Annotated in this window: 41 protein-coding genes, 3 tRNA genes and 2 pseudogenes (1 of these 46 running past the window's edge); 39 read left to right on the forward strand and 7 right to left on the reverse strand. The window is 72.5% G+C overall.

Annotated features, from left to right (window positions below; all coding sequences use genetic code 11):
- Positions 1–557: 557 nt before the first annotated feature.
- A tRNA-Gly gene (locus E0504_RS23895) sits at positions 558–628 on the reverse strand.
- Between the two features lie 48 nt (positions 629–676).
- Here E0504_RS23895 and E0504_RS23900 point away from each other — a divergent pair.
- From E0504_RS23900 to E0504_RS23970, 15 genes are all read left to right on the forward strand, one after another.
- Positions 677–749, forward strand: a tRNA-Pro gene (locus tag E0504_RS23900).
- 55 nt (positions 750–804) lie between these two features.
- Positions 805–2,310 carry a trigger factor gene (gene tig, locus E0504_RS23905; RefSeq protein WP_160144376.1) on the forward strand — a complete coding sequence of 502 codons (1,506 nt, stop codon included), beginning with the start codon at positions 805–807 and terminating at the stop codon, positions 2,308–2,310.
- A 402-nt stretch (positions 2,311–2,712) separates the two neighbouring features.
- Entirely contained in the window at positions 2,713–3,354 is a 642-nt protein-coding gene (locus tag E0504_RS23910; protein WP_020462741.1) for an ATP-dependent Clp protease proteolytic subunit, read from the forward strand.
- A 62-nt stretch (positions 3,355–3,416) separates the two neighbouring features.
- A complete protein-coding gene (locus E0504_RS23915; RefSeq protein ID WP_018500228.1) occupies positions 3,417–4,061 on the forward strand; it encodes an ATP-dependent Clp protease proteolytic subunit in 645 nt (214 codons plus the stop codon).
- Between the two features lie 425 nt (positions 4,062–4,486).
- Positions 4,487–5,779, forward strand: a complete 1,293-nt coding sequence (clpX, locus tag E0504_RS23920) for an ATP-dependent Clp protease ATP-binding subunit ClpX (protein WP_020462740.1) — start codon at positions 4,487–4,489, stop codon at positions 5,777–5,779.
- Between the two features lie 112 nt (positions 5,780–5,891).
- Entirely contained in the window at positions 5,892–7,241 is a 1,350-nt protein-coding gene (locus tag E0504_RS23925; protein ID WP_041254813.1) for a folylpolyglutamate synthase/dihydrofolate synthase family protein, read from the forward strand.
- Positions 7,242–7,445: 204 nt separating this feature from the next.
- Complete coding sequence (ndk, locus tag E0504_RS23930) at positions 7,446–7,859, forward strand: nucleoside-diphosphate kinase (RefSeq protein ID WP_083390855.1); 414 nt, start codon at positions 7,446–7,448, stop codon at positions 7,857–7,859.
- A 533-nt stretch (positions 7,860–8,392) separates the two neighbouring features.
- Positions 8,393–9,424 carry a rod shape-determining protein gene (locus E0504_RS23935; protein WP_020462738.1) on the forward strand — a complete coding sequence of 344 codons (1,032 nt, stop codon included), beginning with the start codon at positions 8,393–8,395 and terminating at the stop codon, positions 9,422–9,424.
- A gap of 280 nt (positions 9,425–9,704) precedes the next feature.
- The gene (gene mreC, locus E0504_RS23940; RefSeq protein ID WP_071061504.1) at positions 9,705–10,730 is read left to right on the forward strand and encodes a rod shape-determining protein MreC; all 1,026 of its coding nucleotides are present in this window, start codon (positions 9,705–9,707) and stop codon (positions 10,728–10,730) included.
- An 8-nt stretch (positions 10,731–10,738) separates the two neighbouring features.
- Positions 10,739–11,275, forward strand: coding sequence for a rod shape-determining protein MreD (gene mreD, locus E0504_RS23945; protein ID WP_071061506.1), 537 nt, complete (start codon positions 10,739–10,741; stop codon positions 11,273–11,275).
- Positions 11,272–13,623, forward strand: coding sequence for a penicillin-binding protein 2 (mrdA, locus tag E0504_RS23950; RefSeq protein ID WP_112105638.1), 2,352 nt, complete (start codon positions 11,272–11,274; stop codon positions 13,621–13,623). The genes mreD and mrdA overlap by 4 nt, the downstream gene beginning before the upstream one ends.
- Positions 13,624–13,785: 162 nt before the next feature.
- Positions 13,786–15,021, forward strand: coding sequence for a rod shape-determining protein RodA (rodA, locus tag E0504_RS23955; protein ID WP_071061510.1), 1,236 nt, complete (start codon positions 13,786–13,788; stop codon positions 15,019–15,021).
- 45 nt (positions 15,022–15,066) lie between these two features.
- Positions 15,067–17,100, forward strand: a complete 2,034-nt coding sequence (locus E0504_RS23960; protein ID WP_112105639.1) for a TIGR03960 family B12-binding radical SAM protein — start codon at positions 15,067–15,069, stop codon at positions 17,098–17,100.
- Positions 17,084–17,845 (forward strand): TIGR03936 family radical SAM-associated protein, encoded by a 762-nt coding sequence (locus tag E0504_RS23965; protein WP_020462732.1) that lies wholly within the window; start codon positions 17,084–17,086, stop codon positions 17,843–17,845. The genes E0504_RS23960 and E0504_RS23965 overlap by 17 nt, the downstream gene beginning before the upstream one ends.
- Positions 17,846–17,958: 113 nt before the next feature.
- Positions 17,959–22,116: an Rne/Rng family ribonuclease gene (locus tag E0504_RS23970; protein WP_131625911.1), complete on the forward strand. Its 4,158-nt coding sequence runs from the start codon at positions 17,959–17,961 to the stop codon at positions 22,114–22,116.
- Positions 22,117–22,250: 134 nt separating this feature from the next.
- Here the strand turns inward: E0504_RS23970 and E0504_RS23975 are convergent, their stop codons facing one another.
- A complete protein-coding gene (locus E0504_RS23975) occupies positions 22,251–23,081 on the reverse strand; it encodes an MFS transporter (protein ID WP_243657599.1) in 831 nt (276 codons plus the stop codon).
- A gap of 795 nt (positions 23,082–23,876) precedes the next feature.
- On the opposite strand from E0504_RS23975, the gene rplU reads away from it, so the two are divergent.
- The 10 genes from rplU to E0504_RS24030 all read left to right on the forward strand — a co-directional run bounded on the left by rplU (position 23,877) and on the right by E0504_RS24030 (position 34,615).
- Positions 23,877–24,194, forward strand: a complete 318-nt coding sequence (rplU, locus tag E0504_RS23985; RefSeq protein WP_020462729.1) for a 50S ribosomal protein L21 — start codon at positions 23,877–23,879, stop codon at positions 24,192–24,194.
- A gap of 4 nt (positions 24,195–24,198) precedes the next feature.
- Entirely contained in the window at positions 24,199–24,486 is a 288-nt protein-coding gene (gene rpmA, locus E0504_RS23990) for a 50S ribosomal protein L27 (RefSeq protein WP_071061520.1), read from the forward strand.
- A gap of 195 nt (positions 24,487–24,681) precedes the next feature.
- On the forward strand, positions 24,682–26,343 hold the full coding sequence (gene obgE, locus E0504_RS23995) for a GTPase ObgE (protein ID WP_112106275.1): 1,662 nt from the start codon (positions 24,682–24,684) through the stop codon (positions 26,341–26,343).
- A gap of 3 nt (positions 26,344–26,346) precedes the next feature.
- Positions 26,347–27,462 carry a glutamate 5-kinase gene (gene proB / locus E0504_RS24000; protein ID WP_020462727.1) on the forward strand — a complete coding sequence of 372 codons (1,116 nt, stop codon included), beginning with the start codon at positions 26,347–26,349 and terminating at the stop codon, positions 27,460–27,462.
- A gap of 101 nt (positions 27,463–27,563) precedes the next feature.
- Positions 27,564–28,820 carry a glutamate-5-semialdehyde dehydrogenase gene (locus E0504_RS24005; RefSeq protein ID WP_020462726.1) on the forward strand — a complete coding sequence of 419 codons (1,257 nt, stop codon included), beginning with the start codon at positions 27,564–27,566 and terminating at the stop codon, positions 28,818–28,820.
- Between the two features lie 170 nt (positions 28,821–28,990).
- Complete coding sequence (locus tag E0504_RS24010; RefSeq protein WP_071061524.1) at positions 28,991–29,905, forward strand: MoxR family ATPase; 915 nt, start codon at positions 28,991–28,993, stop codon at positions 29,903–29,905.
- Between the two features lie 20 nt (positions 29,906–29,925).
- The gene (locus E0504_RS24015; RefSeq protein WP_071061526.1) at positions 29,926–31,353 is read left to right on the forward strand and encodes a VWA domain-containing protein; all 1,428 of its coding nucleotides are present in this window, start codon (positions 29,926–29,928) and stop codon (positions 31,351–31,353) included.
- A 192-nt stretch (positions 31,354–31,545) separates the two neighbouring features.
- Positions 31,546–32,796 (forward strand): DUF4349 domain-containing protein, encoded by a 1,251-nt coding sequence (locus E0504_RS24020; RefSeq protein WP_243657600.1) that lies wholly within the window; start codon positions 31,546–31,548, stop codon positions 32,794–32,796.
- A gap of 130 nt (positions 32,797–32,926) precedes the next feature.
- Positions 32,927–33,403 (forward strand): VOC family protein, encoded by a 477-nt coding sequence (locus tag E0504_RS24025; protein WP_112106277.1) that lies wholly within the window; start codon positions 32,927–32,929, stop codon positions 33,401–33,403.
- A 258-nt stretch (positions 33,404–33,661) separates the two neighbouring features.
- Positions 33,662–34,615, forward strand: coding sequence for a CdaR family transcriptional regulator (locus E0504_RS24030; protein ID WP_112106278.1), 954 nt, complete (start codon positions 33,662–33,664; stop codon positions 34,613–34,615).
- Here the strand turns inward: E0504_RS24030 and pgm are convergent.
- Positions 34,552–36,205 (reverse strand): annotated as a pseudogene (gene pgm, locus E0504_RS24035) (phosphoglucomutase (alpha-D-glucose-1,6-bisphosphate-dependent)). The gene E0504_RS24030 and the pseudogene pgm overlap by 64 nt on opposite strands.
- A gap of 197 nt (positions 36,206–36,402) precedes the next feature.
- Between pgm and E0504_RS24040 the strand changes: the two are divergent.
- Positions 36,403–36,996 (forward strand): helix-turn-helix domain-containing protein, encoded by a 594-nt coding sequence (locus E0504_RS24040; RefSeq protein ID WP_112106415.1) that lies wholly within the window; start codon positions 36,403–36,405, stop codon positions 36,994–36,996.
- On the opposite strand, the gene E0504_RS24045 is transcribed toward E0504_RS24040, so the two are convergent.
- Positions 36,957–37,793 (reverse strand): SDR family oxidoreductase, encoded by an 837-nt coding sequence (locus tag E0504_RS24045; RefSeq protein ID WP_112106414.1) that lies wholly within the window; start codon positions 37,791–37,793, stop codon positions 36,957–36,959. The genes E0504_RS24040 and E0504_RS24045 overlap by 40 nt on opposite strands.
- A gap of 209 nt (positions 37,794–38,002) precedes the next feature.
- Here E0504_RS24045 and nadD point away from each other — a divergent pair, with 209 nt between their 5' ends.
- The 4 genes from nadD (at position 38,003) to E0504_RS24065 (ending at position 40,138) form a co-directional block, all read left to right on the forward strand.
- Positions 38,003–38,620 (forward strand): nicotinate-nucleotide adenylyltransferase, encoded by a 618-nt coding sequence (nadD, locus tag E0504_RS24050; RefSeq protein WP_020462717.1) that lies wholly within the window; start codon positions 38,003–38,005, stop codon positions 38,618–38,620.
- Between the two features lie 210 nt (positions 38,621–38,830).
- Positions 38,831–39,265 carry a ribosome silencing factor gene (rsfS, locus tag E0504_RS24055; RefSeq protein WP_071061538.1) on the forward strand — a complete coding sequence of 145 codons (435 nt, stop codon included), beginning with the start codon at positions 38,831–38,833 and terminating at the stop codon, positions 39,263–39,265.
- Positions 39,262–40,011, forward strand: a complete 750-nt coding sequence (locus tag E0504_RS24060; RefSeq protein ID WP_112106413.1) for a histidine phosphatase family protein — start codon at positions 39,262–39,264, stop codon at positions 40,009–40,011. Before rsfS ends, E0504_RS24060 begins: the two co-directional genes overlap by 4 nt.
- Positions 40,012–40,064: 53 nt before the next feature.
- Positions 40,065–40,138, forward strand: a tRNA-Ala gene (locus E0504_RS24065).
- A 143-nt stretch (positions 40,139–40,281) separates the two neighbouring features.
- Here the strand turns inward: E0504_RS24065 and E0504_RS24070 are convergent.
- The 3 genes and pseudogenes from E0504_RS24070 to E0504_RS52230 all read right to left on the reverse strand — a co-directional run.
- Entirely contained in the window at positions 40,282–40,692 is a 411-nt protein-coding gene (locus tag E0504_RS24070) for a hypothetical protein (protein WP_071061544.1), read from the reverse strand.
- Positions 40,693–40,722: 30 nt separating this feature from the next.
- The gene (locus tag E0504_RS24075; RefSeq protein ID WP_131625912.1) at positions 40,723–41,115 is read right to left on the reverse strand and encodes a hypothetical protein; all 393 of its coding nucleotides are present in this window, start codon (positions 41,113–41,115) and stop codon (positions 40,723–40,725) included.
- Between the two features lie 172 nt (positions 41,116–41,287).
- A pseudogene (locus E0504_RS52230) lies at positions 41,288–41,413 on the reverse strand (ATP-binding cassette domain-containing protein); the annotation flags it as partial.
- A gap of 178 nt (positions 41,414–41,591) precedes the next feature.
- Here E0504_RS52230 and E0504_RS24085 point away from each other — a divergent pair.
- The 9 genes from E0504_RS24085 to E0504_RS24125 form a co-directional block, all read left to right on the forward strand.
- Entirely contained in the window at positions 41,592–41,837 is a 246-nt protein-coding gene (locus tag E0504_RS24085) for a hypothetical protein (protein WP_131625913.1), read from the forward strand.
- Between the two features lie 87 nt (positions 41,838–41,924).
- Positions 41,925–42,188, forward strand: coding sequence for a hypothetical protein (locus E0504_RS24090; protein ID WP_071061548.1), 264 nt, complete (start codon positions 41,925–41,927; stop codon positions 42,186–42,188).
- Between the two features lie 254 nt (positions 42,189–42,442).
- Positions 42,443–43,729 (forward strand): vanadium-dependent haloperoxidase, encoded by a 1,287-nt coding sequence (locus E0504_RS24095; RefSeq protein ID WP_112106412.1) that lies wholly within the window; start codon positions 42,443–42,445, stop codon positions 43,727–43,729.
- A gap of 1,029 nt (positions 43,730–44,758) precedes the next feature.
- Complete coding sequence (locus E0504_RS24100) at positions 44,759–47,095, forward strand: vWA domain-containing protein (protein WP_207974588.1); 2,337 nt, start codon at positions 44,759–44,761, stop codon at positions 47,093–47,095.
- A gap of 15 nt (positions 47,096–47,110) precedes the next feature.
- Positions 47,111–50,272 carry a tubulin-like doman-containing protein gene (locus tag E0504_RS24105; RefSeq protein WP_071061554.1) on the forward strand — a complete coding sequence of 1,054 codons (3,162 nt, stop codon included), beginning with the start codon at positions 47,111–47,113 and terminating at the stop codon, positions 50,270–50,272.
- Entirely contained in the window at positions 50,269–52,938 is a 2,670-nt protein-coding gene (locus E0504_RS24110; RefSeq protein ID WP_112106411.1) for a hypothetical protein, read from the forward strand. Before E0504_RS24105 ends, E0504_RS24110 begins: the two co-directional genes overlap by 4 nt.
- Positions 52,935–54,029, forward strand: a complete 1,095-nt coding sequence (locus E0504_RS24115; RefSeq protein ID WP_165938598.1) for a protein kinase — start codon at positions 52,935–52,937, stop codon at positions 54,027–54,029. Before E0504_RS24110 ends, E0504_RS24115 begins: the two co-directional genes overlap by 4 nt.
- Positions 54,026–55,132 (forward strand): hypothetical protein, encoded by a 1,107-nt coding sequence (locus E0504_RS24120; protein WP_071061562.1) that lies wholly within the window; start codon positions 54,026–54,028, stop codon positions 55,130–55,132. Before E0504_RS24115 ends, E0504_RS24120 begins: the two co-directional genes overlap by 4 nt.
- Positions 55,132–57,671 carry the 5' portion of a hypothetical protein gene (locus tag E0504_RS24125; RefSeq protein ID WP_131625916.1) on the forward strand. The gene runs 211 nt beyond the window's last position, so the window shows 2,540 of its 2,751 coding nt (coding positions 1–2,540); the start codon lies at positions 55,132–55,134; the stop codon falls past the right edge of the window. The genes E0504_RS24120 and E0504_RS24125 overlap by 1 nt, the downstream gene beginning before the upstream one ends.

The raw sequence follows: 57,671 nt of genomic DNA on the forward strand, positions 1-57,671 counted from the left end.
GGACTCACTCACCCGCCACGCATCAATGCTGGGGCTGGTAAGGGTGCCGGGGAAGGTGTCAGGGGTGGAGTCGCCCTGGTGGTCGGGGGGAGTGGCATAGCGCCGGGGATGCTGTCGCAGGTACCTCTCGGGACCTGTGTCCGGGATGCCACGTGGTGTCGGGGTTGCCGCCGCAGGCCGTGGGCTGCCCTCGGGAACCGGTGGTTGGGGGGCGCAGCCCGATGTCGGGGTTGCCGCCGCAGGCCGTGGGCTGCCCTCGGGAACCGGTGGTTGGGGGGCGCAGCCCGATGTCGGGGTTGCCGCCGCAGGCCGTGGGCTGCCCTCGGGAACCGGTGGTTGGGGGGCGCAGCCCGGTGTCGGGGTTGCCGCCGCAGGCCGTGGGCTGCCCTCGGGAACCGGTGGTTGGGGGGCGCAGCCCGATGTCGGGGCTGTCACCGCAGGCCGCAGGCCGCCCCCAGAACCCCACCCGCCGAGGGGGCCACGGGGGGCACCGCCCCCCGGCAGACATGGCGAGTCGACCAGGCCCAGGTTCCCTGGGCACAGCAAACCCATCGACGAGCGGGTGACCGGGATCGAACCGGCATGGCCAGCTTGGAAGGCTGGGGCTCTGCCATTGAGCTACACCCGCGTAGGTGATGGAGGGAAGCTTACCCCGTAGGATGTGGGGGCAACGCCTCGGGGCGTAGCGTAGTGGCCAGCGCGCCTGCTTTGGGTGCAGGAGATCGGGAGTTCGAGTCTCCCCGCCCCGACCGATACCCTCGGCGCGTCACCCCGTCCAACGTCGTACCAGGAGACCGCCGCGCCGTGAAGGCCACCAAGGAGACCCTCAGCCCGACCCGGGTCAAGCTCACCGTCGAGGTGCCCTTCGACGAGCTCAAGCCGTCCGTCGATGCCACCTACCGCAAGCTGGCGCGCCAGGTGCGCGTCTCCGGATTCCGCCCGGGCAAGGTCCCGCCGCGGATTCTGGACCAGCGCCTGGGGCGCGGTGTGATCCTCGACGAGGCGATCCAGGAGGCGCTGCCGCGCCTTTACTCGGAGGCCGTCCAGGCCGAAGAGGTGGACGTCCTGTCGCGGCCTGAGGTGGACATCACCGAGTTCGCCGATGGCGTGCAGCTGGTCTTCACGGCCGAGATGGATGTGCGCCCGGAGGTGACCCTGCCGGAGTTCGGCGAGCTGGAGCTCGTCGTCGAGCCGGCGACGGTGACCGATGAGCAGGTCGAGGAGCATCTGACGAACCTGCGTGACCGGTTCGCCGTGTTGAAGCCGGTCGAGCGCCCGGTCCAGGAGGGCGACTTCGTCTCGCTGGACCTGTCGGCGTCGGTCGACGGTGAGGCGATCGAGGACGCGACCGCGACCGGCATGTCGTACGAGGTCGGCAGCGGGAACCTGATCGACGGGATCGACGAGGCCATCACCGGCGCGTCGGACGGCGATGAGCGCACGTTCGACACCGAGCTGCTCGCCGGTGAGTACGCGGGCCGCACGGCGCAGGTCACCGCTGTGGTGCGGGGCGTGAAGGAGAAGGAGCTCCCGGAGCTCGACGACGACTTCGCGACGACGGCCAGCGAGTTCGACACGCTGGAGGAGCTGCGCGCCGACGTCCGGACCAGGCTTGAGTCGAACCGGAAGGTCGAGCAGCTGGGCGAGGCCCGCGACAAGATGCTCGACAAGCTGATCGAACTGGTCGAGGTTCCGGTGCCGGATTCGGTGCTGGCCGGCGAGCTGGAGGCCCGTGAGCACCGCCTCGGGCACGAGCTGGAGCACATCGGTACGGACCGGGCGACCTACCTGGAGACGCTGGGCCAGTCGGCGGAGGAGTTCGACGCCGAGGTCCGCAGCTCGGCGGGTAAGGCGATCCGCTCGCAGTTCATCCTGGACGCGGTGATCGACGCCGAGTCGATCGGCCTTGACCAGGGTGAGCTGATGGAGCAGATCCTGATGCGCGCGCAGCGGGCCGGTGTGCAGCCTGACCAGTACGCCCAGCAGCTCGCGCAGGGCGAGGGGCTGACCGCCCTGATGGCGGATGTCCTCCGCACGAAGGCGCTGTTCCTGCTGCTGGAGAACGCGAAGGTCGTCGACACTGAGGGTAACGCGGTGGAGTTGAACCTGCCGCGCCGTCCGTCGGGCGAGGCCGAGGACGACGTCCGGGACATCTCGGACGAGCTGGACGCCGAGGAGCTTGAGGTCCCGGCGGCGGCTCCCTCGGCGGAGGTCACCGCCGCGGCCGGCGACGAGGCCACCGCCACCGCCACCGCCACGGACGCGGACGGCGAGGGCGACTCCGAGCCGCCCGCGTCCGAGACCAAGTAACGACTGCCAGGTAGCGACCTCCAGGTAACGACCGCCGAGCAGCGGTCGCCCCTGTGACGACGCCGCCCTGCGCCACGGGCGCCGGGCGGCGGCCGTGGGGCACGGTGCGTGGCACAGCGGGTGGATTCGACCGACGGCCTCCGGAACGCGAGTTTCGGAGGCCGTCGGCGTGTCCGGTGCCACGCATGGACACCGAGAGGCACGCTGTCGCCCGGCACGGTGACGACGGGTGCGCGGCCGGGCCGGCGGCTGGTCACGGGCCCTCGACGCACATCGATGCCGGACTGGCTCGGCCTCACGCCGAGCGCGAACATCGAAGGAGAAGCACCGGAACCGGCTCGTGTCACAGATAGTGTCGAGCCGGTCAATCAGACGCCGCCGAAGGAAGCCGAGGATCCGACCGTGAGTGACATCGCCGCCCCTGGCCTGGCTGTCCCGGGCCCGAGTCTCCGCTCGCCGGGACAGAATGGCCCCGGCTTCGACGAGCAGGTCTTCAACCGTCTCCTCCGTGAGCGGATCATCTTCCTCGGTTCGGTGGTGGAGGACTCGATCGCCAACGCGATCTGCGCGCAGCTCCTGCTGCTGAACGCCGAGGACCCCGAGCGGGACATCTTCCTCTACATCAACTCGCCCGGCGGCTCGGTCAGCGCCGGCATGGCGATCTACGACACCATGCAGTACGTCGAGAATGACGTCGCCACGGTTTCGCTGGGGCTCGCCGCGTCGATGGGCCAGTTCCTGCTCTGCGCGGGCGCGCCGGGCAAGCGTTACTCGCTGCCGCACGCGCGGATCATGATGCACCAGCCCTCCGGCGGCATCGGCGGAACGGCGTCCGACATCGCGATCCAGGCGGAGCAGATGCTCTACACCAAGCGGATGATGCAGGAGCGCATCGCGTTCCACACCGGTCAGCCCGTCGAGCAGATCGAGCGGGACTCCGACCGCGACCGCTGGTTCACCGCGGACGAGGCGAAGGACTACGGCTTCGTCGACCACGTCGTCCAGCGGGCCCGCCAGGTCCCCAGCGAAGGACCGGTGAGCTGACGCCCGCCGCGGCAGCGAGCCGTCCCGACCCTCGTCACCCGCTCTCCTCGGAGGCAGTCACCATGCACGGACCACAGGGCTACTACGGAACGCAGAGCCGGTACGTCCTCCCCAACATCATCGAGAAGACGTCCCGCGGTGAGTACGGGATGGACCCGTACTCGAAGCTGCTGAAGGAGCGCATCGTCTTCCTCGGCGCGCCGATCGATGACACGTCGGCGAACGACGTGATGGCGCAGCTGCTGTTCCTCGAGTCCGAGGACCCGGACCGCGACATCTCGATCTACATCAACTCGCCCGGTGGGTCGTTCACGTCGCTGACCGCGATCTACGACACCATGCAGTTCGTGCGTCCCGACATCCAGACGATCTGCATGGGCCAGGCGGCGTCCGCGGCGGCGGTGCTGCTCGCGGCCGGTACCCCCGGCAAGCGGTTCGCGCTGCAGAACAGCCGCATCCTCATCCACCAGCCGTCGGCGCAGGGCGAGGGCCAGTCCAGCGACATCGAGATCCAGGCGCGCGAGATCCTGCGCATGCGGTCGCTGCTGGAGCACATGCTCGCCGAGCACACGGGGCGCACCGAGGAGGCCGTCCGCAAGGACATCGAGCGCGACAAGATCTTCAGCGCTGACGAGGCCAAGGACTACGGCATCATCGATGAAGTGATCAAGACCCGGAAGTCCTCGCGGCTCGCCTCGGCGCGCTGAGCCGGCGCCGAGTCGGCCCCGCCGGGCCCGGGCACGGCGGGGCTCACCGGGCCGGCCTCGGTGGGCGCCTCCGGGGCGCCGCTTCCTCCGTCGGACCCGGGCCGCGGGCCCGGCGGCCCTGTGGTGGCGCGGTACGCGGGAGGCTCGTCGGTGGCGGGCCGGGTGCGACGGGTTGGCATCCTCCCGTCCCCTTCCGGACGCCCGATCGGGCGGTGGTGCCGAACGGGCCGTCTGGACGAGCGGGGACGGGTCCGATGACCGTAGGCTGACCGGTATGAGCCCAGCGATTGGGCTCTCACCGGACGCCCCCGCGGGGTACCGTCCCCACGGGGACGGATACAGGCAGACACGCGACGACCGGGCGGTGCCCACCGCCCCCGACACGCAGGCGACACCATCGTCTGGACGAAGGGACTGAGTCCTCGGTGGCACGCATCGGTGATGGCGGTGACCTGCTCAAGTGCTCCTTCTGCGGTAAGTCTCAGAAGCAGGTGAAGAAGCTCATCGCCGGCCCCGGCGTCTACATCTGCGATGAGTGCATCGATCTCTGCAACGAGATCATCGAGGAGGAGCTCTCCGAGTCCTCTGAGCTCAAGTGGGAGGAGCTCCCGAAGCCCCGGGAGATCTACGAGTTCCTCGACGGGTACGTGGTCGGTCAGGAGGCGGCGAAGAAGACGCTGTCGGTGGCCGTCTACAACCATTACAAGCGGGTGCAGGCGGGCGGTGCCTCCGGCGGTGACGCCGGCAAGGGCGAGGTGGAGCTCGCGAAGAGCAACATCCTGCTGCTGGGCCCCACGGGGTGCGGCAAGACCCTGCTGGCGCAGACGCTGGCCCGGATGCTGAACGTCCCGTTCGCCATCGCCGACGCGACCGCGCTCACCGAGGCCGGGTATGTCGGCGAGGATGTCGAGAACATTCTTCTCAAACTCATCCAGGCCGCCGACTACGATGTCAAGAAGGCCGAAACCGGCATCATCTACATCGATGAGGTCGACAAGATCGCCCGGAAGTCGGAGAACCCCAGCATCACCCGGGACGTCTCCGGCGAGGGCGTGCAGCAGGCGCTGCTGAAGATTCTCGAGGGAACGACGGCGAGCGTCCCGCCGCAGGGCGGCCGCAAGCACCCGCACCAGGAGTTCATTCAGATCGACACGACGAACGTCCTGTTCATCGTCGGTGGGGCTTTCGCCGGTCTGGACCGCATCATCGAGTCGCGCATCGGCAAGAAGTCGCTGGGGTTCCGCGCGGTGCTGCACGGCAAGGACGACCCGGACGCCTCGAACGTCTTCGGCGACATCATGCCGGAGGACCTCCTCAAGTACGGAATGATCCCGGAGTTCATCGGCCGACTGCCGATCATCACCAGCGTCTCCAACCTCGACCGCGAGGCGCTCATCCGGATCCTCACCGAGCCGAAGAACGCGCTCGTCCGCCAGTACAAGCGGCTGTTCGAGCTGGACGGCGTCGACCTCGACTTCACCACCGACGCACTCGAGGCCATCGCGGACCAGGCCATCCTGCGCGGGACGGGCGCCCGCGGCCTGCGCGCGATCATGGAAGAGGTCCTGCTCTCGGTGATGTACGACATCCCGAGCCGTAAGGACGTCGCCCGCGCGGTGATCACCCGGGAGGTCGTGCTCGAGCACGTCAACCCGACCCTGGTGCCACGCGACGTCGCCGCGTCGAAGCGCGGCCCGCGGCAGGAGAAGTCCGCCTGACGAGATCGCGGCCGGCCGCCCCGGCACTGGTCGCCGTGGCCTCGGCGACGGCGAGGTGCCCGTGCCGGCCGCGGCCTCGGAACGGGCGTCCCGATGCCATAACCTCGGCTCCGTGACAGACGCACGCACGGGGCGCACGCCGGACGACGCGGCCGAGCTCGCCCGGGTGGAGAAGGCACTGGCCGGGCGGTTCCCGCACCGGATGCACCCGGACCTGGACCGGATGCGGGATCTCGTGGACCTGCTGGGGCACCCGGAGCGGTCCTTCCCCTCCATCCACATCACCGGGACGAACGGCAAGACGTCCACGGCGCGGATGATCGACGCGCTGCTTCGGGGCTTCGGGCTGAGGCCGGGCCGGTACACCTCCCCGCACATGGAAAGCGTCACGGAGCGGATCAGCATCAACGGCGTGCCCGCCGACGCTGAGGTGTTCGCCAGGGCCTACGACGACGTGATCCCCTACGCGGAGCTCGTCGACAGCCGCCATCCCGAGCGGGTCACGTTCTTCGAGCTGCTCACCGCGATGGCGTTCTCCGCCTTCTCCGACTCGCCCGTGGACGCCGGGGTCGTCGAGGTCGGCATGGGCGGCACCTGGGACGCGACGAACGTGGTCGACGCGGGCGTCGCGGTGATCACGCCGGTCTCCCTCGATCATCCGGAGCTGGGTGACACCGTGGAGGCGGTGGCGGCGGAGAAGGCGGGGATCATCCGGCCGGACGCCCTGGTGGTGCTGGCGCAGCAGTCGCTGCCCGCCGCCGAGGTCCTGCTGCGGCGCAGCGCCGAGGTCGGCGCCACCGTCGCGCGGGAGGGCCTGGAGTTCGGCGTCGTCGGCCGGCGGGTGGCGGTGGGCGGCCAGGTGCTGACCCTGCGCGGTCTGGGCGGGACGTACGAGGAGGTCTTCCTGCCGCTGCACGGCATCCACCAGGCGCACAACGCGGCCGTCGCGCTGGCGGCCGTCGAGGCGTTCCTCGGTGGCGGGCAGGGCCAGCTGGACGCCGACGCCGTCCTCGCCGGGTTCGCCCAGGCCGACTCGCCCGGCCGGCTGGAGGTCGTGCGGCGCTCGCCGACCATCGTCCTGGACGGCGCGCACAACGTCGCCGGCGCGCAGGCCCTCGCGGCCGCGGTCGACGAGGCCTTCGGCTTCGACAATCTCGTCGGGGTCGTCGGTGTGCTCGGAGACAAGGACGCCGAGGGCATCCTCGCCGCCCTGGAACCGGTGCTCAGCAGTGTCGTCGTGACCCAGAGCACGTCACCGCGGGCGATGGGCGCGGACGACCTGGCCGCGATCGCGGTGGACGTCTTCGATGCCGACCGGGTCGAGGTGGCGCCACGGCTGGACGACGCCCTCGAGGCCGCGGTGCGGCTCGCGGAGGAGGAGGGCGAGCTGGGCGGCACGGGTGTGCTGGTCACCGGCTCGCTGGTGACCGTGGGTGAGGCGCGGCACCTGCTTCGTCGCTGACCGTCCGTCGGCCGGCGATGATCTGATGTGCCTGGTGATCCCGGTGTTGCCCGCGCGGTGCTCTGACGGGTGGTCCGGGGGACTGCGCGGACCGGTGGTGAACGCCGACCCTGTAGGTTTGCCAGGGGCCAACCGGTGTCGCGTAGACGCGGTCCGGGCGCCCCTACCACGTCGAAGATGACGAAACGATTCCGAAGGAGTCCCGTGTCCGCCGAGCGCACCCTCATCCTGGTCAAGCCCGATGGCGTCAGCCGCGGCCTCGTCGGTGAGGTCGTCGGCCGCATCGAGCGTAAGGGGCTGAAGATCGTCGCACTCGAGCTGCGCACGCTTGAGCGCTCGGTCGCCGAGACCCACTACGGCGAGCACGCCAGCAAGCCGTTCTTCGGCGAGCTGGTGGAGTTCATCACCTCCGGCCCGCTCGTCGCGCTGGTGGTCGAGGGGCCCCGCGCGGTCGAGGCGCTGCGCGGCCTGATCGGCGCCACCGACCCGGTGAAGGCGGCTCCCGGGTCGCTGCGCGGTGACTTCGCGCTCGAGATCGGCCAGAACCTCATCCACGGTTCGGACTCGCCCGAGTCGGCCAAGCGCGAGATCGACCTCTTCTTCCCCGGCCTGAGCTGACCCACCCGGCTCCGGCCGGCCCGTCCGAGGGTGGCCGGCGGCACCGTTGCGGGTGAACCGCCGGCCGCGCGGCGCCCCGTCGCGGTGGCACCCCCGTGGGGCCGCTGGCCGGGCGAGCCGTCCCGGCGGGCGTTTCGTCACCGATCCGGGGCGGTTGCGCTCGGAGCCCGGCGCCCGATCGGTGGCGCTGCGCCGCCCGCTCGGCAACCGTCCCGGATGGCCTGGCGCCGACCGGCGTGCCGTGCACGCCCCGCTACGCGCGGGGTGACACGCTTCCCGGTCGGCGCGGCGACCCCACCGGGGGCGGTCTACGCTTTCAACTGCCCGGAACGTGTCCGGCGGGCTGCGGCGAACGACCTTTCAGGCGGTCGCCGTGACCGTGTTCTCGCGCGGCGCATCCGGGCCGTCCCGCCCGCTCGACGAACTCTGTACGCGTTTCGCGCGTTGGTCGGAGACGGGCCGGTCGGTGACGCCCGCGTGCGCCGCCCGGACCCGTCCCACCTCGCGCCCCCCGGGAAGGCCGGCACCCGACGATGTCCAGTTCGCTGTCATTCCTCGGTCGTGACATGGCCGTCGACCTTGGTACCGCCAACACGCTCGTCTACGTCCGCGGCAGGGGGATCGTCCTCAACGAGCCCAGTGTGGTGGCGATCAATACGACCACCTCGGGCATCCTCGCCGTCGGCACCGACGCCAAGCGGATGATCGGGCGCACCCCGGGCAACGTGGTGGCCGTCCGCCCGCTGAAGGACGGCGTGATCGCCGACTTCGAGACCACCGAGCGGATGCTGCGCTACTTCATCCAGAAGGTGCACCGCCGCCGGCACTTCGCCAAGCCGCGGCTGGTGGTGTGCGTGCCGTCCGGTATCACCGGGGTGGAGCAGCGGGCCGTCAAGGACGCCGGCTACCAGGCCGGGGCCCGCAAGGTCTACATCATCGAGGAACCGATGGCGGCGGCGATCGGTGCCGGCCTGCCCGTCCACGAGCCGACCGGGAACATGGTCGTCGACATCGGCGGCGGCACGACCGAGGTGGCGGTCATCTCCCTCGGTGGGATCGTCACCAGCCAGTCGATCCGCACGGCCGGTGACGAGCTCGACACGGCGATCATCTCCTACGTCAAGAAGGAGTACTCGCTGATGCTCGGCGAGCGGACCGCCGAGGAGATCAAGATGGCCATCGGCTCGGCGCACAAGATCCCGGACGAGCCGAGCGCGGAGATCCGCGGCCGTGACCTCGTCACGGGCCTGCCCAAGACGATCGTGGTGACCGCCGAGGAGATCCGCAAGGCCATCGAGGAGCCGGTGAACGCGGTGATCGACGCCGTGAAGGTCACCCTCGACAGATGCCCTCCGGAGCTCTCCGGCGACATCATGGACCGCGGGATCGTGCTGACCGGTGGTGGGGCGCTGCTGCGCGGGCTCGACGAGCGCCTGCGCCACGAGACCGGGATGCCGATCCACATCGCGGAGAACCCGCTGCACTCGGTGGCGATGGGATCGGGCAAGTGCGTCGAGGAGTTCGAGGCGCTCCAGCAGGTCCTGATCTCCGAACCGAAACGCTGACCGCGGCCCGGGGCCGGGAACCCAGCCGGCCCGCCGCTCGTCCGACCAGGAAGATCGACGGTCGCGGGCGCGGCGTGTCGTGGCGGCGCCGGTCGAGGGTGTTGTGACAGCGCCGGCCAAGGCTTGTCCGGCCGTTTCGGCGGCCGGGCGGCCGGCCGGCCCCGGCTCGAGGGCTTGTCGCGGCCCCGGTAGAAACATCACCGGAACCTTGCGGCAACCGTGGGCCGGCAGCCATCCGGACCACACGGCAGGAGGACGGCACCGGTGACGGAGGACCGACGTGGGACGTGACACCAGGCGCTCCCGCCTCGTCATCGCCGCGCTGCTCGTCCTCGCCTTCACGCTGATCACGCTCGACTACCGGACGGGTGACTCCGCGACCGGGGTGCGCGGGGTGCTGCACTCGGCGGTCGGCGGCGTGGAGAACGCGGTCACGACGGTGACCCGCCCGGTGGGGCGCACCGTCTCCTCGCTGACCCACCCGAACCGCTACCACGACCGCGCCGACCGGCTCGGTGAGGAGAACGCCGCGCTGCGGCGCCAGATCGCCGACGGGGCCGAGATCGACCGGCTGGCGGGGGATCTGTCCGACCTGCGCCTGCTCGCGGACAAGGGCCAGTACACGATCGTCCCGGCCCGGGTCATCGCGGTCGGCGACGTCACCGGGATGGACTGGACGGTGACGATCAACGCCGGCCGCCGGGATGGCCTCGCCGTCGACAAGGTGGTCGTGAACGCGTCGGGCCTGGTCGGGACGGTCGCCTCGGTGACCGACAGCACCGCCGTGATCAAACTGCTCTGCGACCCGACCAGCCGGATCGGCGCCCGGCTGGAGACGACCCAGCTGCTCGGCGCGGTGGCCGGCGGGCAGGGGCCGAGCTCGCTGACCTTCACTCTTTATGACGCCTCGTACCAGGTTAAAAAGGGTGACCGTTTGGTGACGTTCGGTAGTCTTGACTATGTGGCGGGCGTACCGATCGGTGAGGTGACCAAGGTGGTGGACGTCGGCGGGCTCTCGCGCACCGCGGAGGTCCGTCCCTTCGTCTCCGTCGGCACGCTCGACATGGTCGGCGTCGTGATCGGCGGCCCACCGGCGGACCCGGGTGACCGGGTCCTCCCGCCCCGCCCCGCGCCCGCGCCCGACGCCGCGCAGCCGCCGGCCGGCCAGCCGTCCGCGCCCGCCCAGCCCGACGGCGCCCAGCAGCCGGCCGGGCAGCCCCAGGCCGGGCAGCCTCAAGCCGGGCAGCCTCAGGGTGGTCAGGCGCAGGGCGGTGCGGGCGTCCCCGCGGCCGCGGGTGCGGGCTGAGGTCGGCCGTGTGGGATACCGGAACCTCCGAGGAGAGCCTGCATCCGCGCACGTTCGTGGCCGCGGTGGTGGTGCTGCTGGTCGCGGTCGTCCTGCAGGTCTCGGTCGTGGCGCGGCTCGGTGCGCCGCTCGGCCGGCCCGATCTGGTCCTCGTCCTGCTCGCGATCATCGCGTTGATCGAGGGGCCGATGCTCGGCGCGGTCCTGGGCTTCGCCGTGGGGCTCGTGGCCGATCTGTTGTCCACGCATGTGATCGGGCAGACCGCGCTCGTCCTGTGCCTGGTCGGGTATCTCGTCGGCCTGGTGATGAACGCGGCGGAGCGCTCGATCGTCGTGCCGCTCGCCGCGGTCGGCGCCGCGGCGGCGCTGGGCACCCTGGGCCACGCGGCGACGACGTCGATCCTGGGCGACGCGGCCCTCACCGGTGGCCAGGCCATCGTGCGCGCGATCGCCGCCGGGCTCTACGCCCTGCTCGTCACGCCGTTCCTGTTCCCGCTCGCGGCGGCGGCCTCCCGCCGCCTGCACGGGGATCGGAGGCGGGTGTGACCGACCGGATGCGCATCCGGCTGCTGATCCTGCGGGTCCTCGTGCTCTCCCTGCTGGTGACGCTCGGCGCCCGGCTGTGGGTGCTGCAGATCCTCGACGGCGAGCGCTACCGCCAGGTCGCGGAGACCAACCGGGTCCGCGAGGTGGTCACCCCCGCCACCCGGGGCATGATCGTCGACGACGAGGGTCAGCCCCTGGTGCGCAACCGCACCTCGCTGGTCATCTCGGTCAACCGGTCGACCATCGACCGCCAGGCGGACAAGGGCAAGGCCGTGCTCGACCGGCTGGCCACCGTCATCGGGGCGCCGCTGGCCGAGCTCGAGCAGCGGGTCCGCTTCTGCTCGGCCACGGTGCGGGCGCCGTGCTGGAACGGCTCCCCCTACCAGCCGGTCCCGGTGGCGAAGGACGTCACCCCGGCGCAGGCGCTCGCGGTGATCGAGCACCCGGACCGCTTCCCGGGTGTCTCCGCGGACCTGCAGGCCGTCCGCGAGTACCCGAACGGCCAGCTCGCCGCGCACGAACTCGGCTACCTCGCCCCGGTCTCCCAGGACCAGCTCGACAAGCAGGGCGACGAGAAGGGCTACCACCTCAACAGCCTGATCGGCGTCTCCGGCCTGGAGTACACCTACGACGACGCGCTGCGCGGCGCGGACGGGGTGGAACGCCTCGAGGTCGACCGGTTCGGCCGGGTCGCCGGCACCGCGTCGACGACCCCGCCGGTCAGCGGCGACCACCTCGTGCTCAACCTCGACCTGGACGTCCAGCGCGCGGCCGAGGAGGCGCTGGCCACGACGCTCAACTCGCTCGGCGGGGGAGCGCGGTCCGCCTCCGCGGTGGTGCTGGACGTGCGCACCGGCGGCGTCGTCGCGTTGGCCAGCCTGCCGTCCTACGACCCGTCGGTGTTCGTCGGCGGCGTCTCCCAGAACGACTACGCCGCGCTGTCCGACCCGGCCAACGGCACCCCGCTGCTCTCGCGGGCCTACCAGGGCTCGTCCGCGCCGGCGTCGACGTTCAAGGTCGTCTCCACCGCGGTCGCGCTGGAGCACCTGGGCGCGAGCGGCGACGACACATACGACTGCGCGCCGACGCTCCAGGTCGGCGACCAGGTTTTCCACAACTTCGACGGCTCGTCCGCGGGACCCATCACGCTGCACCAGGCGCTGGTGATCTCCTGCGACGTCATCTACGACAAGTTCGCCTACGACGCCTGGGTCGCCGACGGCGGGCTGCGCAACGGCCGCGGCCCCTACCCGGAGCCGAAGGAGTACTTCGCCCGAATGGCCGAGGGACTGGGCTTCGGCCGGCGCACGGGCATCGACCTTCCCGGCGAGACCGCCGGCACGGTCGTGGACCGTGCCGAGGCCAAGCAGATCTGGGAGGAGCTCAAGGACTCCTACTGCCGGCGGGCGCAGAACGGCTACCCGGAGGAGCCCGACCCGACGAAGGCAGAGCGTTTCCGCAGATACGCGGCCGAGGCCTGCGTCGACGGCTACCTCTACAACGCCGGTGCCGCCGTGCAGTTCTCCATCGGGCAGGGGCAGTACCTCTCCGCCAGCCCGCTGCAGCTCGCCACCGCCTACGCGGCCATCGCGAACGGCGGGACTCTCTACAAGCCCACCCTCGCCAAGGCCACGGTCTCGCCGGATGGCAGAGAGGTGAAGAGGATCGAGCCGACGGTCACCGGGAAGCTGCCCATCTCGCCGGAGAACCTCGCCTACATCCGGGACTCCCTGCGCGGGGTGACGACCGAGGGCGGCGGGACGGCGGCCGGGGTGTTCGCCGACTGGCCCAGCGACATGGTGCCGGTGGCGGCCAAGACCGGAACGGCCGAGGTCGAGGGCAAGGCCGACACCTCGTGGTTCGCGTCGTTCGCTCCGGCGAACGACCCACAGTTCGCGGTCGTGGTGAGCATCCCGGAGGCGGGGACCGGCGCCGAGTACGCCGCGCCGGTCGCCAAGGAGATCTACAAGGCGCTCTACGGGGTAGGCCGACCCGGGGCGGTGCCTGGGGGCAAGCCACCGGCCGAGCTGCCCGAGCTGGGCCGCGACGGCACGTTCGCTGCGGCGCCCGGGGCCGCGCCGGACGCGGGCGCACCCGGTACGACCGCCCCGGGCCCCCAGGCGCCGGGAACAGCGGCGCCGGGCGCGGGTGCGTCGGGTACGACCGCCGCCGCCGCGGTGCCGGGGGATGCAGCCGCGGGAACGACGGTCCCCGGTGCGGTGCTGCCCGCTGTTTTCGCGGAGGCCAGGCACCCGGCGCCGCCGGTGGAACCGGGTGTCGGCGGCACCGGCGAGCCGGCGGCCGGCGAACAGGTGCCGCGGGCACGCGGCCCAACCGGGCACGACTGACGGTGCGAGGCCGGCCGGCGCCGATCCGGCCGGCCACCGGGTCCACAGCCGGCCACCAGGGCCACAGCCGGCCGGACATCCCACGGACGGCCACTCGGCAGTTCGGTCCACCCACAGTGCGGCCGGCATGGCCGGGGCCGCTCACAGACGGGGAGGGGAACGATGACGCAGGACCCGGGTCCTACCGCGCTGCGCTCCTCCCCAGTGCTGGTCCGGGGGCGGATCGGGCAGCTGCGCGACCGCGCGTCCGGGCGGCACTCGCCGCTGCGCCGGCTCGACTGGCCGCTTCAAATCAGCGTGATCGCGCTGGCGCTCCTCGGTGCCCTGCTGGTCTGGTCGGCGACCCGCCAGCGGCTGGAGGAGACCGGGGGAGACCCACAGACCTTCCTGAAGCGCCACCTGCTGAACCTGGTGATCGGCCTGCTGCTCGGGGCCGCCGCGACCCTGGTCGACTACCGGATCCTGCGGGCGTACGCGCCCTTCGTCTATCTCGGCTCGCTGGTCGGTCTCATCGCCGTCCTCCTGGTCGGCACCACCGTCAACGGCGCCCACTCGTGGATCGTGCTCCCGGCCGGCTTCCAGCTCCAGCCGTCGGAGTTCGCCAAGGTCGCGCTCGTCGTCGGGGCGGCGATGATCCTCGGGGAGAAACACGAGGACCGGCACACCGGCATCCGGCGCGGCGCGCCGGGCCACGGCGACGTGCTGCTCGTGCTCGGGCTCGCCGTCGTGCCGATGGCCCTGATCATGCTGCAGCCCGACTTCGGCACGGTCATGGTGCTGGTGTTCGTCACCCTCGGCATGCTGGCGGTGAGCGGCGCGCCGCGGCGCTGGGTGCTCGGCCTGATCCTGTGCGGGGTCCTCTTCGGCGGGGCGATCCTGCAGTTCCACCTGCTCAAGCCCTACCAGGAGGCACGCCTCACCTCGTTCGTCTCCGAGAACAAGGCGTCGTCGTCCACCGGATACAACGTCGACCAGGCGATGACCGCGATCGCGAACGGCGGCATCACCGGTCGTGGTCTGTTCGAGGGCCAGCAGACCCAGGGCCAGTTCGTGCCCGAGCAGCAGACCGACTTCGTGTTCAGCGTCGCCGGCGAGGAGCTCGGCTATCTGGGGGCCGGCGGTGTGATCGTCCTGCTCGGCGTGGTGCTCTGGCGGGCGCTGACGATCGGCTTCCACTCGCAGGACTCCTTCGGGGCGCTCATCGCCACCGGCGTGGTCTGTTGGTTCACCTTCCAGATCTTCGTCAACATCGGCATGTGTCTCGGTGTGATGCCGGTGACCGGCCTCCCATTGACGTTCCTGTCATACGGCGGTTCCTCGATGTTCGCGAACATGATCGCGGTCGGGCTGTTGCAGAACGTCCGCCTGCGTTCGCGCTCGGACCCCTACGCGCTCTGAGGGCTGAGGCGGTCGGCCACCCTCCGGTGCCGTAGGCTCGCGGGCATGTCCGGACAGTCGCTGTTTCCCCTCCTGGAGCCGCTGCTCCCACGGGTCCGGAAGCCCGTCCAGTACGTCGGCGGCGAGGGGAACGCGGTCGTCAAACCCTGGGGCGACGCCGCGGTCCACTGGTGTCTGATGTACCCCGACGCCTACGAGGTCGGGCTGCCGAACCAGGGCGTCCAGATCCTCTACGAGATCCTCAACGAGCAGCCGGACGTCCTCGCGGAGCGCACGTACTCGGTCTGGCCGGATCTCGAGACCCTGATGCGTGAGCACCGAATACCGCAGTTCACTGTGGACGGCCATCGCCCGGTCGGGGATTTCGACCTCTTCGGGGTCAGCTTCTCCACCGAGCTCGGCTACACGAACCTGCTCTCGGCCCTGGATCTCGCCGGCATCCCGCTGCGCACCGCGGACCGTGCCGCCCCGGGTGACGGCCTGACCTGGCCGGTCGTCATCGCCGGCGGGCACGCGGCCTTCAACCCCGAGCCGATCGCGGACTTCGTCGACGCCGTCGTCCTCGGGGACGGCGAGCAGGCCGTCCTGCTGATCACCGACATCACCCGGGCCTGGAAGGCCGCCGGCGCGCCCGGTGGGCGCACGGAGCTGCTGCACCGTCTCGCCCGCCGCAAGCTGGTCTACGTCCCGGAGTTCTACGACGTCAGCTACCGGCCGGACGGGCGGATCGCGGCGGTCACCCGCAACCGGGACGACGTCCCGGAGCGGCCCGCCAAGCACACCCTGACCGACCTCGACTCCTGGCCGTACCCGAAGACCCCGCTCGTACCGCTGGCCGAGACGGTGCACGAGCGGCTGAGCGTGGAGATCTTCCGCGGCTGCACCCGCGGCTGCCGGTTCTGCCAGGCCGGGATGATCACCCGTCCGGTGCGGGAGCGCAGCATCACCACCGTCGGCGAGATGGTCGACGCCGGGCTCGCGGCCTCGGGTTTCTCCGAGGTGGGCCTGCTGTCGCTGTCGAGCGCGGACCACAGCGAGATAGGCGAGATCGCCAAGGGCCTGGCCGACCGCTACGAGGGCACCAACACGGCGCTGAGCCTGCCCTCCACCCGGGTGGACGCCTTCAACGTCACCCTCGCCAACGAGTTCTCCCGCAACGGCCGCCGCAGTGGGCTCACCTTCGCCCCCGAGGGCGGCTCGGAGCGGCTTCGCAGGGTCATCAACAAGACGGTCAGCGCGGAGGACCTGGTCCGCACGGTCAGCACGGCCTACGCGAACGGCTGGCGGCAGGTGAAGCTCTACTTCATGTGCGGCCTGCCCACCGAGACGGACCAGGACGTCCTGGAGATCGCCGATCTCGCCCGCGAGGTCATCCGGGCGGGCCGGCGGGCCAGCGGCCACCGCGACATCCGGTGCACCGTCTCGATCGGCGGGTTCGTCCCCAAGTCGCACACGCCGTTCCAGTGGGCGGGGCAGGCATCCCATGAGGTGACCGACCAGCGCCTCAAGCTGCTGCGTGACACCGTGCGCGCCGACCGTGAGGTCGGCCGGGCGGTCGGCTTCCGCTACCACGACGGGCGTCCGGGCATCATCGAGGGGCTGCTCGCACGCGGTGACCGCCGGGTCGGCCGGGTGATCGAGCGGGTCTGGCGCGACGGTGGCCGCTTCGACGGCTGGAGCGAGCACTTCTCGTTCGCCCGCTGGGAGGCCGCGTGCGAGGCGGAGCTCACCGGGCTCGGCGTCTCGCTGGACTGGTTCACGACCCGCGAGCGCGACGAGCGCGAGATCCTGCCGTGGGATCATCTCGACGCCGGCCTCGACCGTGACTGGCTGTGGGCCGACTGGCAGGACGCCCTGCGCGCGACCGAGCTGGACGACTGCCGCTGGACCCCCTGCTACGACTGTGGGGTGTGCCCGACGATGGGAACCGAGAACCAGATCGGCCCCACCGGGCGCACACTGATCCCGGTGATCCCGGTGGGTCGTACCGATGCGTCGGCTGTATCGGCTGAACCGGGCCCTGCCGGGTCGTCCCCTGTTCCGTCCGACCTGGCGCGGGTCAGTGCCTCGTCGACCTGAGGGCCCGCCGCCCCCGCCGGTCGTGGCCAGGGTGCGGGTCCGGTTCGCCAAGCGGGGGCGGCTGCGCTTCCTGTCGCACCGCGACATAGCCAGGACCTTTGAACGCGGCCTGCGTCGCGCCCGGATACCGGTCGCGTTCTCGGCCGGGTTCAGCCCCCATCCCCGGGTGTCGTGGGTCGGCGCGGCACCCACCGGCGCCGCAAGCGAGGCCGAGTACTTCGAGGTCGCGCTGTCGGCCCCGATGGAGCCTGAGCAGGTACGCGCGGAACTCGACGCGGCGCTCCCGCCCGGGCTGGACGTCCTGCACTGCGTCGCGGCGGACAGCCCGCCGCTGCCGGACCGGATCGACGCGTCCCGGTGGCGGCTGCGGATGCCCGGCGTCGCGATCGCCGATCTGGACGTCGCCGTCGCCGAGCTGCTGGGTCGGGAGTCACTCACGGTCGAGCGGGCCACCAAGGACGGACGGCGCCGCGTGGACGTGCGCGAGGCCGTGGTCTGGGCCGTTTGCCGTGCAGAGAACGACACCTGTGCGATACTGGACGTGGTCGTACGGCACACGACGCCCGCCGTTCGACCCGACGACGTGCTGACCGCCCTTTCCGCGGTCGCCGTCCTCAGCGTCCCGGTGCCGCCCGAGCCAACACGACTCGAACAGGGCCGGTTGCGCGAGGACGGAACGCTGGCGGACCCGCTGGTACCGGACCGCGACGAGGCTGCCCGGCTGGTGGGTCAACTCGAAGCGTGATGCAGGGCGTCGCAGGATTGCCGGCGGCACAACCGTCGGACCGAGACAGTGGCTTCTGCGCGGCCGCGACTGCTGACACAGCGCGCCCGGGAGCCCGAGAGGCTTCATAACCCGTGCCCGAAGATCAGATCATCGAGGACCAGGCCACGCGCTCCGAGGTAACGCCCTCCGAGACCGTGCCCTCCGACAACACCCTTGCCGATACCGCGGCCCCTGCGGCGGCGGCTCCCGAGTCGGTGACCCCCGCGACAGCTGTCGCTGAATCTGCGGCCCCTGAGAGCGTGACCGCCGAGACCGCTCCGCAACGCCCCACCCGGCGCCGCCGCGCGGCTGGCCGACCGGCCGGGCCGCCACCTGAGGAGGCAGGCCCGCCTGCCGCCGCGGCCGGTGGCGAGACCGCCGTGGACGCGGCCGATTCCGCCACCGGTGCCGGTGCCGGTGCCGCGTCCAGCACTCTCCCCGTGTCCGACGGCGCGGCGCCTGACGCCGCGGTACCGCTGGTCGAGGCCGGCGCCGAGCCGGCGCCCGAAGCCGCGCCGGCCAAGCCGGCCCGGCGGGCGAGGACGACCCGGCCGCGCCGGGCCTCCCGGGAGGTCAGCGAGGCCGTACCCGACACCACAGCCACCCCCGCTCCCTCCGACACCACGTCGCCCGCCGCCGGCTCGCCCGACACGACGTCGCTCGACACCAGGACACCTGAGACCACGTCGTCCGCCACCGCGGCGCCCGAGGCCGGAGCGGACAACGTCCCCGGCTCGCCCGGGCAGGTCGCGAAGGGCGACGTCACCGCGTCCGATGCGCTCGTTGACACTACGGCGTCGGGCGAGGCTGCCCCCGCCGTGACCAAGCCGCGTCGCACCCGTGCTCGTCGGGCGGCCACGAAGGTCGAGCCGGCGGCCGAGCAGACTCCCGCCGCCTCCGCTCCGGCCACCGCCGCAGCCCCGGACTCGGCGGCCGACGCGGCCACCCCGCCGGCTCCCGAACCGGCCATCGACGAGACCGTCGACCCGCTCGCGGAGCCGGTCGACGAACTGTCGGCGAACGCCACCCCCGACGTGGACGCCGGGACCAGCGCTGCCGGGACTGGCGCCGCCGCGACGGACGCGCCCGGGGCTCAGCCGGCGGTCGCGTCCTCGCCGGAGCCCGTGATTGCCGCGACAGTGGCGGAAAGAGCGGCTGTGACGGGAGCCGGAACCACCGGAGCCACCCCCGCGGCCGGTCCCGAGGCGGTCGCCGGAACGGAGACCGCCCCCGGTCCCGAGGCGGTCGGTGCGCCCGAGCCCCCGCGGGCGGAGCGCACCTCGCGGCGGCGCACGCGGGCGGTCGCCCCGACGTGGACCAGCGGCGCCGAGGCGCCCGCCCCCGCGCCGGTGACCCGGCAGTCGGCCCGTCGCCCGGTGGCGATGATCACCTTCCAGCAGCCGGAGCCGGCGGTCGTGGAACCGTGGCCCCGCCGCCGTCGTGACGCCGACGACGCGCCGGCCGAGCCCGTCGTGACCGGTCGCGGCGGCCTCACCGGTGCGGGCCTCGACGACGTGGCCTCGGCCGACGAGATCGTCGACGCGGCCGACGACGCGGTGGCGTACGACACCGCGGAGTTCGGTGAGGCACTGGAGACGGAGAGCAGCGAGCAGGCGTTCGACGGCGGCGAGTACTCGTCCACCGACGCGGACGGCGACGACGCCGGACCGGGCGGAACCCGTCGCCGTCGCCGCGGCCGCCGCGGCCGTGGCCGGGCCCGCGGCGAAGAGGAGATCTCCGAGACCAGCGACCTTGCCGAGGAGCAGGTCGACGAGGCCGAGGAGCACGACGACCGCGAGCCCGAAGCCGAGCCGGTGGAGCGTGAGCCCAGGTCCTCCCGCCGCCGCTCACGTCGCTCGCCGACGAGGGAGACGTTCGACGAGGCGGAGGAGATTGACTCCGAAGCCGAGCTGGTGGCCGGAGCCGACTCCGGAGCCGACGCCGACACCGACGCCGAGTCTGACGCCGACGACGGCGCGGACCTCGAGGACGGCGCGGACGACTCGGCCGAGGACGGTTCGGACGATGACCGCGCCGGTGGATCTCGCCGCCGCCGCCGGCGCCGCCGCCGTTCCGGGACCGGCGCGGAGACCGCGCCGATCCCCGACGACCCCCCGAACACCGTCGTGCACGTGCGCGAGACGCGCCGGGACGACGACCTCGTCCGCGGGGTCAGCGGTTCCACCCGGCTGGAGGCGAAGCGCCAGCGCCGGCGCGAGGGCCGCGACAGCGGTCGCCGCCGCGCACCCATCGTCACCGAGGCCGAGTTCCTCGCCCGGCGGGAGTCGGTCGAGCGCCGGATGATCGTCCGGCACAACGGTGACCGCACCCAGATCGCCGTGCTTGAGGACGGCGTCCTGGTCGAGCACTTCGTGACGCGCGCCAGCTCGGCGTCCTACGCGGGCAACGTGTACCTCGGGCGGGTGCAGAACGTCCTGGCCAGCATGGAGGCGGCGTTCGTCGACATCGGCAAGGGCCGCAACGCCGTCCTGTACGCCGGTGAGGTCAACTACGACGCCTCGGGCCTCGACGGCCGGCCGCGCAAGATCGAGCAGGTGCTGAAGTCCGGGCAGTCGGTGCTCGTCCAGGTCTCGAAGGACCCGATCGGGCACAAGGGCGCGCGGCTGACCAGCCAGGTGAGCCTGCCCGGCCGCTACCTCGTGTACGTGCCGGACGGCCAGAACGCCGGAATCAGCCGCAAGCTGCCGGACACCGAGCGCGCCAGGCTGAAGAGCATCCTCAAGAAGATCACTCCGGAGAACGGTGGGGTGATCGTCCGCACCGCGGCGGAGGGCGCGAGCGAGGCCGAGCTCGAGCGCGACATCGAGCGCCTCGTCGCGCAGTGGGAGGACATCCAGCGCAAGGCGCAGAAGGCCAGCGCGCCGTCCCTGCTCTACGGCGAGCCCGACCTGGTGGTGCGGGTCATCCGCGACATCTTCAACGAGGACTTCACCGAGCTGGTCGTCCAGGGGTCGCACGAGGCCGCGACCGTCGAGGGCTACGTCGACACGGTCGCCCCGGACCTGCGCGACCGCGTCCGCCGCTACGTCGGCACCGGGGACGTCTTCGCCGAGTACCGGGTGGACGAGCAGCTCGCGAAGGCGCTGGACCGCAAGGTCTGGCTGCCCTCCGGCGGCTCACTGGTCATCGACCGCACCGAGGCGATGACCGTCATCGACGTCAACACCGGCAAGTTCACCGGCAAGGGCGGCAACCTCGAGGAGACGGTCACCAAGAACAACCTCGAGGCCGCGGAGGAGATCGTCCGCCAGCTCCGGCTGCGCGACATCGGTGGCATCATCGTCATCGACTTCATCGACATGGTGCTGGAGAGCAACCGCGAGCTGGTGCTGCGCCGGCTCACCGAGTGCCTCGGCCGGGACCGGACCCGCCACCAGGTCGCCGAGGTGACGAGCCTGGGCCTCGTCCAGATGACCCGCAAGCGGGTGGGCCAGGGCCTGCTGGAGGCCTACAGCGAGCCGTGCGCCCACTGCAACGGGCGCGGTGTGCTCGTCCACCTCGACTCCGCGCACTCAAGGGACGCGCAGTCGCGGGACGGGGCACAGCCGAGGGAGGCGGCGGCGTCGTCGGCGAGCCAGCCGGCGGCGGAGGCTCCGGCCCAGGCGGCCGGTACCTCCACGGGCCGCCGCGCACGGCACGCGACAAAGCCCGCTGGTCCGGCCCTCGTGGCTGCCGCGGTCTCGTCGGCCGTGGACGGGGCGCATATCTCCTCGGACGATGCCATCGGGTCCGTGAACGGCTCCGCATCGGCTGAATCGACTGATTCGTCTGGATCAGTTGGATCGGCTGGGGTCTCGGGGTCGGCGGAGGCGGTGGCTCCTGGTGAACACCCGGCCACTCAGGCCGGCGCGTCCTTGCCGGACGCCGTCGCACCGCGGGCCGCCCGGATCGCCGTAACGGTTGGAGCCGGAAGCGATCAGGGCACTGAGAGCAACGGCGTCGACAGCAGCGGCGTCAGTGGCGGGCCCGGGGCTAACGGGGCCGGGAGTGGCGGGGCCGAGGGCACCACGGTCGACGGTGAGTCGCGGCCGGGTTCCGGCGGAATCCCGGTGTTCGCGAACACCGACGATCCGGACAGCGTGTTGCATTCCGGGACGAACGGTGCGGGCACTCCGGCTGGCGCCGAGAAGCCGGCCCGCGCCCGTCGCCGTCGCGCATCCCGCCCGGTCTCCAAGCCCACGGACACCGCCCAGCCGATCCCCGTTCCCTCCGAAGCCACCAGCACCTGACCCCCTCACCCGCCACGGCGGGTGAGTCCCACGTACGACAGAAGTGTGGCGGGTGAGCGAGTCCACGGACTCGCTCACCCGCCACACTTCTCTCAGCCGCCGACCCTATCCGCGTGGGTTGTCCGGCTGAGGGGTTAGTAGAGGTTCGGGGTGTTGCGGCCGGCGGCTGCCGGGGCGGCTCGGACGAGACCGTGGCATCCGCGCTGGCGCATCAGCTCGTCGAGGGTTGCCCGGGAGCGTCGCAGCGCTCCGTCGACGGCCTGGCGCGCGCGGGGCTCGTCCCCCATCTGCAGGGCGTACGAGGCCATGACCAGCGTCTGGACCAGATCATCCTGCTCGGACAGCGGGTCCGCCATCCGGGCCGGCCCCGCTGGGTCGGCGTCGGCCGGGTTGGTCGTCAGCCGTGTGCCGCTGGTAGCCGGTCCCGCGCCGCTGGTTGCGTGCATCGTGCCGCTGGCGGCTCCCGCGCTGCCGGTCATGGGCAGCGCGCCGCCGGTGCGGGTGGTGGTGGGCGGGGCCGGTGTGGTCAGCTCGCGGCCGTGGGCGGCGAGCCACGCCGCCGCGACCGCGGTGGTGATCGCCCATCCGGCCCGGACCCAGGCCGGGGGGTCGACCAGCCCGTCGAAGGTCAGCTCGGTCGCCATCAACACGACGAGGATGACGAGCACTCCTGCCGCCGCGGGGGCCGCCCGACCGGGCACGGCCTGAGCGGGCACGGCCTGAGCGGGCACGGCCTGAGCGGGCACGGCCTGAGCGGGCACGGCCTGAGCGGGCACGGCCTGAGCGGGCACGGCCTGAGCGGGCACGGCGTGCGCGCGCATGGAGTGGGTGGGTACCGCCTGGGTAGGCGCGGTGGGGGTGGGAACGGTGGGGGCGGAGTCGGTCCGGCGCGGTGACGGCTGTGCCGCGGCCGGGGTGACCGCCGCCGCGATCAGCGGGAGGCAGGCGACGGCAAGGGCGGCCATCGTGGCGGCGCCTGCCGCCCATGTCACGTAATGCCAGTGCACCCCGATCGCCCCCTCTGAATCCTCTGGTCCGCCCGACTCACCCCGCCTGGCGGGGTCCGCCCCGACCCGACTCGGCCCGCCCCCACCAGGGGTGCGGCGACTCGAGCCACGGCGACTCGGTTCGCGGTGAGTCCCGTTGCCCGCGCGTCCGCGAGCCTGGCGCGGACGTCGCGCGGCGTCGTGTGACGCGGGGTCACGTGCCTCCTCGCGTGCCCCCCAGGGCAGGCACCGCCGGTGCGCTCCGCCGGCGACCCGTCCTGGTGGGGACGGCCCTCGTCGCCGCGCTGGAGGACCCCACATGTTTTCCCCGCGACTCGTTCGTCACCATGGCCCGTCCGGGTCATAGGCAACATGACCCTCTCGGAACCCGCCTATCGCCCGTGTCTCCATCGCAGTGTGTCTTTCCGTGTTCTTCTGTCGTTCTTTCATTGATGTCCCCCGGGCTGCGCCTTCTTTTTGATCTTCTTTGTGGTCGATCGGTGGTCGTGCCGGGTGGGCGTGTCTCACCCTTGCCCGGATGACCTGTAAGGTGGATGGACACGAGGCAGGCGCGCCCTGAGCGTGCGTCGGTACTCGCGGGCCTCCTGACCCGCGAGCGCGGATGCGGGTCGATGGGTGCGGGCATGTGCGGGCATGGTTGCGGGCGCGGATGTCGCACCGGCGAGACCGCGTGCCGCGGGCGCCCAGCTCGTGAGGCAGGCTTGACGGGCCGCTCCAGGCGGTCCAAGCGAGATCCAACAGCAGGGAGATCTGGTGTACGCGGTCGTTGCCAGCGGCGGCAAGCAGCACAGGGTCGCCGTCGGCGATGTCGTCGACGTCGAACTCCTCTCCGGGGAGCCGGGCGCGGCCGTGAACCTTCCGGCGGTGCTGCTCGTCGACGGCGAGTCGGTCACACACGACGCTGACGCTCTGGCGTCCGTCGAGGTCACCGCCGAGGTCGTCGGTGTCGTCAAGGGTCCGAAGATCCGGATCCACAAGTTCAAGAACAAGACCGGCTACCACAAGCGTCAGGGCCATCGCCAGAAGTACACGCGCCTGAAGGTGACCGGGATCGAGACGGGGAAGGCCTGACGAGATGGCGCACAAGAAGGGCGCGAGCTCCTCGCGCAACGGCCGTGACTCGAACGCCCAGCGGCTCGGCGTGAAGCGGTTCGGTGGCCAGCTGGTCAAGGCCGGCGAGATCATCGTCCGGCAGCGGGGCACCCACTTCCACCCGGGTGACCTGGTCGGCCGCGGCAAGGACGACACTCTGTTCGCGCTGGCTCCGGGCCACGTCGAGTTCGGCCGCAAGCGGGGCCGCCGGGTCGTGAACATCGTCTCGGCCGACACCGAGCGTGCCGAGAAGGTCGCCGTACCGGCCTGACCAGCCCAAAGAGGTCCGGCGATTCGGAGACCTGCCAGAACCGCGGCGCGGTGCCGCCGGGGATGTGCGGGCCGTCGCCCGGGTCGTAGTCGTTCACAGGGCGCCGCGCGAGCCACAGCCCCTCCGGTGTGGCATGCGCGGCGCTCTTGTGTGTCAGACCGCGGTCAACCGCGGAGTTAGGAGAGGTGGCAGATCATGCCGACGTTCGTCGACCGGGTGGTTCTGCACGCCGCCGCCGGCGACGGCGGGCACGGCTGCTGCTCGATCCACCGTGAGAAGTTCAAACCGCTGGGCGGGCCGGACGGCGGCAACGGCGGCCGTGGCGGCAACGTGCTGCTGCGCGTCGACAGCGGCGTGACGACCCTGCTCGACTTCCACTTCCACCCGCATCAGCGGGCCGGCGGCGGCCGTCCGGGCCAGGGCTCCAACCGCCACGGCGCGGACGGCGACGACCTGGTTCTGTCGGTGCCGGACGGCACCGTCGTGCTCTCGCCCGACGGCGAGCAGATCGTCGACCTGGTCGGGGCGGGAAGCACCTACGTCCTGGCGCACGGCGGCCGCGGGGGGCGGGGTAACGCCTCGCTGGCCTCGGCCCGCCGCAAGGCGCCCGGCTTCGCCGAGTTCGGGGAGCCGGGTGAGCAGCTCGACGCCGTCCTCGAGCTCAAGAGCGTGGCCGACGTCGCGCTGGTCGGCTTCCCGAGCGCCGGGAAGTCCTCGCTGGTCTCGGTGCTCAGCGCCGCGCGTCCCAAGATCGCCGACTACCCGTTCACCACCCTGGTTCCGAACCTGGGCGTCGTCCAGGCCGGTGACCATAGCCCGTTCACGGTCGCGGACGTCCCCGGGCTGATCCCGGGTGCCAGTCAGGGCCGGGGGCTGGGCCTGGAGTTCCTGCGGCACATCGAGCGGTGCTCGCTGATCGTCCACGTTCTCGACTGCGCCACGCTCGAGCCCGGCCGTGATCCGCTCACCGACCTCGACGTGATCGAGGCGGAGCTCGCCGCGTACACGACCGACCTGTCGGACCGCCCGCGTCTCGTGGTGCTGAACAAGGTCGACGTCCCGGACGCGGCCGAGCTCGCCGAGCTGGTCACCCCTGACCTGCAAGCCCGCGGTCTGGCCGTGCACCAGATCAGCACGGCGAGCCGGCACGGGGTCCGCGGGCTCGCGCTCGCGCTCGCCGAGCTCGTCGCCAGCCTGCGCGCCGCCGCGCCCAGCCCGGCCGCGACCCGGATCGTGCTGCGCCCGCGCGCGGTGGACGAGCCGGACTTCACGGTGCGGGCCGAGGGCGACGGCTTCGTCGTCGGCGGGACCAAACCGCTGCGCTGGGTGCGCCAGACCGACTTCAGCAACGAGGAGGCGATCGGCTACCTGGCCGACCGCCTGGCCCGGCTGGGCGTCGAGAAGGAGCTCGCCAAGCGGGGTGCCTTCCCCGGGGTCGCGGTCACGATCGGTGCCGTCACCTTCGACTGGGAGCCGACGCTGTCCGGCCGGGAGGCGCTGCTCGCCGCCGGTGGCGGAGATGGCGACGGCTACGGCGAGGCGGGCTACGGCGCCGTCGACACCGCCGTCACGATCGCGACCGTGGGCGGCTCCGGGGGCACGAGAGCCGGCGCGCGCGGCGGAGCAGTGGTCTCCGACCTCCCGCTCGGTCCGCGGGGCACCGACCTGCGGCTGCGGACGTCCAAGCGGCTCACCAGGGCACAGCGGACGGCCCTGAACGACTCCGCTGACGACTTCGGCGACGGCGCCGGCTTCGGTGACAGTGCCGGCTTCGGTGACGGCGCCGGCTTCAATGACAGTGCGGCCTTCGGCGACAGCGGTGGCTCCGGCGGTGACGCCGACGGCGGGCGTGGCTAGGCCGTGGTCCGTTCCTTCGTCACCGAAGCGAACCGGGTCGTCGTCAAGGTCGGCTCGTCGTCGCTGACCACGGCGGCCGGTGGGCTGGACGCCGACCGGGTCGAGGCGCTGGTCGCGGCCGTCGCCGGCCGGGCCGGCAGCCTGGTGCTGGTGTCGTCGGGCGCGATCGCCGCCGGTCTCGCCCCGCTCGGGCTGACCAGGCGGCCGCGTGACCTGGCCACTCTGCAGGCGGCGGCGAGCGTCGGCCAGAGCTCGCTCGTCCACTGCTACGCCGGCGCGTTCGGCCGGGCCGGGCACCGGGTCGGCCAGGTCCTGCTCACCGCCACCGACGTGATCCGGCGGACGCACTACCGGAACGCGCGCACGACCCTGGAGCGGCTGCTGGCCCTCGGTGTCGTGCCGATCGTGAACGAGAACGACGCGGTCGCCACCCAGGAGATCCGGTTCGGTGACAACGACCGGCTCGCCGCGATCGTCTCCCACCTGGTCTCCGCGGACCTGCTCGTCCTGCTCTCCGACGTCGACGGCGTGTACGAGTCGAACCCGCGGCTGGGGCCGGCGAGCATGGTGCGCGAGGTCCGCTCGGACGCCGATCTCGACGGCCTGACCGCCCGCGGCACCGGCGCGGCCGGTGTCGGGGTCGGCGGCATGGCGACGAAGATCGACGCCGCGCGGATGGCGGCGTCCGGTGGCGTCACGACGGTCGTCACCTCTGCGGCCAACGCGGCCGCGGTGCTGGCCGGCGAGGAGATCGGGACGGTGTTCCACCCGACCGGCCCGCGCCGGCCGTCCCGCCTGCTCTGGCTGGCCCACGCCACCGCTCCCGAGGGCCGGCTGCACCTGGACGAGGGCGCGGTCGCCGCGGTGGTGGACCGGCGGGCCTCGCTGCTGCCGGCCGGGGTCACCAAGGTCGAGGGGGACTTCTCCGCCGGCGATCCGGTCGACCTGGTCGACCCGCGGGGCCGTCCGGTGGCGCGTGGGCTGGTCGAGTTCGACTCCGTCGAGCTGCCGGGCATGCTCGGCCGCTCGACGATGGACCTGGCGGCCGAGCGGGGCCCGTCCTACGAGCGTGAGGTCGTCCACCGCGACGACCTCGTCCTGCTCCTCACCCGTCGCTGACCCGCCGCCGGTAGCCTCAGGGAACGGCGCACAGCGGCGCGCCGTCGACGCCGGGCCCGCGTCCGCGCCGGCCGTCGCGGACAGTCGGGAGGAATTCGGTCATGAACACCTCTGCGGAGGACGTCCGCGCCAGCGCGGTCCGAGCCCGGCAGGCCGCCGGGCAGCTCGCCCCGCTGTCGCGGGCGGCGAAGGACGCCGCGCTGCTGGGCATGGCCGCGGCGCTGCTCGACCGGTCCGCCGAGATCCTCGCCGCGAACGCCCTGGACACCGCCGCCGCGCGGGCCGCCGGCACGTCCGCCGCGCTGGTCGACCGGCTGACCCTCACCCCGGAGCGGATCGAGGCGATGGCCGACGGCCTGCGCCAGGTCGCGGCGCTCGAGGACCCGGTCGGTGAGGTCGTCCGCGGGCGGGTGCTGCCCAACGGGCTGGAGCTGCGCCAGGTCCGGGTGCCGCTCGGCGTCATCGGGATCATCTACGAGGCCCGGCCCAACGTCACGGTGGACGCGGCGGGCCTGTGTATCAAGAGCGGCAACGCGGTGCTGCTGCGGGGCAGCGCCTCGGCGCTGAACTCCAACCGGGTGCTGGTGGACGTCCTGCGGGAGGCGGCGGTGGCCGCGGGGCTGCCGGCCGACGGCGTGCAGCTCGTCCCGGGGGCGGACCACGACTCGGTGAAGCACCTCATGCGGCTGCGCGGCCTGGTGGACGTCCTCATCCCGCGCGGCGGGGCCGGCCTGATCCGCGCGGTCGTCGAGGAGTCGACGGTTCCGGTCATCGAGACCGGCGTCGGTAACTGCCACGTTTACGTGGACGTCGACGCCGACGTCGACACCGCGCTGGCCATCACGCTGAACGCGAAGACGCAGAAGGTGTCGGTGTGCAACTCGGCCGAGACCCTGCTCGTCCACGCCGGGATCGCCGCGGAGTTCCTGCCCCGGGTGCTGACGGCGCTGCGCGACGCGGGCGTGACCGTGCACGGTGACGAGACGGTGCGCGCGGTCGACCCGTCCGCCGTGCCGGTCACCGACGAGGACTGGGCGACGGAGTACCTCTCGCTCGACATGGCGGTGGGGGTCGTCGACTCGCTGGACCAGGCGCTCGACCACATCCGGCGCTGGAGCAGCGGCCACACCGAGGCGATCGTGACCCGGTCGCTGGCGGCGAGTCGCCGGTTCGTCGCCTCCTGCGACAGCGCCGCGGTGATGGTGAACGCCTCGACCCGCTTCACCGACGGCGAGCGGTTCGGGATGGGCGCCGAGATCGGCATCTCCACGCAGAAGCTGCACGCCCGCGGGCCGATGGGCCTGCCCGAGCTGACCTCGACGACCTGGGTGGGCATCGGGGACGGCCACCTGGTGTGACCGGGCGGCGCGTGGGCGTTGCGGGTGGCCTTCCGGGAGGCCGGAACAGCCGTCTCCGGAGCACTCCGGAGCACTCCGGAAGCCCGTCATCCCTCGTCAATCCGTCATGTGCTGCCAACCACTGGCACTATGGACCGTGGTGGTGCTAGGCGCTGGACCGGAAGGTGGCCATGTCGTTGCAGGGATACGCGTTCGCAGACGTCGCTGATGTCCGGGAGCGGCTCCGGGAGACGGGCTACCTCGCCGACGAGGCGATCGCCACCACGGTCTTCCTCGCCGACCGGCTGGGCAAGCCGCTGCTCGTCGAGGGGCCGGCCGGTGTCGGCAAGACCGAGCTCGCCAAGTCGCTGGCCGCGGCGGTCGGCGCCGAGCTGATCAGGCTCCAGTGCTACGAGGGCCTGGACGAGGCCCGCGCGCTCTACGAGTGGAACTACAAGAAGCAGCTGCTGCGCATCCAGTCGGCCTCCGGCGCCACGGGCGAGGCCGCCGGGGACGCCGCCGCTGGCACCGCCAGCTGGCAGCAGACCCACGACGACATCTTCAGCGAGGAGTTCCTCCTCTCCCGTCCGCTGCTCACCGCGATCCGGCGGGACGACCCGACCGTCCTGCTCATCGACGAGACGGACAAGGCCGACGTCGAGGTGGAGGGCCTGCTGCTGGAGGTGCTCTCCGACTTCCAGGTCACGATCCCCGAGCTGGGCACCGTGAAGGCGACCCGCCGGCCGTTCGTCATCCTCACCTCGAACGCCACCCGCGAGCTGTCGGAGGCGCTCAAGCGCCGCTGCCTGTACCTGAACCTGGACTACCCCTCGGCCGCCCGGGAGAAGGAGATCGTCCTCGCCCGGGTGCCCGAGCTGCCGGAGAAGATGGCCGAGTCGCTGGTGCGGATCGTGCGCGCGCTGCGGGCGATGGAGCTCAAGAAGGCGCCGTCGATCGCGGAGACGATCGACTGGGGCCAGACCGTTCTCGCGCTCGGTTTCGACACCATGGACGACGCCGCCGTCACCTCCACCCTCGGCGTGGTCCTCAAGCACGCCAGCGACCAGGCCCGCGCCATCAGCCAGCTCAAGCTCGGCGCCAACTGACGCAGGACCGGGAGGTCCCGATGAACCTGCTCGACCGCACCGTCGAGTTCACCGCCGCGCTGCGCCGCGCCAACGTCCCGGTGAGCAGCGCCGAGACGGTGGACGCCGCGCGGGCGGTCGGTGCCATCGGCTGGGCCGACCGGGACGCCCTGCGGGCCGCGTTCGCCGCGACGATGTGCAAGCGCCCGCTGTACCGGAGCGCGTTCGACTCGCTGTTCGACCTGTACTTTCCGCCGCGGATCGGCGACGGTGTCGTGCTGCCCGACGAGGGCGGGCCCGCCGGGGAGCAGCAGCCGGGGGAGCAGCGGAACGGCGACCCGTCCGAGCTGACCCCGCAGGAGATCGAGGCGCTGCGCCGGGCCATGCGCGACCAGCTCCGCGACGCGCTGCTCGACGGCGACGACGAGAAGCTCCGCGACCTGGCCCGCCGTTCGGTCAGCGCCTTCGGCGCGGCGCAGAACGGGCCGGGGCAGCGCAGCTACTTCATCTACCGGGTGCTGCGGGCGATGTCCCCGGAGACACTCATCGCGGACCTGCTCGCCGCGATGCTCGGTGACGACGATCGCGGCGGCCTCGAAGAGCGGATCGCGCGGCAGACGATCGCCGACCGCATCCGGGCATTCGAGGAGATGATCTCCTCCGAGGTCCGCCGGCGGATGGCCGAGGAACGTGGCATCGAGGCCGTCGAGCGGACCGCGGTGAAGCCGCTCGCCGACCAGGTCGACTTTCTGCGCGCCTCCCAGCGTGATCTGGTCGAGCTGCGCCGCCAGGTGTATCCGCTCGCCCGCCGGCTGGCGACCAGGCTGACGGCGCGGCGCCGGCTCGGCCGGGCCGGCCGGCTCGACTTCCGCCGCACAGTCCGGGCGTCGCTGGCGACCGGTGGCGTGCCGATCGAGACCAAGCACCGGCCGCACAAGCCGCACAAGCCCGAGCTTGTCGTGCTGTGCGACGTGTCCGGATCGGTGTCCTCCTTCGCGCACTTCACCCTCATGCTCACGCACGCGCTGCGCGAGCAGTTCTCCAAGGTCCGCGCGTTCGCGTTCATCGACACGACCGACGAGGTCACCCGCTTCCTGCGCGGGCTCGAGCTGGGCGACATGATGGCCCGGATCGCCTCCGAGGCCGACCTGGTCTGGTTCGACGGCCACAGCGACTACGGCCACGCGATCGAGGTCTTCGCCGAGAAGTACCCGGACGCCGTCGGGCCGCGGACGTCGCTGCTCGTCCTGGGGGATGCCCGCAACAACTACCGGGCCACCTCGGCCGCGGTGTTCCGCCGGCTGTGCGGGCAGGCCCGGCACTCCTACTGGCTGAACCCGGAGCCGCGCAGCTACTGGGGCTCCGGCGACTCGGCCACCACCGCCTACGCCGACCTCGTCGACGAGATGGTCGAGTGCCGCAACGTCGAGCAGCTCCAGCACTTCATCGAGCGGCTGCTACCCACCTGAGGCGCCCCGCCTTGAAGCCCCACCTGAGGCGCCTCGGCGTGGTCGCGCCGTTGTGGGAGATTTGACGTTTCCGGCGCTTTCGGGGTGAACCGATCGCCGGGCCGCTGCGTCCAACCCTTCGACGGCGGGCGCATGGTGTGACCGCCGACGCCCGCGCGGGTGACCGCGCAGGCCGGACGGAGGGGTGCCGCCATGGCGACCGAAACGACGGCGACGACCATGCCGACAGGTCCGACCGACGCGACCGGACAGGCCGATCCGGGTGAACCGACGACCGCAGGCACCGCCGCGGGCGGGCAGCCGGGGCAGCCCGGTCCGGCCGCCCCTCCCGGTCCGTTCGGGACGCCCGGCCGGAACGAGCGGCCCTGGTCGTCCCGCCTGCCGGCCATGCCGGACCCGCGCCGCCGCCGGCGCCTGATCCTCGGCGCGGGCGCGCTGCTCGTCGTGATCCTCGGGGTGGGCTTCATCGCCGCCGGAACGGACGGCGCCGGCACGAACTCGGCGGACACGGCGGCCGTCCCGATGCCGGCGTCCGAGCCCGGTACACCCGGCGAGATGAGCACGTCGGCGGACTCCAGCGCGTCGGCGCCGTCGCCGGCGCCCGGTGCGGCCCGGGCGGACGGCATCGCCGCGGGAGCGCCGTCGACCGTCCCGGGCGGGCCCGGTGGCACCGGCGGCACCGGCGGCGAGCCCGCCCGGCCCGCCGGCGCCCAGCCGCGGATCGTCCGCAACGGCACGGCCACGCTGTCCGTGCCGGCCGGTGCCGTGGACAAGGCGGTCCAGGATCTCTCCGCGGCGGCGCGGGGGCTTGCGGGGTACACCGAGTCCAGCGAGGTCAGCGGCACTCCGTCGACCACTGATGACGGCAGCCAGTACGCCACCGTGACCCTGCGGGTGCCGAGCGAGTCGTTCGACGAGCTGCGGTCCGGCCTGAGCCGGATCGGCACGGTGTCGGCGTCGACGATGTCCTCGCGCGACGTGACCGGGGAGTACGTCGATCTCGAGGCGCGCAAGCGCGCGCTGGAGGCCTCCCGTACCGCCTACACGACGCTGCTCTCCAATGCCACCACGGTGGGGGAGACACTGTCGGTGCAGCAGGCCATCGACGGCGTGCAGATCCAGATCGAGCAGATCGAGGGCCAGCGGATGGTCCTCGCCGACGCCAGCGACCTCGCGACGTTGACGGTGCAGATCGCCGAGGACGGAGCGGACCCCGCACCCGGGCCGGACGATGACGACTCGGGGCTGGTCGCTGCCGCGCGGACATCCTGGAACCGTTTCGTCCGCGGTATCGAGGAGATCATCGCGCTGCTCGGCCCGCTGGCGCTGGTCGGCCTGGTCGCCGCGTGCGTCTACGGGGCCGTCCGGATCGCGCGCCGGTGGGGCTGGATCCCGACGACCCCGGCCCCGCCCGCGCCGCCGCGGGACTCGGCGGGGTCGTAAGCGGGCCGGTGCGCTCTGGCACGGAAGGGGTCCGGGGCGGCACGATGGACGGGCACACGCAGGCCGCCGGCGACTGGCACCGACACGTCCGTGTCGGTGCCAGTCGCCGGCCGCGGACGGGAGCGCCGGGATGCCCGAGGCAGGCGAGGAATCCGGATCGGGGCTGACCAGCGCCCGCTGGACACACGTCGCCCTGCCCTCCAGCGACCTCGACGCCTCGATCGCCTTCTACACGTCGATGACCCCGCTGGTCGTCGTGGCGGTCCGCGAGGACGCCGCCGGCCGTAGCGCCTGGCTCTCCAACGAGGGCCAGTGGCGGACGCCGTTCGTCCTGGTGCTGGTGGACTTCGTCCGGGAGCGCGGCGCCCGGCATCCGATCATGACGCCGTTCGCGCACCTCGGGATCGAGGTCCCGCGCCGGGCCGACGTGGACGACGCGGCGGCGCGGGCCCGGGCCGCCGGCTGCCTGCACTGGGAGCCGCAGGACCTGCCGGACCCGGTCGGCTACGTGTGCGCGCTGACGGACCCCGACGGCAACGTGATCGAGATCAGCCACGGCCAGCGGGTCTTCTCGACGGTGCGTGACCTGTGGGGGCCGCGCGGCTGACCGTCCGGCGCCGCGCCTTGACGTGGCCTCGTCCGGTGATCGCGGTGCGTGACGGGGAGCGGGGCCGGTCCGGTGGGGTGGGGGAGCGGAATCATCCGGGCTGCCCGCTCGATAACCTGCATATGAGACCCATAAGGGTCTATTCGGGGCGCTCGACGCGGGCAGCCGGTGATCGCCTGGTTGTGGGGGATTCGTCACCGCGCGTCGAGAGCCGCCATCGCGGGGATCCTGCGGACCCCCGAAAGGACGTGACGCCAGGTGACACCTCCGAGTCCGGCCGTTCACGACGTGCCGGCGATCGGTGGCCTCGGGATGACCGACGTCGCCCGGCAGACCGTCGCCCGGCAGACCGTCGCTCGGCAGGCCGGTGCCGGCGGGGCCCAGCCGGCCGCTGAGCCGCCCTGGCCGGCGTGCTCCGGTGTGGATCTCACCCGTCCCCATGCCGCCGTGGTGCTGCACTACGACGGCGCCCGCCGCGACGCGTGGGGCGCCGCCCTGGCCGCGCTCGACGTCCCGGTGCGCCGGGACGGGGCGTTCGGTGAGCTCGGGTGGGCGGTCCTGGCAGGTGACGCCGCCGACGTCGGCCGGGAGCTGGCCGCGGTGCGATCCCGCCTGGCCGCTGCCGTCGGATCGGACCGGCCGGTGCTCGCCGCCGCCGGGCGGGTGGTCGTCGGCGACGGCCGGGACACCTCCGAGACGGCATCGTCGCTCGCCGAGGCACGGGCCGTGCTCGCGCTGCTGCGCCATCGCGGCGACGGCGTGCAGCTCCTGCACTCGGACACCGGGCTGGCCGGGCTGCTGCTGGCCGTCCCGCGGGCGCGGCTGGAGTCGTTCGCCCGGGCCGAGCTCGGGCCGCTGCTGGACCGGCCCGAGCTGCTGGCCACGCTCGCCGCCTGGCTGGAGACGAACGGCAGCCGGGCCGCGGTCGCCGCGCGCATCCACATGCACCGCAACTCGGTCGGCTACCGGATGGACCGGGTCCGCGAGCTCCTGGGCCTGCACGGGGACCCGCCGGAGCGGATGTGGCGGTTGCACGCCGCCGTCGTCGCCCGCGAGCTGGTGGCGGCGCTTCCGGCCGGTGACGCCTTCCCGACCGGGGACCTTCCCGACGGCCGGGCTGGCCTGGCCGGGGCGGTCGGGGTGGCCGGCTACCCGCGGGCCAGCGCGGCGTCCACGAGGACCTGCGCCTCGGCGAGCACCGAGGCCAGGTGATCCGGGCCGGCGAAGCTCTCGGCGTAGATCTTGTAGACGTCCTCGGTGCCGGACGGGCGCGCGGCGAACCACGCGTCGGCCGTCGCCACCTTCACACCGCCGATCGGGGCGCCGTTGCCCGGCGCGGCCGACAGGGCCGCGGTGACCGCGCCCCCGGCGAGCGTCGTCGCGCCCAGGGCCTCGGGCGTCAGCGCGGAGAGGATCTTCTTCTGCGCCGGGGTGGCGGGGGCGTCCACGCGCCGGTAGGCGGGGGAGCCGAACCGCCCGGTCAGCTCGGTGTAGAGAACACCGGGGTCACGGCCGGTCGTCGCGGTCATCTCGGCGGCCAGCAGGCAGGCGATGATGCCGTCCTTGTCCGTCGTCCACACCCGGCCGTCGCGGCGCAGGAACGACGCGCCGGCGCTCTCCTCGCCGCCGAAACCGAGCGAGCCGTCGAGCAGGCCGTCGACGAACCACTTGAAGCCGACCGGCACCTCGACCAGCCCGCGTCCGAGATCGGCGGCGACTCGGTCGATCATGCCGGAGCTGACCAGGGTCTTGCCGACCGCGGCGCCCGCCGGCCAGCCCGGCCGGTGCGCGAACAGGTAGGAGATCGCCGTCGAGAGGTAGTGGTTCGGGTTGAGCAGGCCGGCGCCGGGGGTGACGATCCCGTGCCGGTCGGCGTCCGCGTCGTTCGCCAGCGCGACGTCGAACGACCCGGCCAGCCGCAGCAGCGACGCCATCGCGAACGGTGACGACGGGTCCATCCGGATTCGGCCGTCCCAGTCCAGCGTCATGAAGCCGAACGTCGGGTCGACCGCGGTGTTCACCACCTCGATGTCGAGCTTGTGCCGCTCGGCGATCTCCTGCCAGTACAGGACGCTCGCTCCGCCGAGCGGATCGACGCCGATGCGGACCCCGGCCGAGCGGATGGCGTCGAGGTCGACGACGTTCGGCAGGTCCGCCACGTAGGCGCTGACGAAGTCGTGCACGGTCGCCGCCGCCAGCGCCTGGGTGTGCGGGATCCGGGCGACCCCGGTGAGACCCGCCTCGAGCAGCGCGTTCGCCCGGTTCTGGATCGCGCTCGTGGCCGCGGTGTCGGCGGGACCGCCGTGCGACGGGTTGTACTTGAAGCCGCCGTCGGCCGGCGGGTTGTGCGACGGCGTCACGACGATGCCGTCGGCGAGCCCCCCGGGCCCGCCGGCGCCCCCCGTGCCCGTTGTGGGCGAGGATCGCGTGCGAGATCACCGGTGTCGGGGTGGCCTCACCGGCCGGCGCGACGCGGACGTCCACCCCGTTCGCGACCAGGACCTCGAGGGCGCTCGCCAGCGCCGGCGCGGACAGCGCGTGCGTGTCGACGCCGATGAACAGCGGACCGCTGACCCCGGCGGCCGCCCGGTGCTCGCAGATCGCCTGTGTGGTGGCCAGGATGTGGTCTTCGTTGAACGACGCCCGCAGTGCGCTGCCGCGGTGGCCGGACGTCCCGAACGCCACCCGCTGGGCCGGGTCGGCGGGGTCGGGACGCACGTCGTGGTAGGCGGCGAGCAGCGCCCGCGGGTCGATGAGCTCGTCGGGAGCGGCGGGCTGACCCGCGCGCGGGCTGTTCGGCATGGGCGGGCTCCATATGGGCGGGCTCGATCGGATCGTTCGGCATCGGATCGTTCGGCTCCCCGGCCAGCCTAGTGCCGCGCGCCGCGACGTTCGCCCCGTCGCCCTGTCACTCGTTGTGGCTCTGGCCGTCGGCCCCAGGCGGGGAGGGGGAGGGGGAAGGGCCGTGGCCTGGCCAGCGGGCGGGATGGCGACGTATCGTGATCGGCGTGCCAAGGTCGGCGGCCCCGCCGGACGGGGCGAGATGCTCCATCGCCCGCAGCCTCGAGGTGCTGGGTGAGCGGTGGACTCTGCTGGTCGTCCGCGAGGCGTTCCGCGGGCGCACCCGCTTCGCCGAGTTCCGCGACGCGCTGGGCATAGCGACGGACGTCCTGACCGTCCGCCTGCGCACGCTGGTCGAGGCCGGGGTGCTCGAACGCCAGGCCTACCGCGAGCCCGGGTCACGCGAGCGGTACAGCTACCACCTCACCCCGGCCGGCCACGACCTGCGCCTCGTGCTCGGGTCGCTGCAGCAGTGGGGCGACGCGCACCGGCCCTCCGGCCACGGTCCGGCCACGGTGTACCGCTCCGCGGTGGGCGGCGAGCCGGTGCGGGTGGCCTTCGTCGACGGCGCCGGGGCGGAGATCGACGTCCGCGACGTCGTCTCCACCCCCGGGCCGGGCTGGCCCCGCATCGAGGCCGGCCCGGAGGCGGCCCAGCCGGCCGTGAGTGTGCCGGAGGGCCGTCCGCCGGTGGACGCGGTGGGCGGGGCTGGTCAGCCCGTCAGCGTGGCCACGGGCTCGCGCGAGGAGTAGAGCTCGGCGAGCGCCGGATAGAGGTCGGTGAGCCCACCCGACAGCGCCGCCCGGATGTGAATGCTCGTGTCGTCCGCGAGGACCTCGGCGGCTCCGGCCTCGACGCCGTCCAGCGCGAGCGCCGCGATGGTGGCCGGGTCCGACTTCGGCGCCTGGACGGCGCGGGTCATGTCGGTGTCCATGTAGCCGACGTGCAGCGCCGTCACGGCGACGCCCTGGTCGGCCAGCTCCAGCCGCTGGGAGTTCGTCAGCGACCAGGCGGCGCTCTTCGCCGCGCAGTAGCCCCCGCTCGTCGGCGCCGCCAACCACGACAGGGCCGACAGGACGTTGAGCACCGCCCCACCGGACGCGCCCGCGTGCCCCGTGGCTCCCGCACCGCCGGCGCCGGCCCCGTTCCCGTTCGCGTTGCCGTCACCCGCCGCGCCGGCGCCGGTGCGGTGCCGCGCGAGCTGCGGGGCGAAGGCGCGGACCGTGCGCAGCGGCCCGAAGAAGTGGGTCTCCAGCTCCAGGCGGATGTCGTCGACGTCCCCGGTGAGCACCGACGCGCCGGTCGAGCTCCCGGCGTTGTTGATCAGGATGTCGACGTCGCCGGTCGCCTCGGCCGCCGCGGCCACCTGGGCCGGGTCGTTGACATCCAGCCGGATCGGTACGGCGCCCGGGGTCTGGACCGACTGTGGGTCGCGCGCGGCCGCGTAGACCTTCGCGGCACCCCGGGCCAGCAGCTCCTCGACAAACGCCCGCCCCAGTCCCCGGTTCGCCCCGGTCACCAGGACGACTGATCCCTTGATCCTCGCCATCGCCCGCGCTCCGTCCCTCGTCGCCCGCCATGCCCCGGCCGGGCCATGCCCCGCCTGTGCCGGGACGTCGCCGATGTCCGGCCGTCCCTGCGGATCACCGTAGGGTTCTGAGTTGGAAACTGCAACTCAGCTGGGGAGTGACGCAGGACATCCCACCGTGAGCGCTCTGGACGAGGCGCCACGACTTTGCGCGGAGTTAGTGTCCCCACGTGCGACTGGGCGTGATGGGCGGGACGTTCGATCCCGTCCACAACGGGCACCTGGTCGCGGCCAGCGAGGTCGCGGCGCTCTTCGACCTGGACGAGGTCGTCTTCGTGCCGAGCGGGCGGCCGTGGCAGAAGGTCGACCGCGAGGTCTCCGCCGCCGAGGACCGCTACCTGATGACCTTCCTGGCGACGGCCGAGAACCCGCGGTTCACCGTCAGCCGCATCGACATCGAGCGCAGCGGCCCGACGTACACCATCGACACGCTGCGGCACCTGCGCGGGCAGCGGCCGGGTGACGAGCTGTTCTTCATCACCGGCGCCGACGCCCTCGCCCAGATCTTCACCTGGCGGGACCACACCGAGCTCTTCGGGCTGGCGCACTTCATCGGAGTGACCCGGCCGGGCTACCACCTGCGTCGCCACGCCAGCCTGCCCGACGAGTCGGTCAGCCTCCTCGAGGTGCCGGCGCTCGCGATCTCCTCCTCGGACATCCGCCAGCGGGTCGCCCGGGCCGCCCCCATCTGGTACCTGACCCCGGACGGCGTCGTCCGCTACATCGCCAAACGCGGGCTGTACGACCCGCGGTCGGCCGTCGGCCCGCCCCCCGTCGACCCCGGGTGACCCGAGCCCGGGGACCCGGCGCCGGGGAACATTCGACCCGATCGCGGGACGGATGTTCGCCGGCACTCCCGTGGGTGTGTCACGCTTGATACGGCCGTCCGACAGCGGGCGGCCGGCGCTCCCGCCGGGGTGCTCCGATCGGGCGGTGTCAACGCCCGGCCGAGTGCCCCGCCAGGGCGCGCACCTAACCCGCTTTGGAGACCGACCAGCGTGACCGCTTCACCGCGAGCCACCGAGCTCGCCCTCGCCGCCGCCCAGGCCGCCGCCGACAAGATCGCCCAGGACATTCTGATCCTCGACGTGAGCGAGCGGCTGACGATCACCGACTGCTTCGTCATCGCGTCGGCCGAGAACGAGCGGCAGGTCAAGGCCGCCGTCGACGAGATCGAGGAGAAGCTGCGGGCGCTGGGGGCGAAGCCGTTGCGCCGCGAGGGCGAGCGCGAGGGCCGGTGGGTCCTGCTCGACTTCGCCGACATCGTCGTGCACGTGCTGCGCGCCGAGGAACGGGTCTACTACAGCCTCGAACGGCTGTGGAAGGACTGCCCGGTCATCCCGTTCGTGGACGCCACCGTCGGCGCCGGGGTGGCCACCGCGGCCACGGGTGGCGTGGCGGGCGCGGGCGGCGGTACGGCAGAGCCGCGGTGAGGCTGCTGCTCTGGAGGCACGGGCGGACGTCCTGGAACGACGCGGGGCGGTTCCAGGGCCACGCTGATCCGTCCCTGGACTCGACCGGCCAGCGGCAGGCCGAGCTGGTGGGCCCGTTCATCAGGGCTCTCAACCCTGAGCTCGTGGTCTCCTCGGACCTGCGCCGCTGCCGGGAGACCGCGGCGCGGATCGGCCTGCCCGTCCGCGCCGACGCGCGGCTGCGCGAGATCGACCTGGGGGCGTGGTCCGGGCTCACCGGCGCCGAGGCCGCCGCCCGCTTCCCCGCGGAGGACGCCGCCTGGCGCCGCGGCGAGGACGTCCGCCGCGGCGGCGGCGAGACGTACGAGGAGGTCGGCGCACGGGCCGGCGCCGTCTTCGACGACATCGTCGCCGAGGGTCTGCCGGTCACCGCCGGCGGCCTCGTCGTCTTCGTGTTGCACGGGGGGACGGCCCGGTCGCTCCTCGGGCGTGTCCTCGGCGTGCCCGTCCAGAACTGGTGGGTGTTCGGCCCGCTGGGCAACTGCCGCTGGTCGATGCTGCGGCGCGAGCCGGGCGGATTTCGGCTGGTGGAGCACAACACCGGACCCCTCGCCACAGTCGCCGCGGCGCCTGATAAGGTCGTCAGCGTCGGACCGGGGAGCACAGCTTCCCACCCACCAGCCGAGGCGATCCTGCCGACGCAGGAGGCCCCGACGGCAAGCGACACGGAACCTGTACACTCGCAGACGCAACCAGCAAGCGGTTGAGACAGCAAGTACCGGTTGCGGTCGAGTAAGATATAAATAGTACGTCGTAATATGGGGCTGTGGCGCAGTCTGGTAGCGCATCACACTGGCAGTGTGAGGGTCAGGGGTTCGAATCCCCTCAGCTCCACAATAGTAGGTATGTTCGAACCCCTGTCGGAAGTCTGACGGGGGTTCGCTTCTTTTTCGGGCAGTCTGCCGTAGCGGGTCGCTGACAGCGTCGAGGACGCGAACCATCGCCGCCAGCGCTGACCCGTGCGTCAGGCAGGCGAGTCAGTCGCAGAGCCGCTTCCATGTGGTGGCGCCGGGCCGCAGTGCGAAGGCCACGCGATGCCCGGCGTCGTCCGTGAAGACGACTTCTGTATCGCTGGCCGGTGTCAGCGTTCCCGGCTGGACCGGGTTGCCCCAACCGGCCGGCGGGTTGCCGTTACCGTCGTGTAGCGGCGGGACGAGTTCGTAGTAGCGGTCCTGGTAACGCGCCTCCGTGATACCGCAGTGCGTGGAGAGTTTGTAAGCGACCGCAGGCCCCGGCCGCTCGTTGCTGACCAGACCCTCGCCGCGGCGCGGTTCGCCTCCGGCGGCGGGCTCCGAGGATGAGGACCCGCAGCCGCCGAGTAGTGCGGTCAGGCAGGCAAAGGCGACCGCGCTGGCCGCGCGCGTCCGTGTCGGGACGAGGGCATACATCGTTCTCCGTCGGCGTCGAAAAGTAGAGTGTCAGCAGGTCGAGATGCCGTCCCTGCCCGCCGTCACGTCCAATCTGAAGTGACGGATCCCTGGTCCTGGTGGGTCGTTCCCATCCTCACCGGAGTCGTCCGGAAACCATATGGTCAGAAAAACGGTGCTGCCTTCGGTGGACTTGGAGTAGCATCGGCTTGATCCAATGTGCATAGGTTCGCCGGGATCGACCGGGCGATTGTCGACGTGCTCCAGCTTCCAGCCGGCCGCGGGCACGGTGCGATGGTAGAACTCCATCACTCCATCGGTCGTACCCGCCGGCCGGTATGTGCGCCCCGCATATGTTGCGCCGGAGCTTTCGCTGCAGTCAAATCCCTGTTCTTGGACCGTTGCGCCAGCAGGATGCAGGTCGAGTACGGCGAGGTTGTTCAACCTTGCGGCAAGTTCGTTGTCCCGGTCCGTGCATCCCGCCTCCGGCCATGAGACGGGCAACGCTGAGCAGCCAGCAGTTGAGAGGGCTCCTATCGGCATCCAAAAAATGATCTTGTTTGGCGCGTTCGAAGGGACTCCTCGTGTCACCACGAACATAATCTTAGTTTTCTGCCGGGTCGAGCGTGGCCGTCGCCTCGTCGAGCAGGACGATCGGGGCCCGCTTGAGCGGCGCCCGGGTGATCGACACCCGCTGGTGCTCGCCACCGGACAGGCGTGCACCCGCCTCCCCGACACGGGTGCAGGCCAGCGGCCCGGGCGCGGACGTCGCGTGGCCCGGGTGCGTCGCCCAGCGGCGGGCTCGGGCCGGTGCCGGGGCGGCCTTCCCGGAAGAATGCAACCCGCGAATGGTGGACACCTTACGGACACCTGCTCAATGGTGGGGCGGGTGAAGGTCGGTGCCATATAGTGACCACAGGATGAACAGCTATTCTGTCAACACCGTTTCGGCCCGCGGCAGCAGGAGTTCTGGTTGCCGGGCAGCCCTGGACGAGGCACACGGCGTTCTCGGCTTCGACTCGCCGAAATGCGCCTGTGTCGAAGAGTCGGAGCATTCGGCGCGCGTGGCGCTTGCCATACGCGACCTCGATGGCCAGGGCGTCCTGCGGCTCGCGCTGCGTGCCATTGCCGATCGGGTACACCCCAGAAGGGCAACCCGTGCCTGAGACGCCGTCTATCACCGCCCTTTCCGGTGCCGTGGGTGCCGGTATCGGCGGCATTACCCCCGGAATCCCCGGAACGGGGCCGGCCTGATGCCCGAGCACACCCTTTCGGTCACCCTCACCGCCCCCACGAGCGACAGTCTCGACGCGCTTGTCACCGCGGCCGACGTCGCGCTGATCGCCGCGGGCTGGGCCGTCGGGGGGAGCGCCGTGAAGGTCGCGTGCGAGTGCACCTGGCCCCGTGACAACAACCTGGCCGAGCCCGGCCGCCTGGGCCTGTTCGGCACCGTGGTCTACGTCGTCGCGGCCCTCATCGTGGCCCTGGGCATCCTGCGCGGGTCCGGGGTTTTGTGAGGGCCGGCCGCGCCCGCCCGCCGGCCACCGGGCGGGCGTGGCCGGCGACCAGGCAGAACATCGTTTTGTGCGGCAATTCCGGACGCACCTGACGGTGCGGTGCCATGATGACCCGAATAGCTGCCGGACCACCGTCGACTTCCTCGTCGTTCGGTCGGTGCGGGGCACGCGCGCGCGACGAGGCGTGTCTCATCACGGCGGACTCGCGCCAATGCGGCAGTCGGTTTGGTTGACTGCCAGCAAGGGGGTCAGTCATGGCACGTTGGGTGCGCGCCCGCCGTGGAGTCGTGTGTACGGCCGTTGTCGGTGTCCTCGCCGCGGCGTTACCGGTCGCGGCCGGGCTCCCGGCCGCGCGGGCGGCCGGTGAGAACACATCCACCAATGCCGTCATCATCTGGGACCGTAATGCGCAGACCGCGATCTGGGACGTCGCCGGCCAGCAGCCGCAGGTCCAGGCACGCAGCTTCGCGATGGTGCACGGAGCCGTTTATGACGCGGTGAACGCCATCGCCGGGCGGCCTTACCAGCCCTATCTCCTCGCCCCGCGGGCCAGCGGGCGCGAGTCGACGGACGCCGCCGTCGCGACCGCCGCCTTCCAGGTACTCAGCTCCCTGTTCCCGGCCCAGCGGCCGCGGCTGCAGACGCAGTACGACGAGTGGATGGCGAACCTTCCCGATGACGCGGCGAAGCGGAGCGGGACCGCCGTGGGTGGCCAGACCGCCGCAGCGATGATCAGTGCTCGGCAGAACGACGGGGCCTTCGGTAATCCGACCTGGCCGGTGGGCACCCAGCCCGGCCAGTGGCGGCCGACCCCGCCGACCTTCGCCTCCGACACGGCCTGGGTGGCGAACCTCAGGCCGTTCCTGATCCCGAGCGCGTCGATGTTCCGTTCGGCCGGGCCGCCGGCGCTGACCTCCGAGCGCTACGCCCGGGACCTGAACGAGGTCAAAACGATCGGCGCCGTCAACAGTACGACCAGGACGCTCGACCAGACCCAGGCGGCGATCTGGTGGCACGACCGACACCTGGGTGAATGGGAGATCAAGCGCCAGCTCGCCACGGGCCGCCGTCTGAGCACCCTGCAGACGGCCCGCATGTTCGCGATGGTCGACCTCACCGAGGCCGACGCGACGATCGCCTGCTTCAACGAGAAGGCGGCCTGGACGTCCTGGCGGCCGGTCACCGCGATCCAGCTGGCCGACACCGACGGCAACCCGGCAACCACCGCCGACCCGACCTGGGCACCGTTGCTCGTCACCCCGCCACACCCCGACTTCACGTCCGGGCACACCTGCTTCACGACGGCGAGCATGTCGACGCTGGCGTTCTTCTTCGGCCGGGACGACATCCCGTTCAGTGCGTACAGTGCCGATTCGGGTACCACACGCTACTTCCGTGGTTTCTCCCATGCCATCGCCGAGGTGATCGAGGCTCGCGTCTGGGGTGGCATCCACACTCGGTCGGCCGACACCGAGGGCGCGAAGATCGGCGCCAAGGTGACTGCCTACGCGACCAGGAACTATTTCCGCCCGCGGCGTTGACCGGCCCGCACGGCGCGGCAAGCGGTACCCGGCGCCGGGTTGCCCGGTGGTTGCGGCGGTGCCCTTTGCGGCCCCTGAGCAGGCAATATGTGGTCGCGGTCGCAACCTGAACCCGATCGGCCGGACCGCTTTGCCGTCGCATGCCGATCCGGAAATACGCGGGGGGTGCCATGGCGCCCCCCCGCTCCTGAACACCGCCATTTCTCGGCATTCCTCAACGCGGCCACATTGGTGGCCGCGTGGTGGCGACACAGGGCGGAGGAGTCGCGCGGGCCGGCCCCCTGGTGACGCTCCGGTCACATTGCGATGGCCGCGACAAGAGTGGGCGCCGCCCGGTGTACCGTCGATGCTCCGTGGAGTTTCTTGTTCCTGCTGAGTTGTCGGTGTTGGATGGCGAGGTATTGACTGGTGATAACTTCGCGGTCCGGTTCCACGGACATGTTCCGCTCAACTGGAGACCTGCTCGTGTGGTGGCCCGTTACGCTGCTCCGCGACAGCTTCGGCCTACTCCGCCGGCAGGTGGGGGGTGGTCGGGTGGCGGTGTCGGTCGGGGGCTCCGCGGCGGCCCGTCCCGCTGGCAGCAAGTGGACATCGTGACGACGGGCGGCCATCGGCCGCGGGTCGTGGCTGCCGCGCGGTGGGCGCGGCCGTCGTGACGGATGGCGCCGGGTGGCGTTTCACACCGCACGCACCAGCGGCTTCCCGCGTCTCGAAAACAACGGTCAGCATGGGTATTGTGCCGCGAAAGGCGTGCGGTCCGCGGTGGCCTGAGGTGTTGCTGCCGTCGCCGGCCGGATGTCAGTCTGAACGTGGCTTGGGGGGAGTCGTGTCAGCATGGGTTCGGGATCGTTCGGGGGCCGTCCACGGCCACGTTCTGCCTTGTCCCGCCGGTCGCGCGTAGCGGCGGTATTCGCCGGTCTCCTGGTGGTGGCCGGCCTACTGGCGACCGGTATCGCAGGTCCCGCGGCCGCCGCGGCGGGGCGGCCGCCGGCCGGCGCCGGTTCGGCCGCGTCCGTCGGTCCGGCTGCCATGCGTGCCGTGATCCTCGTAGACGAGTCCGGCAGCCTGGACGACGACGCGGTGCGGCGTGAGAAAGAAGCCGCCCAGCTGCTCGCGTTCAGTTCGCTGACCCCCGATTCGGAAATTGCGGTGGTGGGTTTCGGCAGCTCGAACGGCGAAGCCGGGCAGCATGCGGTCGAGGTTTACTGCCCGCTGACGAAGGCGGAGCCTGCGAAACAGCAGTTCTTCGTCGACTGCATCGACCGCCTGCACCGCCGTGAGCCGTCCGAGGGCGCCGACACCGACCACGCCGCGGCCATGACCCAGGCGCTGAGCATCCTCGGGCGGGCGCAGGAGGGCCGGCCCTCCTTCATCTTCCTGCTCACCGACGGCCGGCTCGACGTGGCGAACAGCCCACAGTACGGCCAGCCGGGGGCACGCAACACCGAGGCGCAGCGCCGGGTCGACAGCCAGGTCGCGGCCGCCCGGAGCAACGGCGTCCAGATCTGGCCGCTCGGCTTCGGTGACGCCGACCAGGCCGCGCTTGACCGGTTCGCCGCCGGCGGTGCCCAGCAGACCTGCAACAACCTGCCAGACAACCAGCCGAAGGCGCGGGTGGTGACCTCGCCGGACGTCGTGGCGCGCTCGCTGTTCGAGGCGATCGGCAGCGCCAGCTGCGCCCAGACCACCGAGTTCGACACCGGCAAGCTCTCGCCCGGGTCGCCGGTCGAGCTGACCGTCTCCATTCCGGAGATCAGCACCGACGGGGTCATCGCCGTCATCAAGGGCGACTCGCGGGTGGAGGTCAGCTACGTCGACCCCAACGGGAAGGAGGTCGGCGACACCAGGGAGTTCGACGGCTCGATCTTCACCCGGAGCACCGCCAACGGCACGGTCGAGTCGCTGCGGGTGCAGAACCCCAGGCCGGGCACCTGGAAGATCCGGCTCACGGCCCCGGCCGACGTGCCGCCCGGCCAGATCGTCGGCGCCGCCGCGATGTGGCAGGGCGTGCTCCAGGCAGTGGTCGGTCTCAACCCGCCCGTGCCGCAGCCCGGGCAGCAGGCCGTCGTCAGCGTCCAGTTGCAGACCCGCGACGGCGCGATCGACGACCCCGACACCCTGGACGGCATCCAGTTCGGCGTGCGGATGTCCGGCGACAGCATCGAACAGCAGACCGTGCGGCTGACCAACGACGGCCGCGAGGGCGACGCCGTGGCCGGCGACGCCGAGTACAGCGGGCACATCACCGTCCCGCCGGACGCCAAGGGCGCGCTGACCTTCGTCGGCACGATCGACGGGCCGGGTGTCGTCGGCGCGTCCACCGTCTACACGACGGTGGTGGCGGCCCAGGCCAGCCCGATCACCGCGTCGCTGCAGCTCGGCCGCGGCCGCGGCCACGTGGCGCCCGGCGGCAGCCTGACCGGCTCGGTCGTGGTGGACAACACCGACGGGCAGGCCCGCACCCTCTCGCTCCAGCTGCGCAATCTCAGCAACGGGGCGCGCGCGACGATCGACCCGGCGACGATCGCCAGCCAGCAGCGCGGCCGCGGCGAGCACCGGCTCACCGTCACCTTCGGCGAGGACACCGCGCTGGGCGCCACCAGCGGGACGGTGATCCTGGTCGACGCCGCCAACCCGTCCACCGTGCTCGCGTGGTCCCGCCTCAACGCGGACGTCGGCCGTCCCGCGTCGTTGCTGGAGCGGTTCTGGTGGCTGTGGGTGCTGGCCCTGGCGGTGGTGCTCGCGCTGCTGCTGCTCGCCGCCTGGCTGCGCCAGACCGACCGCAGGGTCCGCGACGTCAGTGACGTCACCGTGTACCTGAGCCGCGGCGGTCAGCCGATGGGGCACCTGCAGGCCCGGTCGGACACCGGTAGCCGATTCCCGTTCGTGGTGCTCGACGCGACCGGCGTCGCCCCGCATCTCGACCATTCGTACGGAGGCGGCGGTGGGTACGCGGTGACCCGCAACCGGCACCGGGTCCTGCAGCTGAGGACCGCGGACGGGACGACGCGCGACATCTCGGCGGGGATGCCGGTGGAGATCGAGGCCGGCCTCGCGCTGACCGTGACCGCCGCCGTGCGGGACGACCAGCCCTTTTCGACCGTCCCGGGCAGCGACGACCTGTACGAGCGGGCCGGTGATCACCGCGGGAGCGCTGACTCGTGGGCCGGCCACGGCGCGGGCCGCGCCTCCGCGCCCGCCGGCTCGTATGACCCGGTGTCGGGGGCCGACCAGTCCGAGGTGACGACCTGGATCCCCGGCGGCCCGTCGCAGCGCCCCGCACCGAGCGGCTTCAACCCACCCGCGAGCCCGGAGCCGCCGCCCGGCGGTGGCCGCTCGCCCCGTAACGACGACCTGTTCGACTGATCCGGATAGCGAGCCATGAACATTTACCAGCCCATGCTGTTCGTCGGACTGGGCGGAACAGGCTGCCTGGTCGGCGCCGAGCTCGAGCGCCGGCTGCGACACGAGCTGTGCGGCCCGGACGGCCGGGCGCTGAACCTGCGGGTGCCCGGCAAGAACTACCTGCCCTACCAGCTGCCGTCCTGCGTGCAGTTCGTCTACGCCGACCTCAACGAGTCCGAGCTCACCAGGCTGCGCACCCGGGTCGTCCCCTCGGAGGAGCACGCGAACGCGGCGGCGCCCACCCAGCACGTCACGCACGGCCTCATCCCGACCGTCGACACCTACCCGGACGTCGCCCGCAGCCTGCGGGTGAACGCGCGGGAGCTGGTCCGGGGCTGGCTGCCGCCGGCCGAGGGCGAGCCCCGGGTGGCGCCGCTGATGCGGGGGGCGGGCCAGCTGCCCACCGTCGGGCGGGCGGCGCTGTTCGAGACGTTCCGGTCCGGGGTGGCGCCGGCCCGCCGTCCGCTGTCCGACGCAGTCGGCAAGATCGCGACCTCCGGCCAGGAGCTGGCGGCGCTCGGCGGCCGGCTCGGGCAGACCTGTGACGTCTTCGTCGCCTTCTCCGTCGCCGGCGGCACCGGCGCCGGCATCTTCTACGACTACCTGCACCTGATCGGCGACGCGTTGCAGCGCTCGAAGGTCCGGGCGCAGATCTACCCGCTGGTGCTGATGCCCTCGGCGTTCGACGAGGGGGTCGGCGGCGGCCGGCGGGCCCGGCTGAACGCCGGCCGCGCGCTGCTCGACCTGTTCCGCCTCATCGACGACCAGAACGGCCACGACGCGGGGACGGAGCTGACCGCGCGCGGCACCTCCGGCACGCTCGGCGTCCAGTATCCGGACGGCGAGGGCCAGATCAACCTGCTGCCCTCGACCATCCAGACCGGATTCCTGTTCAACCGGGCCGACGGCGTGGAACGCGACGACCTGCACCGCTCGGTCGTGTCGCTGATCCTCTCCCTGGTCGGCACCGGGCAGGAACACGACGACGGCGACGCCATCGCCGACCGGCTCTACCAGTCGTTCGCCGACGACTTCATCAACCGCGGCGTCGAGCGGGAGGTGCCGGCGTCCTCCGGCATCGGCCGGCGGGGCGTGTCGACGAGCCTGGTCGCGTCCATGACGATCCCGGTCGAGGAGCTGGCCGACCTGGTCGCCTCCCGGCTGCTGGCCCGCGGGGCGTACGACCTCGCCGCGCCCGCCCCGGGCACGGCCGCCGACGACGCCGGCATGATCAGGCGGTTCGCCTCCGCCGCGAACATCGGCCCGATGGTCACCCGGCAGCCCTTCCAGTTCACCGAGCCGGCACCGGCCCGCGGCGCGGCGGAGATCCTCTCCGCGCTGCGGGCCCGGCTGCAGGCCATGGAGGGCAACCTGGCGGGCCTGGGCACGATGGTCCGCCAGCAGGTGCCGGCGATCGCCGGCGCCTTCGACCCGGCGGCCGGCCTCGACGACCTGCTCGGCGAGGTCGACCTGCTGCACGCCCGCCGGATCGTCGAGGGCCGCGCGGGGGAGAGCGACCCGGTGAGCCGGGGCGGGGTGGTCGGCTTCCTGGCCAACCGCCGCACCGAGCCGCCCGCGCCCGCCGGGATCTCGGTGAACCCGCCGGCGCCGTTGGCGATCCGCGACCGGCGCCTCGGCGCCAAGGTGCGCTGGGGTGACCGGGAGGTGGTGGAGACCATCCACCGCCAGGACACCTGGTACAGCTGGCGTACCCGGTGCGTCTGGAACGCCGCCTGGGACGAGCAGCAGGTGCGCTGGGAGAAGGCCCTGCGGCGGTTCCGCGCGCAGCTGAGGCTCGCCGCCGAGGCCTTCGACGAACACAGCCGCTCCGAGCCCGGCGAGTTCGCCCGGCGCACGGCGGACCTGTTCCGGCCGCGGGTCGGGGTGACCTACCTGCTGCCCCCGCACGGCGACATGGACGACTTCTACCAGAGGGCCCTGCAACGGCTCACGTCCGCGCTGGGCCTGCGGGGAGCCGCCTCCGAGGGTGACGTGATGCACCGCCTGCTCGGCCCGGACGGCTGGCGCCGGGTGTGGGAGGCGACCGTCACCAGGGGCGGGGAGGCCGCCGTCGCCGTCGCCCGGGAGCGGCTGCAGGAGGCGGTGAAGCGGCTGTTCCAGGAGTCCGACGGGCTCGACGGCGAGCCGCTGCTGCCGACGATGGCGAGCCTGCTCGCCGCGACGGTGCGCCGGGACGGCCCGGCCGCGGTCGGGGAGGACGACATCCGCCAGTTCCAGACGAAGATCCACGGTCTGGTGCCGGCCAGCTTCTCGCCCCAGGGCTCCGGCAATCTGAAGATCCTCGTCTCCTACCCGGCCGGGGCCCGGGACACCCAGATCGAGGGCTACCTCGCCCGCGCGATCCGGCTGCCGAACGAGAGCGGCATCTCGATGGAGTTCCGCCCGATCAACGCGGACTCGGTCGCGGTCGTCCTGCTGCGCACCTCGATGAGCATCACCGAGGTGCCCGAGCTGCGGGAGATCCTGCACCACTGGGCCGACGCGCTGCGCAACGAGCAGTCGCAGGACTTCCTCAGGTGGCGCCAGCGGCTCGGCTTCGACTACGGCTGGCTGGCCACCACCGAGGAGGACCGGGTCCGCATCCTGCACCGGCTGCTCTGCGCGATGTGGAACGGGCAGGTCCAGGCGCTGGCCGGCGGGACGGAGTCCCCGTACTCGATCCGGGTCTCGCTCGGTGACCCCAACACCGACACCGACAGCGACGGCGTGAGCATGACCCTGGCGCTCTCCCCGTTCGAGCCGGCCTCGTCATGGGGCAGCATGCTCCGCGCCTACGAGGACTGGTCGCTCGCGGACGACGAGCGGGTGCGCCGGGACTTCTCCGAACAGCTGATGCGGGTGGTGCCGATCGGGGTGACCGGCCGGGCCGCCAACCCGCACCCGGTGTTCCGGGCGTTCGTCGACAACGCGGACAAGCAGGCCGACCTGCTCGCCGAGATGCTCATGAAGCTGCCGCCGGGCAGCCGGGGCTGGGCCGAGCAGCAACACGCCTTCTGGGCGTACACCGTGCCGGCCGCGCTGGACATGGGGTTCTCCAACGTCTCCACCCCGGTGCGGGCGAACCTGCGCCAGCTCTACGAGATGGTCGGCACCCGCGGGAAGGACCTCGGCAGGTGAGCACGGACACCACCGGCCGGACCTCCGCCACCGCCACCGCCGAGGCGAAGGTCATCGACATCGACCTCCGGGAGCGGTACGAGGACCTGCTCTCCTTCGGGTCCTTCACCGAGGTGCAGCGGGCGTTCGCCACCTCGCTCGGCTTCATGGAGAGCGACCTGACCCGGGTCCTGGTCATCGACGACACCCGCGACCTGGAGGCGCACGCGGACGCGCTCGGCCTGATCGTCAAGGCACCCGGGGTGCAGCAGGTGATCTGCCTCGCCGTCGGGCCGCCGCTGGACGACGTGGGCCGCGGGCTGGGCCGCCTGGTGGCCGACAGCGCCGTCGACCCGAACCGGGTCGCCCTGCACAAGCCGTTCGAGCTGGCGTCGCACGTGATGCTCTGGGTCGGCGACGCGCGCGGCATCGGTTGGGGTATGGGCCAGCACCGGGCCCAGGCGATCGCCACGGGTAGCTCCCCGGCCCAGGGGCCGGTGCTGGACGCGCTGTTCGACGCGCTGCTCACGCCGAAGGTCTTCGACCGGGTCTACGAGGTCGTCCGGTCGATGCCGGAGGGGGTGGCCTCGCCGGGCCTGCGGGCGATGATCGGGCAGGTCGACGACGACGTGCTCGCCGACGCCCGGGTCCGCGCGATCGACCGGATCCTCGCCCCGCGCCGGCACGGCGACGAGGAGCAGCCCGACGGCGGCCTGGTCACCGACCCGTTCCGGCTGCTGCTGCGCTACCCGCGGGCCAAGGAGGCGGGCAACCCGATCCTGGCCCGCGACGGCGGGATGGACCACGTCGCGCGGGGCTTCCGGGGCCAGCTCAAGGAGGCCGTGAACGCGCATGCCGTCATCACCGGCCCCGGGCCGGTGCTGCAGAACCTGCGGGCGGGCGGCAAGGCCGCCCGCAGCCCCGCAGGGCTGCTGACGGCCCGTGTCATGCAGGTGGGCCACGACCTCGGCAGGCTGCGCGACGATCTGTCGCGGATGTTCACCGAGTACGACAGCGTTCATCCGCTGGGCACGACCGACCTGCTCGAGCTGGGCCGGCGGGGCTTCGCCCTCGCCCCGCCCGAGGGCACCCAGCGGGTGGACCTGCTCGCCTCGCTGCGCCACCTCGTCACGGGCGCGCTCGACAGCCGCCGTCCGGTCACCGAGATCATCGGCTGGCTGAGCTGGATGCACGGGATGCTCGTCCCGGTCGGCAGCGCCGCCCGCCTGGACGACCTGGACCGGGCGTGCGACACCGATCGGCTCCAGTACCTGCGGGATATGCCGCGCAGGCTGGACGTCAACCTGCTGTCGGCACTGGCCATCCTGCCGGTGCTGGTCTGCGGGCTGCTCGCCGCCGCCGCGCCCGACTCGGCCCGCTCCAGTGCCCTCGCCGGGGCCGGCGCGGCCCTGCTCGTCGCCGTGCGCGGCTGGCCGCTCGTGGTGGCCCGCCGGATGACACCGCTGTCCAACCACAGGATGTCCGACTGGATCTTCCTGGCGGTGCTCGCGCTGTTCATCGGATCCGGGGCGACCGCCCTGCTGGCCGTGGGCGCGCAGGAGCCGGCCACCCTGGCGCAGGCCGCCGCCGCCCTGGGCCTGCTGGCCGTCGTCGGCCTGGTGGGCTGGTGGTTCCTGCTCGGTAAGGAGGCCACCCAGAGCGACCGGAGCCCGGTCGACCTGGCCGCTCTGGTCATCATCGCCCTCGGTGCCGGCTGTGTCGGGCAGGTGCTGGGCACCGCCGACAGCCTCGACCCGGTACTGAGCCTGCCGGTGCGGATCGTGGCCGGCGCGCTGGCGTTTGTGGGCCTGATGTGGTGGCCGTACCTGGTGTGGTCGCGGGCCGTGCGCCGGTGGCATCCCGGCGAGTACGTCACCCTCGCGCGGGCGATGTCCGAGGGGACCATCGCGCTCATGGAGGACGTCGCCCGGTACGACTGGTCGCTGACCGGCCCCCGGCGGGCCGGCGCCGACCTGGTCCGGGCGATGTCGCTGGCCTTCGAGGACGTCACCTCGGCGCTGACCGGCTACTCGGACCGGTTGCGCGGCTTCCCGGCGCGCCCGCCCCGCAGCCGCGAGGCCGGGGTCGACACCGACGTCTCGCTGCGCCTGCGCTCCATGGGCGCCGCGATCAGCGACGTGGTCGAGGCCGACGTCGTCGACCTGATCGCGAGCGTGATCGACCGGTGCTGGCCCGACATCGAGCGGGAGGCGCTCGACGCGCTGGGCGAGCGGGTCGTCTCCGAGACCCGGCACGGCCTCGACCGCTACAACCGGCACCTCGAACGGATGGGCGTCCACGCGACCCCGCCGTTCCGCGCGGACGACACGGACCGGCGCGAGCTCGTCGACGCCGCCTGGCAGCAGTCGGACCGGCTCGGCGTGCTGCTGCGCGCCGACGTCGCCGACAGCGGGCTGATGCAGCTGTGCGCGCCCGAGCACCTGCAGCTGCTCGACGTCGACGCCCGCTCGGCGGCCGTCGTGCGGTTCGCGCCGCGGGCCGCGCAGCCCTCGCTGGTGGCGCGCGGGCCCGGTACCGGCGCCGGCGGCGGGTGGGGGTTCGACCCGTTGCCCTCAGCGGTGCTCGGCGAGCTGGAATGGCCGGAGTGGGGCCAGGTCGCCGGAGTGCTGCGGCTGGTGCGGATGCGCCCCGGCACGGTGGAGACCGTGCTCAAGGGGGGGCGATGAGCCCGCCGAGCGGATCAGGACTCGGCGGCGACTGGTGGGATGCCAGCCCCCGCCCCGGCCGCGGCGACACCGACCTGCACCGGACCAGCCGCGGTGAGCCGATCGACACCTTGCGCGAGGAGACCATCGCGTATCGTGACGTCTATGGACGCCGCCGGACGATGCGGGCCCGGGTCACCGAGGACGACCCGGCGGCCGACCCGTTCTACCGGACCAGGCTGGTCGTCGATGCCGACCGGCTGGTCGAGTACGTCCAGAAGCGGGTGCACGCCGCCGGGCGGCGTGCACCCGCCAACTCCGCCGCGACCTCGCGGGCGCCGGACGGGATCGACGCCGTCGACAACGAGATCCAGATGGGCATGCACCTCGTCGACGCGTTCGGCGAGGAGAACTACCCGCGGGAGCTGTCCCACCTGGTCGGCTACTACCCCGACGACGCCGACCGCGAGCCGTTCGTGCTGCTGGCCGAGCGCGGCCGGCCGGTCGAGCGGTTCGCCGGCCGGCTGCTGCTCGACCAGGTCGAGCAGTTCCCGACCAGCCTGCTGCGCGCGCTGGACCTGCTGGAGTCCGCCGGCGTCGTGCACCGCTGGCTGACCACCCGGACGGTCCAGTTCGACGACCGGCACGTCCAGATCACCGACTTCCGGCACGCGGTGCTCGTCGGTGAGCGCTGCGGCCCGGCGCCCGACCCGCGGTGGGCGGCACCCGAGGCGGTGTACGGCGACGGGCCGGCCACGACGAAGGAGGACGTCTACAGCGTCGGCCGCGTCCTCAACGAGGTGATCGCCGACCGGTCCGGCCGGGCCTCGACGCGCCGCGGTGGGGCCGAGCGGCTGCTGGGATCGGACGGCCCGCTCGGCCGGATGGTCGACCACGATCCGGACCTGCGCCCACCGGCCGCCGAGGTGCTGGCCGCCCTCGGCCGGGACGTCGACCGGGCGGCCGGCACCCGGCGCGCCAGGTCGGGCGGCGACGCCCGGTTCGTCGAGGGACTGCGCAGCTTCGACGCGATCGTGCGGCGGCGGGGGACCGGCGACGACGAGCCGACGCCGCGTCCTACGACCGGCGGCGCGGACCGCGGAAGGCGATGAGCACGGTGACCATCCCACTGGGACCGACCGAGGTGCGCTGCCCGATCTGCCTGGACGTCTTCGACTGGGACGAGACGGACCTGTTCACCTTCCGGGACGGCGCCTACGTCCCGCTGGACCTCTCCGGCGTGGGCGACCCGGTCAAGCGGAACGACGAGATGATCGGCGCCTACCGGCGCTGCCCGAACCCGTCCGCGGACATGGCCGAGCGGCACTACCTGCCGATCTCCTACGCCAGCTACGGGCCGCCGCTGGTGATCGGTTTCATCGGGCGCACGGAGTCGGGCAAGTCGCACCTGCTGGCCGCGATCGTCAGCGAGATCGAGCGGGGCGGCCTCGGTCCTCTGGGCTTCACCGCGGTGCCCGTCGACGAGGAGGCGCACCGGGCGTACTGGCGGCAGTACGTCGCGTCCCTGGTCGACGAGGGGCGGGCGATCGAGCACACCGCCAGGGTGCAGTCGGACGCCATGGTCACCTTCACCGACGCGCTCGTGGTGAGCGACGGCCGCCGGCAGCGCGCGGTGGCGTTCTTCGACGTCGCCGGCGACGACCTGGTGGCGCGGACCCGGTCGATGCGGTTCGTCCTCGCGCTCGACGCGCTGATCTTCGTGGTCGACCCGGAGTACGCGCTGCGCCAGAACGCCCCGTCCGACGGTGACGCCACGTTCGAGACGGTGATGGCCCGGCTGCGGGCCCAGCCCGGCCTGACCGACCGGCTGCCGGTGGCGCTGGCCGTCAGCAAGTCCGACCTCTACCGCTTCGAGCAGCCGGCGGCCCGCTGGTACCGCCGGCCCAGTCTGTCGGCCTACCTCGACGGCCGGGCCGAACCCACCGAGATCCGGGACGAAAGCCGCGACGCGTACGCGTTCCTGTACGCCCGGGGAGCCCGAGCCTGGCTGCGCCCGTTCGAGACGTTCCGCCGGGCCACGCTGCACTTCGTGTCCGCGACCGGCTCGAAGGCGGTCACGGACGACCGCGGCGACACGTTCGACAAGGTCTTCCCGCGCGGTGTCCGGCCCAGGCGGGTACTCGACCCGCTCGCGGCCATCTTCGCGATGTCCGGCCTGCTCGGGGAGGACGCCGCCAAGGAGGTCGGGACCTGATGGGCCGCATCGACCAGAACGAGTACGCGTTCGCGAACGAGCGCGACGGTTTCGTCCTCGTCGCCAGCTCGATCGAGAACCCGCCGGATCGCGGCTGGTGGTCGCAGTGGCTGGGCGGCTGGCAGAACATCAACCGCGCCAACCACGTCCGGCAGCCGTCCACCTCACGGGTCTACCTGCGCGACGACCAGCAGGGCGCCGTGGTCCTGCGCCAGCAGACCGGCTCGGACTCCCGGCGGGACATGCGGGTGAGCGTTCTGGTCGGCTCCGCCGAGGACCTCACCGGATGGGGGGCGGCGCGGCTGGCGCACTGGCCCGTGGGCCGGCAGCTGACCGACCCTGACCAGAGCGGGGTGGCGTTGATCGCGCGGCCGGACCTCACGGCCTACATTGGTGCGAACGTCGTCCGGCTGCAGGAGGCGGTCCTGGCGGACGCCCTGGAGCTGACCTCACCGGTGTCCGGGCGCGGGAACATCGTCCTGGTGAACCCGCTGGCGGCCCTGCTCGCGGCGGTACTGAAGCTGCGAGCCGAGTTCGTGGGCGGCGCACCCGTCTTCGGCGGGCGACGGCAGCTCGTGCCGGTCGGCGCGGACGAGCCCGCGGCGGCGGCGCTCGTCCTGGTCCTCACGGAGCTGCTGCGGCAGATCGGCGACGGCCGTGACCGGCTGACGTACTCGACGTTCGAGGCCACCTACCCGCGCGTCGGTGCCCATCAGCGCGATCCGCAGGTTCTGTTCATGCCGGACTTCGTGCAGCCGGAGCGTGGCCTCACCCGGCCGGTCGCGTATGTCTTCCTTGCTCCCGGACTGCGTGAGGACCATCAGCCGTACGTGCGCGACGGCGCCGCCGGGGACGGTCCGTTCGAGTACATCGCCAGAACTGTGGTCTGGGCATACCTGCAGCGCGAGCTGGCGCATTTTCCTCGGCTGAACGACAGCCTGCTGCGGCAGCCGGAGAACTGGGCCGGGGCGGTGGAGGACTGGGCGATCCGGAAGGGCGGCCCGCCGCGGAGCCAGCCGGTCATCCTGCCGACCGAGCCGACGATCCCGGCTGCTTCCCGTCAGGTCGCACCCCTCGGAGAGCCACCCGAGCAGCGATGGAGGCACGCGGAGGCCCAGGCTGGCGACGGGCGTCCGGAGGACGCCTGGGGCGAGCCCCGACCGGGCGACGGGCCGCGGGTACCTGAGGCCTTCTCCGCGTCGGCGGCCGCGCCGACAGCCGTGCCGGTGGCCGGGCCCACCGCCGCCGCCGCCGAGCAGACGCGGCACGCCGAGGACACGCTGCGCCGGGCGATCGCCAACCTGCACAACGGCCTGGTCGGGGAGACGACGCACACGGTCGACGCGTTCGTCCGGGCGTTGCGCAGCCGCCAGTGGCTGACGCCGGTGGAGCGCAACCATGTTCGGAAGTTCCTGATGCGGGTGATGCCCGGGCTGGCTCCACGTGCCGCCAGGGAACCCTACGAGGAGATGACGGACCCCGGCCTGCGACGCGTTCGGCCGTCGGCCGTCGACGCGCTGGCCCGCCTGGCCAGCCCGGACGCCACCGCGGTCCCCGCCTCCGTGGATGTCGTCGACTGCCTGGCCGGGGTGCTGGAACTCGAATCGGGAAACGCCCTGCTGCTCGCGGAGACGCGCGACGCGCTTCTTCTACTCGTACATGTCCCGACGGCGCCCGAGCATGCCGGCGAGGACAGGCGGCCGAAAGAGCCGTCGTCCGAGCTGGCACCCCGCCACGCCGACCGCGCGCGTCCGTGGCGGCCGGACCTGGCGGTTGCCCGAGCGCTGACGGAGCAGGCTGAGGACGCCCCCATCAGCCACACCGACCCCGGCCCGCCTGCCGTCAGCGAACAGGAGCGCGTTCACCAGGCATTTGCCGACCATCTCCTCGGACTCGTGCGGTGGGCCACCGCGGTCGTCCCCGGGCTTTCCGTGCGTGACGGCCTGCTGACGACCGCGAGCCTGCCGGCGACCGCGGCCTGGCTGCCCGCGGAGAACGTTCTCCCGCTTCGGCGGGTCGTCCGGCGGTTGGCCGGCTCCGAGAACGACGGGTTGCCCCTGGAGAGTCCCCGGGTCGACGCGCTCGCGCAGGCGCCGGACCAGACGGCGGCGGTGCGCCGGCTGCAGGACAGGATCGGGACGGATCTCGTCAGCCGCACGGACCACCTCCTTGACCGGGACTCGTGGCTGCCGGCAGACCAGCTCGTGTATGAGCTGACGGCCGCGCTGACCGAGGCGCCGGGCGCCCAGAACATGCTGAGCGACGAGTTCGTCGGGGCCGTTGAGACGCTCCGGGCCCAGCTGCTTCACGTGGTGGAGCGGGCCGCCCAGACCGAGCCGCGTGAGCCGGCCGTCCAGCCGGACCCACGGGACGCGGACGAACCGGCCGCGGCCAGCGTGTCGGCGTCCGAGGCTTCGGTCGGCTCGCCGTACGAGGTCTTCGCGGGTCTCATAAACGAGCTGGCGAACGCGAAGATCGGAGACGAGCTGTCGCCGGTGTCCGCCTGGTTCGCCGAGACGCTGCCAAAGGCCTGGCCCGA

The organism is Parafrankia sp. BMG5.11 (genome assembly GCF_004337455.1).

What these genes read in the sequence shown, in the direction of transcription:
- E0504_RS23915 (WP_018500228.1), top strand. Translation starts at nt 3,417, where the DNA reads ATGCACGGACCACAGGGCTACTACGGAACGCAGAGCCGGTACGTCCTC.
- E0504_RS23935 (WP_020462738.1), top strand. Translation starts at nt 8,393, where the DNA reads ATGTCCAGTTCGCTGTCATTCCTCGGTCGTGACATGGCCGTCGACCTT.
- rodA (WP_071061510.1), top strand. Translation starts at nt 13,786, where the DNA reads ATGACGCAGGACCCGGGTCCTACCGCGCTGCGCTCCTCCCCAGTGCTG.
- E0504_RS23960 (WP_112105639.1), top strand. Translation starts at nt 15,067, where the DNA reads ATGTCCGGACAGTCGCTGTTTCCCCTCCTGGAGCCGCTGCTCCCACGG.
- E0504_RS23975 (WP_243657599.1), bottom strand. Translation starts at nt 23,081, where the DNA reads ATGGCCGCCCTTGCCGTCGCCTGCCTCCCGCTGATCGCGGCGGCGGTC.
- rpmA (WP_071061520.1), top strand. Translation starts at nt 24,199, where the DNA reads ATGGCGCACAAGAAGGGCGCGAGCTCCTCGCGCAACGGCCGTGACTCG.
- obgE (WP_112106275.1), top strand. Translation starts at nt 24,682, where the DNA reads ATGCCGACGTTCGTCGACCGGGTGGTTCTGCACGCCGCCGCCGGCGAC.
- E0504_RS24005 (WP_020462726.1), top strand. Translation starts at nt 27,564, where the DNA reads ATGAACACCTCTGCGGAGGACGTCCGCGCCAGCGCGGTCCGAGCCCGG.
- E0504_RS24010 (WP_071061524.1), top strand. Translation starts at nt 28,991, where the DNA reads ATGTCGTTGCAGGGATACGCGTTCGCAGACGTCGCTGATGTCCGGGAG.
- E0504_RS24015 (WP_071061526.1), top strand. Translation starts at nt 29,926, where the DNA reads ATGAACCTGCTCGACCGCACCGTCGAGTTCACCGCCGCGCTGCGCCGC.
- E0504_RS24020 (WP_243657600.1), top strand. Translation starts at nt 31,546, where the DNA reads ATGGCGACCGAAACGACGGCGACGACCATGCCGACAGGTCCGACCGAC.
- E0504_RS24025 (WP_112106277.1), top strand. Translation starts at nt 32,927, where the DNA reads ATGCCCGAGGCAGGCGAGGAATCCGGATCGGGGCTGACCAGCGCCCGC.
- E0504_RS24045 (WP_112106414.1), bottom strand. Translation starts at nt 37,793, where the DNA reads ATGGCGAGGATCAAGGGATCAGTCGTCCTGGTGACCGGGGCGAACCGG.
- E0504_RS24070 (WP_071061544.1), bottom strand. Translation starts at nt 40,692, where the DNA reads ATGTATGCCCTCGTCCCGACACGGACGCGCGCGGCCAGCGCGGTCGCC.
- E0504_RS24085 (WP_131625913.1), top strand. Translation starts at nt 41,592, where the DNA reads ATGAACAGCTATTCTGTCAACACCGTTTCGGCCCGCGGCAGCAGGAGT.
- E0504_RS24090 (WP_071061548.1), top strand. Translation starts at nt 41,925, where the DNA reads ATGCCCGAGCACACCCTTTCGGTCACCCTCACCGCCCCCACGAGCGAC.
- E0504_RS24095 (WP_112106412.1), top strand. Translation starts at nt 42,443, where the DNA reads ATGGCACGTTGGGTGCGCGCCCGCCGTGGAGTCGTGTGTACGGCCGTT.
- E0504_RS24100 (WP_207974588.1), top strand. Translation starts at nt 44,759, where the DNA reads ATGCGTGCCGTGATCCTCGTAGACGAGTCCGGCAGCCTGGACGACGAC.
- E0504_RS24105 (WP_071061554.1), top strand. Translation starts at nt 47,111, where the DNA reads ATGAACATTTACCAGCCCATGCTGTTCGTCGGACTGGGCGGAACAGGC.
- E0504_RS24115 (WP_165938598.1), top strand. Translation starts at nt 52,935, where the DNA reads ATGAGCCCGCCGAGCGGATCAGGACTCGGCGGCGACTGGTGGGATGCC.
- E0504_RS24120 (WP_071061562.1), top strand. Translation starts at nt 54,026, where the DNA reads ATGAGCACGGTGACCATCCCACTGGGACCGACCGAGGTGCGCTGCCCG.